The sequence below is a fragment of the Deltaproteobacteria bacterium genome (genome assembly GCA_016709225.1).
In the GTDB taxonomy this organism is placed as follows: domain Bacteria; phylum Myxococcota_A; class Polyangia; order Nannocystales; family Nannocystaceae; genus Xiheibacterium; species Xiheibacterium phototrophicum.
This window is the reverse complement of sequence record JADJEE010000002.1, coordinates 230029-287079: the sequence shown is the minus strand read 5'-3', so window position 1 is coordinate 287079 and position 57051 is coordinate 230029. Positions and strand designations below refer to the sequence as shown.

50 protein-coding genes (2 of these 50 cut by a window edge) are annotated in these 57051 nt (G+C 72.6%); 25 read left to right on the top strand and 25 right to left on the bottom strand.

Features of this window, described 5'->3' with window-relative positions:
* A protein-coding gene (locus IPH07_15405) for a DUF4215 domain-containing protein (protein MBK6918779.1) crosses the window boundary here: on the bottom strand, positions 1-749 show its start. Its footprint begins 2056 nt before the window's first position; 749 of the gene's 2805 nt are visible here — the first part of the coding sequence; it begins with the start codon at positions 747-749; its stop codon lies beyond the left edge, outside the window.
* A 35-nt stretch (positions 750-784) separates the two neighbouring features.
* A complete protein-coding gene (locus IPH07_15400; GenBank protein MBK6918778.1) occupies positions 785-1753 on the bottom strand; it encodes an AraC family transcriptional regulator in 969 nt (322 codons plus the stop codon).
* 106 nt (positions 1754-1859) lie between these two features.
* Here IPH07_15400 and IPH07_15395 point away from each other — a divergent pair, with 106 nt between their 5' ends.
* Positions 1860-2513, top strand: coding sequence for an SDR family oxidoreductase (locus IPH07_15395; protein MBK6918777.1), 654 nt, complete (start codon positions 1860-1862; stop codon positions 2511-2513).
* Between the two features lie 7 nt (positions 2514-2520).
* On the opposite strand, the gene IPH07_15390 is transcribed toward IPH07_15395, so the two are convergent.
* Positions 2521-4341 (bottom strand): ABC transporter ATP-binding protein, encoded by a 1821-nt coding sequence (locus IPH07_15390; GenBank protein ID MBK6918776.1) that lies wholly within the window; start codon positions 4339-4341, stop codon positions 2521-2523.
* A 39-nt stretch (positions 4342-4380) separates the two neighbouring features.
* Positions 4381-4695 carry a LysR family transcriptional regulator gene (locus IPH07_15385; protein MBK6918775.1) on the bottom strand — a complete coding sequence of 105 codons (315 nt, stop codon included), beginning with the start codon at positions 4693-4695 and terminating at the stop codon, positions 4381-4383.
* Positions 4696-4837: 142 nt separating this feature from the next.
* Between IPH07_15385 and IPH07_15380 the strand changes: the two genes are divergently transcribed.
* From IPH07_15380 to map, 4 genes are all read left to right on the top strand, one after another.
* The gene (locus tag IPH07_15380; protein MBK6918774.1) at positions 4838-5296 is read left to right on the top strand and encodes a hypothetical protein; all 459 of its coding nucleotides are present in this window, start codon (positions 4838-4840) and stop codon (positions 5294-5296) included.
* Positions 5293-5658 (top strand): transcriptional regulator, encoded by a 366-nt coding sequence (locus tag IPH07_15375; GenBank protein MBK6918773.1) that lies wholly within the window; start codon positions 5293-5295, stop codon positions 5656-5658. Before IPH07_15380 ends, IPH07_15375 begins: the two co-directional genes overlap by 4 nt.
* 495 nt (positions 5659-6153) lie before the next feature.
* Complete coding sequence (locus IPH07_15370; protein MBK6918772.1) at positions 6154-6480, top strand: CPBP family intramembrane metalloprotease; 327 nt, start codon at positions 6154-6156, stop codon at positions 6478-6480.
* An 87-nt stretch (positions 6481-6567) separates the two neighbouring features.
* Positions 6568-7323, top strand: a complete 756-nt coding sequence (map, locus tag IPH07_15365; protein MBK6918771.1) for a type I methionyl aminopeptidase — start codon at positions 6568-6570, stop codon at positions 7321-7323.
* A gap of 13 nt (positions 7324-7336) precedes the next feature.
* Here the strand turns inward: map and IPH07_15360 are convergent, their stop codons facing one another.
* The 5 genes from IPH07_15360 to IPH07_15340 all read right to left on the bottom strand — a co-directional run bounded on the left by IPH07_15360 (position 7337) and on the right by IPH07_15340 (position 12418).
* Positions 7337-8032, bottom strand: a complete 696-nt coding sequence (locus tag IPH07_15360; protein ID MBK6918770.1) for a hypothetical protein — start codon at positions 8030-8032, stop codon at positions 7337-7339.
* Positions 8033-8077: 45 nt separating this feature from the next.
* On the bottom strand, positions 8078-8449 hold the full coding sequence (locus IPH07_15355) for a hypothetical protein (GenBank protein ID MBK6918769.1): 372 nt from the start codon (positions 8447-8449) through the stop codon (positions 8078-8080).
* Positions 8450-8599: 150 nt separating this feature from the next.
* Entirely contained in the window at positions 8600-9472 is an 873-nt protein-coding gene (locus tag IPH07_15350) for a pirin family protein (protein MBK6918768.1), read from the bottom strand.
* 114 nt (positions 9473-9586) lie between these two features.
* Positions 9587-10759 (bottom strand): hypothetical protein, encoded by a 1173-nt coding sequence (locus tag IPH07_15345; GenBank protein ID MBK6918767.1) that lies wholly within the window; start codon positions 10757-10759, stop codon positions 9587-9589.
* A 63-nt stretch (positions 10760-10822) separates the two neighbouring features.
* Positions 10823-12418 (bottom strand): MFS transporter, encoded by a 1596-nt coding sequence (locus IPH07_15340; protein MBK6918766.1) that lies wholly within the window; start codon positions 12416-12418, stop codon positions 10823-10825.
* A 92-nt stretch (positions 12419-12510) separates the two neighbouring features.
* On the opposite strand from IPH07_15340, the gene IPH07_15335 reads away from it, so the two are divergent.
* Positions 12511-13686, top strand: a complete 1176-nt coding sequence (locus tag IPH07_15335) for a DUF2236 domain-containing protein (GenBank protein ID MBK6918765.1) — start codon at positions 12511-12513, stop codon at positions 13684-13686.
* Positions 13687-13689: 3 nt separating this feature from the next.
* Positions 13690-14400, top strand: coding sequence for a hypothetical protein (locus tag IPH07_15330; GenBank protein MBK6918764.1), 711 nt, complete (start codon positions 13690-13692; stop codon positions 14398-14400).
* On the opposite strand, the gene IPH07_15325 is transcribed toward IPH07_15330, so the two are convergent.
* From IPH07_15325 to IPH07_15305, 5 genes are all read right to left on the bottom strand, one after another.
* Positions 14382-21683, bottom strand: a complete 7302-nt coding sequence (locus IPH07_15325) for a protein kinase (protein MBK6918763.1) — start codon at positions 21681-21683, stop codon at positions 14382-14384. The genes IPH07_15330 and IPH07_15325 overlap by 19 nt on opposite strands.
* Before the next feature lie 67 nt (positions 21684-21750).
* The gene (locus tag IPH07_15320) at positions 21751-23526 is read right to left on the bottom strand and encodes an Hsp70 family protein (protein ID MBK6918762.1); all 1776 of its coding nucleotides are present in this window, start codon (positions 23524-23526) and stop codon (positions 21751-21753) included.
* Positions 23523-24095 (bottom strand): DUF2760 domain-containing protein, encoded by a 573-nt coding sequence (locus tag IPH07_15315; GenBank protein MBK6918761.1) that lies wholly within the window; start codon positions 24093-24095, stop codon positions 23523-23525. The genes IPH07_15320 and IPH07_15315 overlap by 4 nt, the downstream gene beginning before the upstream one ends.
* Before the next feature lie 95 nt (positions 24096-24190).
* Positions 24191-24592: a hypothetical protein gene (locus IPH07_15310; GenBank protein ID MBK6918760.1), complete on the bottom strand. Its 402-nt coding sequence runs from the start codon at positions 24590-24592 to the stop codon at positions 24191-24193.
* Positions 24593-24747: 155 nt separating this feature from the next.
* A complete protein-coding gene (locus IPH07_15305; GenBank protein MBK6918759.1) occupies positions 24748-25641 on the bottom strand; it encodes a hypothetical protein in 894 nt (297 codons plus the stop codon).
* Positions 25642-25811: 170 nt separating this feature from the next.
* Here IPH07_15305 and IPH07_15300 point away from each other — a divergent pair, with 170 nt between their 5' ends.
* The gene (locus IPH07_15300) at positions 25812-26429 is read left to right on the top strand and encodes a hypothetical protein (protein ID MBK6918758.1); all 618 of its coding nucleotides are present in this window, start codon (positions 25812-25814) and stop codon (positions 26427-26429) included.
* Positions 26430-26453: 24 nt separating this feature from the next.
* A complete protein-coding gene (locus tag IPH07_15295; GenBank protein ID MBK6918757.1) occupies positions 26454-26612 on the top strand; it encodes a hypothetical protein in 159 nt (52 codons plus the stop codon).
* A 32-nt stretch (positions 26613-26644) separates the two neighbouring features.
* Here the strand turns inward: IPH07_15295 and IPH07_15290 are convergent, their stop codons facing one another.
* Positions 26645-27151, bottom strand: a complete 507-nt coding sequence (locus tag IPH07_15290; GenBank protein ID MBK6918756.1) for a hypothetical protein — start codon at positions 27149-27151, stop codon at positions 26645-26647.
* Positions 27152-27297: 146 nt separating this feature from the next.
* Between IPH07_15290 and IPH07_15285 the strand changes: the two genes are divergently transcribed.
* Entirely contained in the window at positions 27298-30159 is a 2862-nt protein-coding gene (locus IPH07_15285) for a protein kinase (protein ID MBK6918755.1), read from the top strand.
* 96 nt (positions 30160-30255) lie between these two features.
* Positions 30256-31200 (top strand): hypothetical protein, encoded by a 945-nt coding sequence (locus tag IPH07_15280; GenBank protein MBK6918754.1) that lies wholly within the window; start codon positions 30256-30258, stop codon positions 31198-31200.
* Between the two features lie 389 nt (positions 31201-31589).
* Here IPH07_15280 and IPH07_15275 read toward each other — a convergent pair whose 3' ends face one another.
* The 4 genes from IPH07_15275 to IPH07_15260 form a co-directional block, all read right to left on the bottom strand.
* A complete protein-coding gene (locus IPH07_15275; GenBank protein ID MBK6918753.1) occupies positions 31590-32348 on the bottom strand; it encodes a carbon-nitrogen family hydrolase in 759 nt (252 codons plus the stop codon).
* 8 nt (positions 32349-32356) lie between these two features.
* A complete protein-coding gene (locus IPH07_15270) occupies positions 32357-33559 on the bottom strand; it encodes an aminotransferase class I/II-fold pyridoxal phosphate-dependent enzyme (GenBank protein ID MBK6918752.1) in 1203 nt (400 codons plus the stop codon).
* Positions 33560-33685: 126 nt separating this feature from the next.
* Entirely contained in the window at positions 33686-35233 is a 1548-nt protein-coding gene (locus IPH07_15265; GenBank protein MBK6918751.1) for a DUF1552 domain-containing protein, read from the bottom strand.
* The gene (locus tag IPH07_15260) at positions 35230-36873 is read right to left on the bottom strand and encodes a DUF1592 domain-containing protein (GenBank protein MBK6918750.1); all 1644 of its coding nucleotides are present in this window, start codon (positions 36871-36873) and stop codon (positions 35230-35232) included. Before IPH07_15260 ends, IPH07_15265 begins: the two co-directional genes overlap by 4 nt.
* A 214-nt stretch (positions 36874-37087) precedes the next feature.
* Between IPH07_15260 and IPH07_15255 the strand changes: the two genes are divergently transcribed.
* The 3 genes from IPH07_15255 to IPH07_15245 all read left to right on the top strand — a co-directional run bounded on the left by IPH07_15255 (position 37088) and on the right by IPH07_15245 (position 40120).
* Positions 37088-38188: a hypothetical protein gene (locus IPH07_15255; GenBank protein ID MBK6918749.1), complete on the top strand. Its 1101-nt coding sequence runs from the start codon at positions 37088-37090 to the stop codon at positions 38186-38188.
* Between the two features lie 67 nt (positions 38189-38255).
* Complete coding sequence (locus IPH07_15250) at positions 38256-38981, top strand: sigma-70 family RNA polymerase sigma factor (protein MBK6918748.1); 726 nt, start codon at positions 38256-38258, stop codon at positions 38979-38981.
* Entirely contained in the window at positions 38978-40120 is a 1143-nt protein-coding gene (locus IPH07_15245; GenBank protein ID MBK6918747.1) for a hypothetical protein, read from the top strand. The genes IPH07_15250 and IPH07_15245 overlap by 4 nt, the downstream gene beginning before the upstream one ends.
* A 10-nt stretch (positions 40121-40130) precedes the next feature.
* Here IPH07_15245 and IPH07_15240 read toward each other — a convergent pair whose 3' ends face one another.
* A complete protein-coding gene (locus IPH07_15240) occupies positions 40131-40886 on the bottom strand; it encodes a hypothetical protein (protein MBK6918746.1) in 756 nt (251 codons plus the stop codon).
* Between the two features lie 215 nt (positions 40887-41101).
* On the opposite strand from IPH07_15240, the gene IPH07_15235 reads away from it, so the two are divergent.
* A complete protein-coding gene (locus IPH07_15235) occupies positions 41102-42346 on the top strand; it encodes an aminotransferase class I/II-fold pyridoxal phosphate-dependent enzyme (GenBank protein ID MBK6918745.1) in 1245 nt (414 codons plus the stop codon).
* Positions 42347-42429: 83 nt separating this feature from the next.
* Positions 42430-42996 carry a hypothetical protein gene (locus tag IPH07_15230; GenBank protein MBK6918744.1) on the top strand — a complete coding sequence of 189 codons (567 nt, stop codon included), beginning with the start codon at positions 42430-42432 and terminating at the stop codon, positions 42994-42996.
* A gap of 24 nt (positions 42997-43020) precedes the next feature.
* Here IPH07_15230 and IPH07_15225 read toward each other — a convergent pair whose 3' ends face one another.
* On the bottom strand, positions 43021-43836 hold the full coding sequence (locus tag IPH07_15225) for a 4-hydroxy-tetrahydrodipicolinate reductase (GenBank protein ID MBK6918743.1): 816 nt from the start codon (positions 43834-43836) through the stop codon (positions 43021-43023).
* Positions 43833-44726, bottom strand: a complete 894-nt coding sequence (locus tag IPH07_15220; protein ID MBK6918742.1) for a 4-hydroxy-tetrahydrodipicolinate synthase — start codon at positions 44724-44726, stop codon at positions 43833-43835. The genes IPH07_15225 and IPH07_15220 overlap by 4 nt, the downstream gene beginning before the upstream one ends.
* 65 nt (positions 44727-44791) lie before the next feature.
* On the opposite strand from IPH07_15220, the gene IPH07_15215 reads away from it, so the two are divergent.
* From IPH07_15215 to IPH07_15200, 4 genes are all read left to right on the top strand, one after another.
* Entirely contained in the window at positions 44792-46141 is a 1350-nt protein-coding gene (locus tag IPH07_15215; GenBank protein ID MBK6918741.1) for a copper oxidase, read from the top strand.
* Entirely contained in the window at positions 46134-46379 is a 246-nt protein-coding gene (locus IPH07_15210) for a hypothetical protein (protein MBK6918740.1), read from the top strand. The genes IPH07_15215 and IPH07_15210 overlap by 8 nt, the downstream gene beginning before the upstream one ends.
* Entirely contained in the window at positions 46376-47734 is a 1359-nt protein-coding gene (locus tag IPH07_15205) for a TolC family protein (GenBank protein MBK6918739.1), read from the top strand. The genes IPH07_15210 and IPH07_15205 overlap by 4 nt, the downstream gene beginning before the upstream one ends.
* 171 nt (positions 47735-47905) lie before the next feature.
* Positions 47906-48871, top strand: a complete 966-nt coding sequence (locus IPH07_15200) for a hypothetical protein (GenBank protein MBK6918738.1) — start codon at positions 47906-47908, stop codon at positions 48869-48871.
* A gap of 55 nt (positions 48872-48926) precedes the next feature.
* Here IPH07_15200 and IPH07_15195 read toward each other — a convergent pair whose 3' ends face one another.
* Positions 48927-49385, bottom strand: a complete 459-nt coding sequence (locus tag IPH07_15195; protein MBK6918737.1) for a hypothetical protein — start codon at positions 49383-49385, stop codon at positions 48927-48929.
* Positions 49382-50434, bottom strand: a complete 1053-nt coding sequence (locus IPH07_15190) for a bifunctional riboflavin kinase/FMN adenylyltransferase (GenBank protein ID MBK6918736.1) — start codon at positions 50432-50434, stop codon at positions 49382-49384. Before IPH07_15190 ends, IPH07_15195 begins: the two co-directional genes overlap by 4 nt.
* A 94-nt stretch (positions 50435-50528) precedes the next feature.
* Between IPH07_15190 and IPH07_15185 the strand changes: the two genes are divergently transcribed.
* On the top strand, positions 50529-52601 hold the full coding sequence (locus tag IPH07_15185) for a DUF2723 domain-containing protein (GenBank protein MBK6918735.1): 2073 nt from the start codon (positions 50529-50531) through the stop codon (positions 52599-52601).
* A gap of 19 nt (positions 52602-52620) precedes the next feature.
* Entirely contained in the window at positions 52621-52986 is a 366-nt protein-coding gene (locus IPH07_15180; GenBank protein ID MBK6918734.1) for a hypothetical protein, read from the top strand.
* 20 nt (positions 52987-53006) lie between these two features.
* Here the strand turns inward: IPH07_15180 and IPH07_15175 are convergent, their stop codons facing one another.
* Complete coding sequence (locus IPH07_15175; protein MBK6918733.1) at positions 53007-53903, bottom strand: Ig-like domain-containing protein; 897 nt, start codon at positions 53901-53903, stop codon at positions 53007-53009.
* 239 nt (positions 53904-54142) lie between these two features.
* On the opposite strand from IPH07_15175, the gene IPH07_15170 reads away from it, so the two are divergent.
* The 3 genes in view from IPH07_15170 to IPH07_15160 are tightly spaced (at most 23 nt apart) and all read left to right on the top strand, a layout consistent with a single transcriptional unit that may run on beyond the window.
* Positions 54143-54616 carry a DUF4398 domain-containing protein gene (locus IPH07_15170; protein MBK6918732.1) on the top strand — a complete coding sequence of 158 codons (474 nt, stop codon included), beginning with the start codon at positions 54143-54145 and terminating at the stop codon, positions 54614-54616.
* Entirely contained in the window at positions 54613-55821 is a 1209-nt protein-coding gene (locus tag IPH07_15165; GenBank protein MBK6918731.1) for an OmpA family protein, read from the top strand. The genes IPH07_15170 and IPH07_15165 overlap by 4 nt, the downstream gene beginning before the upstream one ends.
* Positions 55822-55844: 23 nt before the next feature.
* A protein-coding gene (locus tag IPH07_15160; GenBank protein MBK6918730.1) for a hypothetical protein crosses the window boundary here: on the top strand, positions 55845-57051 show its 5' portion. 656 nt of this gene lie beyond the right edge of the window; the window shows 1207 of its 1863 coding nt (coding positions 1-1207); it begins with the start codon at positions 55845-55847; its stop codon lies beyond the right edge, outside the window.

Sequence of the window (57051 nt, the reverse complement as noted above, 5' to 3'; positions counted from 1 at the left end):
ACGCCGCTGAAGCCATCGACCCCGCCGTCGCCGACCGCCCCCTGGGCGCGCTCGCCGAAGCACGCCACGTCGCCGAGGTCGGTGCGGATGCAGCCGCCGAGGCCGCCGAGCGCGATCTCCTCGACGACCGCGTCGATGGTGCAGACGCTCGGCGAGCCCGCGCAGCTCCATCCGAACGCGACGGTGCAGTCGTATGCGCAGCCGTCGGACGGCGCGAGGTCGCCGTCATCGCAGGCCTCATCGCCGGCGCGCACACCATCGCCGCAGCTCGTGATGCACGAGCTCGGCACGCCCGCGCACGACCAACCGGGCTCGACGGCACACGCGGCGCTGCAGCCGTCGTCGTCCGCCGCGTTGCCGTCGTCGCACGCCTCGTCTTGGGTCTGCTCACCATCGCCGCAGGTCACCGAAGACGCCGTGGTGCCAGATGTGCCAGTCGAGGTCGCGTCCGACGTGGTCGCGGAGCCGACGCTGGTCTGCGTCCCGGCTTCTGCCGTGGTGTCGGACGTGACGCCCGCGCTCCCGCTCGACGTGCTGGCATCGACACCTGCGTCGCTCGAGTCACTGCCGGCCGAGCTGCTGCCATCGACGACAGTGGTGCTCGGGTCGGTGGCGCTCGAGCTGGCGGGGCTCGAGCTGGCACCGCTCGACTCGCCGTCGGCGGCGTCCGCCCCATCGTCCCCGCAAGCAGCCACGGCCGCGGCCGCGATGCTGAGCCAAGCGAGTGGGCACAGGCGCGTCGACACCATCCTTCCACGATACGCGAGCGCCGCGAGGTTGGCACTCATCGCGTCGCGCTGCGTCGGTGCGCACCCGGGGTCGTACCGATGACGCGCTTGAAGGCGCGGTTGAACGCCGCCTCGGAGCGGTAGCCGAGCCTGCCCGCGAGGTCGGCCAGGCCGGCGTCCTGGCCACCGAGCAGCGCCGCGGCCATGCGCATGCGGACCCGGGTCACGAACGCCATCGGCGGCTCGCCGACCCGCGCGTTGAAGTGCGCGGCGAAGGACGAGCGCGACATGCCGGCCAGGGCCGCGAGCTCGCCGACCGTCCACGCGCGGTCGGGCTCGCGGTGGATGCCCAGCACCGCGCGTCCGATCTGCGGGTCGCGCAGCGCGGCGATCCATCCGCCCGCGCCGCCAGCATCCCGCGCCAGCCAGCTGCGGATCGCCTGGATGACCAGCACGTCGGCGAGCCGGGTGATGATGGTCTCGCCACCGGGTCGCAGCGCGCGGGCCTCGTCGGCCATCAGTCGCAGCGTGCCCGCCATCCAGTCGGCGTAGCTCGAGCCGGTGCCGTCGAGGTGGATCGCGGCCGGCAGCATCGCGACCAGATCGTGCGCGGCCGGCTCGTCGAAGCGGACCACACCGCACACCAGCGTGGTCGCGGCCCCGTGGCCGCCGTGCTCGAGCAGCGAGTACGCGCTCGAGAGCATGCGTTGCGGCAGCTCGACGACGTTGGGGGTCGGGGCGCGGCGGTCGGAACGCAGGCGGTGGCCGTCGCCGTGCGGCACCAGCACGAAGTCGCCGGTGCGGAGCTTCAGGGCGCCGATGTGCTTGCCCTCGAGCGTGCACTCGCCCTGCGTGATCACGTGGAACCACAGTGCGTTCGCGAACGCAGGCATCGTCAGGCCCCACGGCGCGCGCAGCTCGGAGCGGCAGTAGAACATCCCGCTCAGGCGGAGGAAGTGCAGGGCCTCGCCCAGCGGGTCGGCCGAAGCGGTCCAGTCGGGCTCGCGGGAAGGCGCCGGGTGCATGTCGCCATCGTCCGCGATGCTGGACGATCGAGCAAGTCAGATGGATGTCCAGTGCTGGTGCGTCTCATGCCATGGGCTCAAGCTGGACCTCATGCAGGAACCAACGATGAACGTGCTGGTGGTGGGGGCGACCGGGGGCTCGGGCCGCGCGGTGGTGGATGCGTTGCTCGAGCGAGGCCACCGGGTGACCGCCTTCACGCGGCGCGCGGGTGCCATCGCGGCGCGCCCCGGACTGCGGGTCTGCGAGGGTGACGCGTGCGTGGCCGCCGACGTCGAGCGCGCGGTCGCGGGCCACGACGCGGTCGTGGTCGCGCTCGGCATCCGCGAGAACGCGGCGCTGGTGCGACTGCGCGGCAGCGCCCACACACCGATCGACGTGCGCTCGGTGGGCACGCGGCACGTGATCGCGGCGATGCAGCGCCACGGCGTGCGCGACCTGGTGGTGCAGACCACCTACGGCGTGGGCGAGACGCACGGGCGGTTGCCGCTCAAGTGGCGCATTCTCTTCAAGCTGTTGCTGGGCCCGCAGATCGACGACACCCGCGTGCAGGAGGCGGTGGTGCGCGAGAGCGGCCTGCGATGGGTGCTGGTGCAGCCGGTCGCGCTCGGCGACGACGACGGCGCGGCGCAGACCTTCGCGTCGACCGAGGGCGACGCACGGCGGATGTCGATTCCGCGGCGCAACGTCGGGGCCTTCATCGCCGAGGCGATCGAGGGTGGCGCCTACGCGGGGCGGAGTGTGGCGTTGTCGACGGTGTGAACCGCGGCTACCGATACGCCTCCGCCTGCAGCGTGAACAGGCGGGCATAGCGGCCACCGGCGGCGAGCAGGCTCTCGTGGTCGCCACGCTCGATCACGCGGCCACCCTGCAGCACGACGATCTCGTCGGCGATGCGGACGGTGGAGAAGCGGTGGGAGACCAGCACGACGGCCTTGTCCTTGGCCATCGCCCGCACGCGCGCGAAGGCCTCGGCCTCGGCCTCGGCGTCCATCGCCGAGGTCGGCTCGTCGAGCACGAGCACATCGGCGTCCTCGCGCATGAACGCGCGCGCCAGCGCGATCTTCTGCCACTGGCCACCGGAGAGCTCGCGACCGCCGGCGAACCACTTGCCGAGCTGGGTGCGGTAGCCGTCGGGCAGCTCGCGGATGAACGGCTCGGCCATGCCCGCCTCGGCGGCGTGGGCCCAGCGGGGCTCGTCATCGAAGCGCTTCACGTCGCCGGCGCCGATGTTCTCGCCGACCAGCAGCTGGTAGCGCACGAAGTCCTGGAAGATGGCGCCGATGCGGCCGCGCAGTGCGTGCTCGTCCCAGTCGCGCAGGTCGGTGCCGTCCAGCAGGATCCGGCCGCTGCTGGGGCGGTACAGCCGTGCGAGCAGCTTGATGATCGTGGTCTTGCCGGCCCCGTTGTCGCCGACCAACGCGAGCGCGTGGCCCGGCAGCACGTGCAGATCGATGTCGACCAGCGCCGGCGCGTCGGCACCCGGGTAGGTGAACGACACCGCCTCGAAGCGCAGGCCGTCGCCGGGCACCGCGCCCGCGCGCACGCCCGAGGACGGCAGCGCCGCTGCCGGCGCGACATCCTGCTCGAGGTACTCGTAGAGGTTCGAGAGGTAGAGATTGTCCTCGTACATGCCGCCGATGCCCGAGAGCATGGCCGACACCGCGCCCTGGCCCTGCTTGAACAGCAGCAGGTACATCGTCATGGCGCCCAGCGTGATCGCACCCTGGGCGGCGACCAGCGCGATCCAGCCGTACGCGGCGTAGAAGGTCGCGGTGCCGAGCAGGCCCAGCAACAGCCCCCACACGCCGCGCCGCAGCGTGAGCGCGCGGTCCTCGATGAAGAGCTTGTCGAAGATCTCGCGGTAGCGCTGCAGCAGCAGCGGCCCCAGCTCGAACAGCTGCACCTCCTTGGCGTGCTGGTCGCTGGCAACCACGCCCTCGAGGTAGAGCTGCTTGCGCCGCTCGGGCGAGCGCCAGCGCATGAGCCGGAACGCGTCGCCGGAGAACTTGGTCTCGGCCACGAAGGCGGGCAAGCCGGCCAGCAGCAGCACGGCCGGGGCCCACGCCGAGAACGACCACAGCAACGTCGCGAAGCTCACCAGCGAGATGAGGTTCTGGACCAGACCGAAGCTGCGCATGACCAGCGACAGCGGGCGGCTCGAGGCCTCCATGCGCGCGCGGGTGAGCTTGTCGTAGAAGTCGGCGTCCTCGAAGTGTCGCAGCTCGAGGGTCAGCGCCTTCTCGAGGATCATGACGTTGACGCGGTGACCCAGCCGCATGCGCAGCAGCGACTGCGCGATGCCCTGCACCCGGCTCACGACCGCGATCGCGGCGATGACGAGCGCCTCGATCACGACCCATCGCAGGACCACGTCCGTGCCCGCCCGATTGGCCAGCGCATCGACCACCGCATCGACGATGAGGCGGCCGGTGTAGGCCGCCGCAGCGGGCAGGAGACCCGCCAGTGCGGTCAGGCCGGCGATCAGCACGAACAGCGAGGGGCTGGTCGACCAGCACAGCCCCAACGCACGGCGACCAAAGCGGAAGGTCGCCAGGAATTTGCGTGCGTCGAAACGAACCGTGGCCATCGGTGCCGGAAGACCACGACGATGCGGTGATGCCACGTGTTACCGCCGCCTGGGGCTCGCGGGCGCGTCGCGGTCGTCGGTGGGATTGCGCCGTGGCGCATGCAGGCGCAGCTCGTCGCGGGCACGCTGCACCGCCGCCAGGATCTCCTGCGCGTGGGCGAGCAGTCGCTGGCCCTCCGGGCGCAGTCGCATGCCCCGGGGCGTGCGATCGAACAGCTGCACGCCGAGCTCGTCCTCGAGGCTGCGGATGCGACGCGTGAGCGGCGGTTGGGTGACGTGGAGTCGCTCGGCCGCACGGCCGACGTGGCCGGTCTGCGCGACCGCGACGAAGGACTCGATCTGCACGAGCGACATCGGTGCCACCAGCATACCGGCGCCGCCGCTCGGCGGGCGGACACAAGCGGGCCCGCTTGCGCCGCCGTCGCGCATCATGGGGCGCACCGCTGGCGGACCGCGACTTGACGACTTGGAAAGTCATGATAGTCTACTTTCCAAGTTGGAAAGCGAGAACCCCACGCCGCCGTCCCGGGCCGACGCCATCGAGGCGCTGCGGCAGATGCAGAGCGCCCGTCGACGCGCAGGTGCGTATGCCCTGCCGACGGCGTATCACCTCGCGGTCGGCGGTGTGTTCGGGGCGCTGCTCGCAGCGCAAGGCCTGCCCCTGGGGTGGCGCCTCGCGGTGGAGATCGCGGTCGTCGCTGCGGCCCTGGCGATGATGGCGTGGTCGCGGCGCGTCACCGGGAGGTTCGTGAACGGCTGGCGAAAGGGCCCCACACGTTGGATCGCGGTGACCCTCACGGTCGCCTTCGTCGGGCTCGCGCTCGCGACCCTCGAGGTCGACGCCACGCACGAGGTTCGCGTCGCGCCGCTGCTCGCCGGCGTCGCGATGTTCGTCATCGCGGCGATGGCCGACTGGCTGTGGGTGCAGTTCTACCGCGCGGAGCTGCAACGATGAGCCCGCCGGTGCCACGCTTCGACGCGGTCCTGCACCCGCCGGCGCGCCTGCAGGCGTGCGCCGTGATGGCGACGGCCGACGAGGTCGAGTTCGCGACGTTGCGCGACGCGCTCGAGGTCAGCGACTCCGTGCTGTCGAAGCACCTGCGCGCCCTCGACGACGCCGGCTACGTCCAGCTGCGCAAGGCCACCAGCGACGGGCGCGTGCGTACTTGGGCGGCGTTCACGGCCAAGGGCCGCCGCGCGTTCGAGGCCCACGTGCTCGAGCTGCAGCGGCTCGCGGGTGCGCTGTCGTCGTCGACCGAACGCAGCGCGCCCGAGGTGGCGCCGCGCGCCCTCGTCCCCCGTCGCTCGCCGGCCTGACGCCGGCAACGGGCACGAAGCTGGTCTTGCTCGAACATCGGCGCGCCGAAGGCGTGCCCGAGAGGAGTTGTCACGTCCATGTTCACGACTGTTCTGCTGTGCGCCGTGCCCGTGGGGCTCGTCGCTTGGATCCTCAACGACCTCCGTCAGTACGCGGCGTTCAAGCGCGAGGCGAGCTCGGCCGGACGCGTGGGGTTCTACCTGCGCTGGAGCTGGCAGGGGTTCGTGATGCTGAGCGGCGCATCGTTGCTGTTGCTCGCGGCACAGGGCCGTCTCGCCGACGTGCTCGGCCTGCCACCCGAGTTCGCAGACTTCGCGCCGCCGGTCGACGCCACCGCGCCCTCGCCCGACGACGGCGATACCTACGTCGGCTTCGTCATCGGTGCGACGCTCGGCGTCGCGGCGCTCGTGGCCGTGCAGCTGCTCCAGCTCCGCCGTACGAAGGCGCTGATCGTCGGGGATGTCGAGCCGCTCATCCCACGCAATCGCACCGAGATGCTGGCGTCGCTGCCGCTGTGTCTCAACGCCGGCTTCTCGGAGGAGCTGTTCTTCCGGCTCGCGCTGCCGCTGCTCGTCACCACGGTGACGGGCTCGGCGATCGCCGGGCTCGTGAGCGCCGGCATCGCGTTCGGCCTGGTCCACGCCTACCAGGGCTACAAGGGTGTGCTCGCGACCACGGCCCTGGGCGCCCTGCTGACGTGGATGTATCTGAGCAGCGGGTCGTTGCTGCGACCGATGCTGCTGCATGCGGCGATCGACGTGGTGGCACTGATCGTGCGGCCGTCGCTGGCGCGGTGGCTGTCGCGCGGCGCGTCGGTGTGATTGTGCTGGCCGGGGTGCGTTCGCGATGCTTAACCAGCATTGGACCCCGCCAGCTGCGCGTCCCATGCTGTTGCCCGGCACCCTGGCATGGCGATCGAGATCCACGACAGCTGCGCGATCGCGGCGCTGCGGCGCGCCGGGGCCAGCGCTGCGGCGACCCTGGCCCACGTCGGCGCGCGACTGACCGCCGGCATCAGCACCGCGCAAGTCGACGCGTGGGTGCGCGAGGACACCGCGCGCCGCGGCGGTCGACCGAGCCAGCTCGGCTACCACGGGTTCCCGGCCGCGGTGTGCGTCAGCCCCAACGACGTGGTGTGCCACGGCGTGCCGAGCCCGAAGGTGGTGCTGCGCGACGGCGACATCGTCAACGTCGACGTCACCACGATGCTGGGTGGCTACCACGGCGACACGTCGATGACCTTCGCGATCGGCACCATCGAGCCCGCGAAGGCGGCGCTGCTGGACGCGACCAAGGCCGCGCTGCAAGCGGGCATCGACGCGGTGCGCCCCGGCGTGCGCCTGGGTGACATCGGCGCGGCCATCGAAGCCAGCGCGCGCGCGGCCGGCTACGACGTGGTGCGCGAGTACTGCGGGCACGGCATCGGCCGCGAGATGCACCTGCCGCCGCAGGTCTGCCACTACGGGCGCGCAGGCACCGGGCTGCGCCTGCGCGCGGGCATGGCGTTCACCATCGAGCCGATGCTGACCCTCGGCCGGCAGGCGCTCGTGCACGACGACGACGGCTGGACCGTGCGCACTGCCGATGGCTCGCCGTCGGCGCAGGCCGAGCACACCGTGCTGGTCACCGCCGACGGCGTCGAGGTGCTCACCCGACTGCCGTGAGCGCACGCGGCGATCAGAACGGCTCGACGTCGGCGATGTGCTCGAGCGCGACCTCCCAGGTGACGGGCATCTGGTCGGCGTCGATGGTGAAGTGGGTGGTGCGTCCGCCGAGCGTGACGTCGTAGGTGGCGTCGATGGCCGCCGCGTGCTCGGGGCTGACCACGAAGGACAGCATCGAGGCCTGGTCGCGCCACACGGTGAGCGTGCGCGCGAAGCCGCAGTTGGGCTCGCTCGCGAACGACACCGCGACCACGCCCGGACTCTGCGCGGCCGCCATGCCTGCGGCCGTCGCCAGCTCGCCGAACTGCTGCAGCGCGTCGGGCCGCGGCATCGCCTGCGTGGTGCTCACGAGGTACTGCGCCTGCGGATCGATGAGGCCGGCCTCGGGGTCATAGCCGGGACCCGCCAGCGGCAAGTCGATGGTGAAGTCGGCGTCGACGCAGTCGTAGGGGGTCATCGCGGCGCCGGTCGAGCCGCCGGACGAATCGGCGCTGCCGCCCTCGCTCTCGTCGGCGCCACCACCGGTGCTGCTGCTCGATGCGTCAGCACCGCCCGAGCTGCCGCTGCCGCTCGCGCCGTCGTCGGCGCCCATGCTGCCGCCGCCGCTCGAGCTGCCGTCGGCGGCCGTGGTGGTGGTGTCGTCGGCATCGGGATCCTGGCAGGCCATCAGGCCGGCAAGGGCGGACAGAACGAAGGATCGCAGGTTCATGCAGGGTCTCGTCTTTCTTTCGGGGCAAGGGGGCGAAGCGGGGGGTCACAGGAGCTCGAGCGCGGCGAAGTCGAGCCGCTCGAAGCGGCGCTGCAGCCGTCGCGACTCGAAGTCGTGCTTGGTGCCGGCGACGCGCGCGTGCACGAGCGCACCGACGGGCGGCTGCTCGCCGAGCGTCACGGCCCAGCGCCGCTCGCCCTGCGACGCCGCCGGCTCGAGCTCGACGTAGCTGTACTCGCCGGCTGCGAGCGACGCGACCACGGTGGCGTCGTACTCGGTCGACTCGCCGACGCCGAGATCGACGAGCGGGTTCGCGGGCGTCGTCGCCACCGTGCGCGCGGCCGCGGCGTCGGTCGCCGTCGCGGCCGCAGCGCTCGCGCGCTCACCGTCGCAGGCCGCGGCGACGAGGAGGCACATGAGCACGAGGCGTCGCGACCAGGGCGGTGGGCATGCCGTCATGCCCCTGCAACACCGCGGCCCGCGGTGCGTGTCACCGCGTCGGCACGCGAGAACGACGAACGCGGACGGAGCCCCCGGTCTCTCGCGTAGGGCATCCGTCCGCGTCTGCTAACGGCCCAAGGCGCCCGAGCGATAGTCGCGGAACGCCTGCTCGAGCTCGGCCTGGGTGTTCATCACGAACGGCCCGTAGCGCGCGACCGGCTCGCCGATCGGGCGCCCCGCCACCAGCAGGGCCTTGGCGGCGGTGTTCGCCCGCAGCTTCACCGCGTCGCCGGCTCCGAGCACCACGAGCTTGCCGCGTTCGACGCTGGCGGCCTTGCTCGCACCGACGATCTCCACGCTGCCCTCGTAGACGTAGACGAAGGCGTTGTGGCCGGGCGGCAACGCGTGCTCGAAGCTGCCGCCGTCACCCAGCCGGATGTCGAGCAGCACCGGCTCGGTCACCGCCTCGATGGGGCCGCGCGTGCCATCGACCGTGCCCGCGATCACGCGGACGCTGGCACCCGCATCGGTGGTGGCCGATGGGATCTCGCTGGCGTCGATGTCCTGGTAGCGCGGCGCGGTCAGCTTGTGCGCGGCCGGCAGGTTGACCCACAGCTGGAAGCCCCACATGAGGCCGTCGTGCTGCTGCGGCATCTCCGAGTGGATGATGCCGCGACCGGCGGTCATCCACTGCACGCTCCCGGGCCCGAGATCGCCGCGGTTCCCGACGCTGTCGCGATGCTGCATGCGACCGGCCAGCATCACGGTCACCGTCTCGAAGCCGCGATGCGGGTGGTCGGGGAAGCCCGCGAGGTAGTCGCGCGCGTCGTCCGAGCGGAACTCGTCGAGCATCAGGAACGGGTCGACCAGCGGCAGCGCGCCGGTGCCCAGGCTACGCAGCAATCGGACGCCTGCGCCGTCGGAGGCGGCTTGCCCGGCGACGATGGTGCCGGGGTCACGCAGGCGGGTGCCAGGGGTGGTTGCGGTCGCGTTGGTCATGGCCGGGCATGATGGGCCCGGATCCATCCTACGCGACCGCGGTCGCGTGGGTCACACTGTTGCCCGCCGACAACGACGCCGAGGCGGCGCAGGTCGGCCACATGCAGCGGCCTGCTACACGGGATCGGCCCGCCACAGCATGAAGGGCGGCACCAGCGGCTCGCTGTACGTGGTCAGGAACGCCACCTGGCCGCCGCCGTTGACCTCGCCCAGGCGGATCGAATCGAAGTACTGGTGGTCGCCGAGCTCCGCCGCACCGCGGGCCACGACGGCATCGGTGGTCGGATCGCCGCCGTGGAAGATGCCGTCCCAGAACGCCGAGCCGCAGTGGCCCTCGGCATCGAGCTGGGCCTCGAAGTACACCGCACCCGCATCGTCGATGTCGACGGCGCCGACGCGGCAGTAGGGCCCGTCGAGGCCGGCGACCAGCGTCAGATCCTTGGGGCTGTTGAACGCGGTCGGATGCGCCACGTAGACGCCGGCGGCGAAGTCGTAGACCGTGCCGCCGATGTTCAGCGACATCGGGCTGTTGATCGACAACGCCATGGTGCCGGCGGCGTTGGTGGCGTGGGGTGGCTGCGCGCCGATGCCGAGCTTCTCGACCGCGGTCACGATCTCCGCCTTGGCCTGCTCGGGGGTGTCGAAGGCCAGCACGCCGCGCATGAGGCCGCCCGCGAAGCCGTCGAAGTACTCCATCTGCGCGCTGACGCGGCCGCTGTCGTCGACGTCGAGGCCGCCGGTGTTGAAGAACTCACCGGTGCCGGTGCGCAGCGAGGACAGCGGGCCCGCGACCGGGCCGCGCCACAGCGCGCCTTGACCGTTGACGATGTCACTGACGGCCACGGTGCCGCCCGGTGACAGCGCGATGTTGGGCCCGACCTGGGCGCCGCCGTCGGCCTGGCAGTGCTCCAGCAGGATCGTGGGCGCGACCCCGCCGGCATCGGTGCGGTAGGCCCCGCGCGCGTCGCCGACGCAGCCGGGTACGCCCGCGTGCGTGGCCACGAACGCGATGTCCCCCTCGCTGCGGATCTGCAGCGGACGGCGGGCCGACGCGGCGGTGATGGTGAAGCCGCCACCGGTCAGATCGATCGCGCCCGCGGCCGCGCTGCCGTCTCCGACGACGATGGCTTGGCTGCGCGCGGCGGCCACGGTGCCGTCCTCGGCGATCGCCGCGCGGGCCTCGGGCAGCAGATCGAAGCCGCTGTCGATCGTGACGAAGGTGTACTCGCCGCAGGCGGTCAGCGCGGTGCAGAGCAGGGGGGCGGCGTGGCGGAGGCGGAGCGTCATGCGTGCGGGTGGACGCCGCTCGGGGTGCGATGTGACAGGCATGCGCGCGTCCGCGTGATCAGTTCAGCGGATGCCGTGCATGCGTCGCGCGAGTCGCGGGGCCAGCCACAGCAGCAGCGCCCCGCTGCCGAGGCCGAACCACCCCAGCCGATCGAACAACGTCGCGTAGATCTCGAGCGCCGCGGCGGGCGGAGTCTCCGGCGGCATCGCGGCCATCGTGCCCAGCCGCCCCGCGAGCGTCTCGCCGAAGGCCGAGGCCAGGAACCATACCCCCATCATCAAGGAGACCACCCGCGGCACCGAGAGGGTCGTGACCGCGGACAGCCCGATGGGCGAGATCAGCATCTCGCCGATCTCGATCACGAAGTAGGCCAGCACCAGCGACCACAGCCCCGCGAGGCCGCCCGCGTCGGGGTGGTGCGCCGCGAAGCCGAGCACGAGGGTCGCGGCGCCGGCGAGCGCCAGGGCACCGGCGAACTTCGCCGGGGTGCTGGGGTTGCGGCCATGCGCGTCCAGCCGCGGCCACAGCCACGCAAAGACGGGCGAGAGCACGAAGATGAAGAACGAACCCAGCGCGGTCAGCTGGCTGGCGGTCCACTCCACGCCGAACGCCTCGCGGTGCATCACGCGATCGGAGAACGCGTTCCAGGTGCCGTAGCTCTGCTCGTACAGGGTCCAGAAGATCGCGCTCGTGGCGGTGAGCACGGTCAGCACCATCATGCGATCGCGCTCGACCGGCGTGCACTCGCGGCGGATCACCGGCACCAGCCACGCGAGCAGCACCGCCGCCAGCACCAGCGCGACCAGCTCGGTCGCGGTCATGCCGTCGTCGTCGGAGAACGGCAGGTCGACCTGCAGCAGCGCCCACACCACCAGCACCGCGGCGAACGTGCCGAGCCCGATCCACGCGCGGTGCGACAGCCCCAGGCGCCAGGGCGCGCGCAGGCGCGCAGGGTCGGGCGGCTCGGCGTGGCCTTCGAGGTGACGCCGCCCCGACACGAACGCGAGCAACCCCACCAGCATGCCGATCCCGGCTGCGCCGAAGCCCCAGCCCCAGCCCCAGGTCTCGCCGAGCCAGCCACACACCAGGCTCGATGCGAACGCGCCGACATTGATGCCGAGGTAGAAGATCGTGAAGCCGGCCTCGCGACGGGGATCGTCTTGCGCGTACAGCCGCCCGACGATGGTCGAGATGTTGGGCTTGAGCAGGCCGACACCCACGGCGATGAGCGCCAGCGACAGGTGGAAGACCTGCAGCGCGATCGCGTCGCGCACCATCACGCCATCGACGACGCGCGCGGCCTCGCCCTCCCAGGCCATGCCGAAGTGGCCCAGACACAGCAACGCGCCGCCGGCCACGACCGCCTTGCGCATCCCGAGCAGGCGATCGGCCACCAGACCCCCGGCCACCGGCAGCGCGTAGGCGAGGCCGCCGTAGGTGCCGATCAGCAAGTAGCCGCGGGTGTCGTCGAAGCCGTGGTACTTCGTGATGTAGAAGAACAGCAGCGCCTTCATCCCGTAGAAGGAGAAGCGCTCCCACAGCTCGGTGAAGAAGCAGTAGTAGAGGCCGCGGGGGTGGCCGAACAACCGTGCGCCCGGCTCGTGTGGGGTCGTTGCGGTCACGGGGATGGCGAACTCGCGCGCGAGCGAGTGTCGCATCGAGCGATGCGCCGCGTCGACCTCGTGCGGTCGCCGGCGAGAACCGTAGTACCCTGGTCGATGCTGCGCCTCTGGCAGCCGCGAGCCGCGACATGACCGCAAGCACCTGGGACGACGACACGCTGGATCGGTTTCGGAAGGTGGGCGACCCGCTGGCCGACGACGTCGTGCGCGACATCTTCGACAGCGGTCAGGTCGACGCCGTGCGGCAGCTGTTGCGCCACCTGGTGCGCAACGACCATCCACTGGTGGTGTCGCCCGATCGTACGCTGCCGCCGGAGCTGCTCGCCCACGTCGAGCGCTACTTCGCGGCCAGCGACGCCGCGCTGCCCAGCCTCGACGGCGCGCAGATCGACGCGGGCGAGCGCATGTTCGAGCTGCACGGCCCCGAGGTGCTGATGGTGCTGGGCTGCTACTCGCTGCCGGCCTCGTACACCGCGCGCAAGGGGGTGCAGGTGCTGGCGCAGACCGGCCGGCTCGAGTCCGACCCCAAACGGCGTCTGATCGAGACCACGCAGATGGTGGTCGACGTCATGAGCGAGGGCGGACTCTCGCTCGGCGCCGACGCGCGCACCCACGGCGAGGGCGTCCGCGCGGCCCAGAAGGTGCGTCTCATGCACGCGGCGGTGCGACGCATGATCCTGCATCACCACGGCGAGGCCTGGCTCGCGCAGTGGGACGTGCCGATCAATCAAGAAGACCTCGCGGGCACGCTGATGACCTTCACGCAGGTCGTGCTGGACGGGCTCGATCGACTGGGCGCCGAGCTCACCCCGCCGCAGCGCAGCGCGTATCTGTATGCCTGGAGCGCGGTGGCGCGCATCGTCGGTGTCGACGATGCGCTGATCCCCGCCGACCTCGCGGCCGCGCGGGTCCTGACCGACCGCATCAAGGCGCGGCAGTCGGCCCGCAGCGAGGCCGGCGACGTGATGGCCGCCGCGCTGCTCACGATGATGCGCGACGAGCTGCGGCTGGGCTGGCTGCGGGGTCTGCCACCCACGCTGATGCGGTTCTTCCTGGGGCAGGACGCGCGCTACCTCGCGATCCCGCGGCGCGACTGGACCGCGGTGTTGGTGGCGGCCATCCACGGCATGACGCGCGTGCTCGATCGCGTCGTCGGATCCAATCGCGTGTCGCGGAGTCTCTATCGCAACTTCACGCGACGCCTGCTGTCCGAGCTGCTCACCGTCGAGGTCGGGCCCACGCGGCCCAACTTCGACATCCCCGATCACCTCGCGCGGCGCTGGCAGCTGCCGGCGCGGAGCTGACCCGTGCACCCGCTGTACGCCAACGAGTCGTTCGCCGGCGTCGACCCGATCGCGTTCGACCTGTGGGCGTGGTTCAACGTGGTCGGCGCCCTGGGCTGCGTGTGCTGGGTCATCGCCTACGTCGCGATCATCCGCCGCTCGCGACGCGACCGCGCCAACGGCCTGCCGATGACCGCGGTCGGCTTGAACTTCTCGTGGGAGCTGCTGGCGTCGCTGTTCCTGCCCAATCCGGTCGCGCTGTGGCACGCGTTCGATCGCATCTGGCTGCTGGTCGACGTGGTGATCGTCGCACAGACGCTGCGCTACGGCCCCCCGCTGCAGCGGCTCGAGCTGGTGCGGCGGCACTACATCGCCGCGTTCGCGCTGGTGTTCGTGCTCGGCTTCGTCGGGCAGTACACGTTCGCGCTCGACTATCCCGATCGCCTGGGCTTGGTCGCGGCGTTCATGATCAACCTGGTGATGAGCGTGCTGTTCGTGGTCATGGCGCTCGAGCGGTGGGACGACCCGCGCGGCCTGTCGACCACCGGCGCGTGGTTCAAGATGCTCGGCACGCTGGGCACCTCGATCGAGTGCCACGTGGTCGTGCGCCTCATCGACCCCGAGCTCGGCGGGCTCGGCTTCCTGACCTTCCTATCGGCCGCGATCTTCGGCTTCGATTGCGCCTACATCGCGTTGGTGACGATCGCCAACCGCCGTCACCCCCGCGTGACGTGATCGGGGTCGAGCTCGGCCGGTGGATCGAGCGCAGCGGCGTCGAGTCGCGCGCGTGCGAGCGCGGCGTGGTGGCCCGCGCCGCAGCGATCGCACAGCTCGCGCGCGCGCTCGAGGTGGCCGCGGCCAGCCTCACTGTGGGGACCGCGGAGCAGCCCGAGCTCGAGCTCGGCCTGCGCCTGACAGAAGCGCAGCGCGTGGCGCTTCGCGGCCACCAGCGCCTGCTCGAGTCCCGAGGTCGCTGCGGTGACGTCGCCCTCGATGGCCGCGAGCCGAGCCCCGAACAGCAACGCCGGTGCCTCTCCGACCGGGTGCTTGCGCGCCCAGGCCGTCATCTGCGCCAGGTGGCCGCGGGCCTCGGACCAGACCTCGGGCGTGCCGAGCCCCCGCGCCGCGACCACCAACGCCTCGGCGGGTCCCACCAGCACCTGCCCGCACGGCGGTGGGATCGCGATGCGCCGCGCCTGCACGTAGCGTCGTGTCGCGACCGCGGCCTCGAGCGCCGCGGCCGGCTCGGCCGCGACCGTCGCGATGAAGCATCGCGCCGCGAGCACGAAGGCCTCACCCAGCAGGTACTGCGCGCCGCTGCGCGCCGCGGTGGTGTCGAGCAGCGCGCTGGCCTCGGGCGCGCGACCCATCATGGCCAGCGCATGGGCCTGCCCGCACGCGAACGAGTGCTCGTGCTCGGGTGAGTGCAGCGTCAGCAGCTCGCTGGCGCGGCAGTAGTGCGCGAGCATGGTTTGGAAGTTGCCGAGGTAGTACTCGCACTGGCCGTGGAAGCCCTCGGCGAGCGCGAGGCCGAGCTGGTATCCGGCGCGTTCCGCCGCCGCGTAGCCGTCCTCCACCAGCGCGCGGCAGCGGCCCAGGTCGCCGCCGCCGAGGCGATAGGAGCACTCCATCTGCAGCGCCTCGACCAGCGCGATGGCGTCGTCGCGCTCGACGGCGGCCGCGCTCGCCCGCGCGAAGTAGCGATCGGCGAGCTTCGGCATGCCCATGTACGAGGCCGAGTAGCCCATCACCGCCAGCGCGTAGGCGCCGGGTCGACCGGCGCGCTCCGAGAGGTTGGCGGCGAGCAGGCTCCACGCGAAGATCCGCAGCACGTCGCCGCTGTAGGTCGAGAGGTTGGCGAGGCGACCGGCCGCGCGGGCGGCCTCGTCCATCGCGGCGCGGCGGCTGGGGCTGCGCGCGACCAGCCGACCGGGCCACGCCAGCAGCAACAGCTGCAGCAGCGACAGCCGCAGCAACAGCCAGCTCCAGCCCAGGCGGCTGCTCGGCACCCGTCGGCCGTACGTCTCGACGGCGGCGCCGAGTCCCGCGACCGCGCGCGATAGATCGCCGAGCACGTAGTGGGCCTCGCCGAGCATGCGATGCCAGCGCATGAGCTGCAGACGATCCGAGCTGCCGTGGCCGTGGAGCTCGAGCGCGCGCGCGAGCAGACGTGCGGCATCGCGGTGGGCACCGTTGTCGAGCGCGAGCTCGCCGGCGAGGCCGGAGAAGTGGGCCTCGGCCGCGAGGTCGCCGGCCTCGCGGAAGTGGTGGGCCAGCGCCGGCGCGTGGCCGGGATCGTCGCCGTGGCGCGCCCGCAGGGCCTCGCCGACGCGGCGGTGCAGGACGCGTCGACGCTCGTCCGAGAGCTCCGACAGCACGTACTCGCGCAGCTTGTCGTGGCGGAAGCGCGGACCCTCGCTGCCGACGTCGATCACCGTGGCGGCGGTGACGTGGGCGACGAAGCGATCGAGGTCCGCGGTCGGCTCCAGTCGTGCGAGCAGCCCGAGATCGAGCGCCCGCCCTGCGACGGCGGCGAGCTCGAGGAGCGGCCGCGCCCACGGGGCCACGCGCTCGATCCGTCGCCGCATCATCCGACGCACGCCGCCGGCGTCGACCACCTCGGGCAGCGGCATGTCGGCGATCGCGGTCAGCGTGCCGGCCTCCTCGGCGAGGAATCGCACCACCTCGACGGCGAGCAGCGGGTTGCCCTCGCTCTCGCGCTGCAGCAAGCGCACCAGCTCGTCGCGCCGGCCGCCGGTCACGCTGCGCGCGAGCTGTTCGATCGCTGCGGCGCCGAGCGGCTGCAGTGACATGACCTTGGCGCCCGCGACCTGTCCCGGCAGCGACTCGGCCTCGTCGTTGCGGTAGCTGGCGATGACGAGCACTGGCAGCGAGGCCAGCTGCGGCGTCAAGTGATCGAGCAGATCGATGGCTTCGCTGCCGGCCCACTGCACGTCGTCGAGCAGCACCACCAACGGGGTCTGCATCGCCCGCAACGACCACACCACCGCCCGCAACAGCCGCTGCTGATTGCTCTGGGCGTCGAGCTCGGGCGCGTGCTTGTGGGTGCGTCCGCGTAGCTGATCGATGTCGGGCACCACCGGTGCCAGCACCGAGGCCGCGACCTCGTCGGCGCCGCACAGCGCGAGCACGCGGAACAGCTCGCGCCAGACCTCGTGTGGGCGACCGCCGTCGGCGCGGGCCTGCCCGCGTACGACCAGAGCGCCGCGGGCGATGGCCTCGGCGCGCAGCTCGTCGAGCAGACGCGACTTGCCGACGCCACTCTCGCCCCCCACCAGCCAGGTCTCGCCGGCGCCATCGCAGCTGCGACGCAGCGCGTGCACCAGCGCGGTCCACTCGGCGTCGCGCCCGGCGAAGCCGACGGTCTGCAGCGCGGACTCGCGGGTCTCGACCGTCTCGAGCGCGAGCGTACCGCGGGTGGTCTGCACGAGCGCACGCAGGGCCAGCTCGGCGGAGCCGAACCGCAGCGCTGGGTCGGGTTGCAGCATCCGCCGCAGCCACGTGGCCAGCTCGGGCTCGAGCGCGCCGAGCTGGAGGTCCCGCCCGGCGAGGGTCTCGTCGACCACGCTGCCGGGATCGTCGGCCTCGTGCGGCCGCTGGCCGGTGAAGAGCTCGAGCGCGAGCATGCCGACGCCGTATAGATCGCACTGCGGCGTGCGCTGCTCGCCGAGCAGCACCTCGGGCGCGAGGTAGCCAGCGTTTCGTGTGGGCGTCTCACCGCCCAGGCACGGTACGAGGTCGCGGAGCTTCACCTGTGTGTCGAGCACGTCGACGGCGGTCGGTGACAGCGCGCCGTGCACGAGGTCGCGGCGGTGGAGTGACTCGACCGCGCGCAGCAGCTGCGCCACCATCGAGACCGCGATCGCATGGGGACGATCGGTGCCTGCGCCGGGCCAGTCGACCGCCGCGTCGGCGTGCTCGCACGCGAGGTAGCCCTCGTCGCCCTCGCGCCCGTGGTCGAGCACCTGCACGAGGTTGGGGTGTCGCAGGCCCGCCAGGGTCCGCAGGCGCTCGCGTTGGTCGTCGTCGTGGTCGTCGGAGGCGAAGCGGTGCAGTGCCACCAGCCGTCGCGTCAGGCGATCACGCGCGATGCTCGGCCCCCGACGCCCAGGCTCGTCGCGCAGCTCATAGCGCCGTGCGAACAGGGGGCCGGTGGGGCCGACCGGGTCGGAGATCTCGAGCTGCGCCCGCTCGCGACCCAGACGCGACAGCACGTCGAGCAGCTCGCCCATCGATGCGAAGCGTTGCTCCGGCAGCACGCTCAGCCCGCGCTTGAGCACGCGCACCAGCCAGCCGGGCACCTGGCGATCCTCGGGCGGACGACGTAGGTCGCCGCTCATCACCCGCGTGGCGATGGCGGCCGCGCCGGTGCCACCGAAGGGGCGCTGCCCGAACAGCGCCTCCCACAGCGCCACGCAGAACGCGAACTGATCGGTGCGGTGATCGATCGCGAGGCCGCGCCACTGCTCGGGGGCCATGTACGCCGGCGTGCCCATCACCGCGCCGCTCAGGGTCAAGCGCTCGATGTCGTCGGGCGACGCCAGCTGCGGGCTGTCGGGGGTGAGCTCGGCGTCGACGTCGATGCGGCGCGCGAGCCCGAAGTCGAGCACGCGCACGCGGCCGTCGTCGCCGACCAAGACGTTGTCGGGCTTGAAGTCGCGGTGGATGATGCCCGCGGCGTGGGCGGCAGCGAGGCCGGCGCCGGCGTCGGCGAAGCGCTCGAGCACGCCCCGCCAGGTGCGCGGGCGATGCCGCAGCCATCGACGAAGGTTCAGACCCTGCACCAGCTCCATCGCGATGAAGACGTGCTCGTCGAGCGTGCCGACGTCGTAGATGGTGATGACGTTGGGATGCGAGAGCTTCGCCATCGCGCGGGCCTCTCGCAGCAGACGCGCGCGTGCCGGCGCAGCATCGGCCCCGCGGGCGCGCAGCAGCTTGATCGCGACCTCGCGGTCGAGCTCGGCGTCGTAGGCCGCGAACACCACGCCCATGCCGCCCTCGCCGAGCTTGCGGCGCACCTCGAAGCGGCCGATCGACGCTGGGATCTCGGGGCCGGGCGCGTCAGCGTCACCGCCATCGTCGGAGACGTCGAGCCGGGTGAGACGTCCGGTCAGTTCCACGGCCGCGCCATCATCCCATGGCCCGCGGTCCCGTGCACCCGCTGGCGTGCACGCGCTGGCGTGCACGCGGATGTTCGGTCGACCGGCGTAGCGCGCTCGCGGGGGCGCGACTACGACAGCCGCAGGCCCACCGGCAGGCTGTCGCCGAACATCCGTCCGCGGTCGCCCTCGGACAGCACTGCACCACGCAGGACCAGCTCGATCCACGCCGCGGGCACCTTCGACTTCACGAGCCGCTCGGCGACCTCGGCCCGCAGCGGTGCAGGCAGATCGCGACGCGCATCGCCCGTGCAGCGCGCGATCGAGGCCAACGCGAACGTCGCACCTTCGGCGGTCGCGAGATCGAGTGCGAGCAGTCGCTGCACCCACATCTGCGCGACCGCAGGATCGACGACCTGGATGTCCTCGCCGTCGCCGCCGGTCTCGCTCGACAGCGGCACGCGGGCGCCCACGCGGCCGAGCGGCCAGTACGAGCCGAGCTTGTCGGCGCGCTGCAGCAGGCGCTCGCCGAGTGCGACCTTGTCGACCGCCGCGATGCGATCGAGCGTGGCCGCGAGCTGCAGCATCTCGATGGGCCCGTGCTTGTGCGGCCCTGGAGGTGGCGCCGCGTCGGCGTCGCGCAGCAACCACGGGCGCAGCACGTCGAACGCCGCGCGCTGCCTCGCGCTCGACAGCCCCGCGGCGATGCGACGCCACAGGATCCACCACTCGGCCCAGTTGGCCTTGCTGCGATGGTGCGGACCTTCGTCGAACCACGGCAGCATGCGATCGATGCGCGCGTCGTCGCCGTCCATGCCGAAGCCCGGGCGGAGACACCAGCCCAGGACGCGCATCCAGTTGAGCTCGTGGGCCTCGCTGCGTTCGCGGGTCGGGGCCAGCTCGAGGCAGCGATCGGCGAGCGCGCGGCAGGTCGCCGCCGACCACGTACCGCGGGGACCGAGCAGGGCCTCGATCGCGCCGCGCAACTGCTTTGGCGCAGCGGCGTCGTTGCCCTGCAGCGCGCGCTCGAGCCGTTCGCGGGCCTGGGGCACCTGCGGTGCCACCGGTGCGTCGTTGGCCGTCGTCGCGACCGAGGTCTCGTCGGCGCTCGGCGCCGGGCGATGCAGCGCGAAGTCCAGTCGCCAGCGTCGCGGCGGCAGCGTGACGGTGACGAGATCGATCTCGAGCGCACCGGTGTCGCCGATGCTCGTGCGCAGCGTGACCGGCACGCTGCGGTGAGCCGCACCGGCGGTGGGGTCGCGCAGCACGGTGGTGAGCGCCGGCAGCGGCTCGAGCTCGTCGTCGAGCGCGACCACGGTGCCGGGGGCGTCGACGCGATCGCCGGTGTAGCCGAACAGCGGGAACGCGACCGGGCGATCGAGCACCAGCTCGAAGGTCCGATCGGGCACCGCAGCGTTGCCGCCGGGCTCCATCGCGCGTGGGGCCACGCACAGCGCCTGCTTGCCGTCGCGGCCGTCGACGCCGATGTAGTAGGCGCGGGCGGTGCCGCCACCGATGGCTTGCCCGAGACCGCGGCGCGCGAGGATCGAGCGCACCGCACCATGGGCGACCGCGAGATCCAGCGAGGTGTGCTCGAGCAGCGTGACCGGCTCGGCGCCCCACCAGCTCGACAGCACTTCGCACAGGCGCTGCACCAGCGCGGGCGCGTTGAAGACGCCGCCGTTGAGCAGCACGCGATCGGGGCGCGGCAGTCCGCCGTCGACGTGGGCACCGGCGGCCGCGGCCGCGGCGGCGTGACGGCGCAAGAAGGTGCACGTGCCGCACGATCGCGGTGTCGCTGGTGAACGGCAGGCCCAGCGTCGTGAGGCCGGCGCGGCCGACCCGCGCGGCCTGCTGGTCGCGATCGCTGCGCGGCACGAAGCCGTCGAGCAGCACCGCGACGGCCTCGTCGCGCTCGACCGTGATCGACTTGCTGCCGGCGACCAGACGCGAGCCGCGGCTGGGCATGGTGAGGGTCGCCTGCGCGGGCGGCTCGGCGCCGAGCAGGCGCTCCTTCGCGACGCGGGCCGACTGCACCAACGCCGACCACGTGGTCGCGTCCTCGGGGCGCTCGAGCCCGGCCTTGCCGAGGGCGAACATCGCGAGCGCGGCATCCATGTTGTCGCCGCCGAGCATGAGGTGGCCACCGACCGCGATGCGCTCGATGCGGGCGCCTTCGTCGTCGCGGTCGCGCACGCGCAGCAGCGTGAGGTCGGTGGTGCCGCCGCCGACGTCGATCACGAGGATTAGCTTGGCGTCGCCCAGCTGCGCGTCGACGTCGTGCTCGTGCGCGCCGAGCCAGTCGTAGAAGGCGGCCTGTGGCTCTTCGAGCAGGCGCACCTCACCGAGTCCGGCCTCGCGCGCGGCCGCGGCGGTGAGCTCTCGCGCGCCCTCGTCGAACGACGCTGGCACCGTCACCACCACGTCTTGCCGCTCGAGCGGCGCGCCTTCGTGCTCGTGATCCCACGCCGCGCGCAAGTGGGCGAGGTACTCGACCTGCGCCGCGTACGGCGAGACGTGGGGCAGCGACTCGGGGGCGTTCCACGGCAGGATCGGCGCGCGACGATCGACGCCGCCGTGGCACACCCAGCTCTTCGCCGAGGCCACCAGGCGCGCGGGGACCTTGGCGCCCAAGCGGCGTGCGGCCTCGCCGACGACGACGTCGGGCTGCGCCCACGGCAGCGCGCGATCGGCCGCGGTGAGCTCCTCGGACGCCGGCAGGTAGAGGAAGGAGGGCAGCAGCGGTGCTGCGGCCAGCTCACCGGGGGCGACCAACTGTGGGATCGCCATCAGCCGCACGTGCGGCCGGTCGAGTCGGGCGTACGCCAGCGCGCAGTGGGTGGTGCCGAGATCGATGCCGACCGCGTGGGTGGCAGTGGGGGTCGTCGCGTCGTCCACGTCCGTCCGCGCCAAGCAGTAGCACGGGTCACGTGCGGCCCTCAAAGGCCGGCGCGCGAAAGCGGCGTCAGCTGCCGCGCACGTCGAAGCTGAGCCGCCACCGCCGCGCTGCGCCGCCGTGCTCGACCGCGGCGAGATCGAGCGTGCCGACCTCGGTCACGCGGGTCTGCAGGCGGACCTGCACGATCTCCTCGGGGGCGTCCTCGGCGGCGGGCAGCGTGGTCTCGATGGGCGACAGCTCGACCAGCTCGCCCGGGGGCACCACCGCGCCGACGCGATCGTCTTTGCGGATCGAGGAGCCGAAGAAGCGGAAGGTGACCTCCTCGCCGACCACCAGCGCGAACAGCTGCGGCAGCTCGCATGCGCTGCCCTCCTCCATGCCGAACGGCGCCACGCAGACCGCGTCGATGCGCGGCGGCACGCCGGGCACCGCCAGCTCGACGCGCTCGATGCCGACGTAGTAGCTCTGCACGGTGCCACCTTTGATGCGCACGCCGCCGTGGCGACGCACCTGCGCGTAGTGGGCGGCACCACGGCAGACCGCGAGGTCGGCATCGGTGCCGGCGAGCACCTTCGGCGCGGGCGCGCCGGCAGCGGACAACCACGCCGTGAGCACCTCGACGATGCGCGCGCGCACGGTCGACGCCCGCGTGACGCCGCCGTTGAAGAGGATCGCGGTCGGGTGCACGAAGCTGCCCTCGCTCGCGGTCGCGCCGCGGGCGAGGAACGCCGCGAGGTGGCGCGTGATCGCGGCGTCGCTGGGGTAGGGCAGGCCGACGGTCTGCAGACCCACGCGCCGTGGCACCTGCGGCCTCGCGGTGGCGTCGACCAGGGGCAGGAAGCCCTCCAGCACGATCGCGTCGATCTGCGCGCGTGTCACGGTCGCGCGCACGGTGTTGCCGATGAGCCGACTGCCGCGGCCAGCGATCGCGATCTCGGCCTCGCGCAGCGCAGGATCGCCGAGCAGCGATTCCTTGGCGCCACGACAGGCGTGGGTCAGCGCGCGCATCTGCCACTCGTCGATCGCGGTGCCGTCCTGCTCGAGCTGGGCCCGCACGGCGTGGGCCAGCGCGAGATCGATGTTGTCGCCGCCCAGCAGGATGTGATCACCGACTGCGATGCGCTCGAGCGCGAGCACGCCGTCGTCCTCGCGCACGGCGATCAGCGAGAAGTCGGTGGTGCCACCGCCGATGTCGACCACCAAGACCACGTCGCCGACGGCGAGCTGCGTGCGCCAGCCGTCGCCGTGCTGCGCGAGCCAGTCGTACATCGCCGCCTGCGGCTCCTCGAGCAGGGTCGGGGCCTCGAAGCCGGCCAGCATCGCGGCCTGCACGGTGAGCTCGCGCGCGACCGCGTCGAACGAGGCCGGCACCGTGAGCACCACGTCCTGCTCCTCGAGCGGCGTGTCGGGGTGGGCCTGCTCCCACGCCGCGCGCAGGTGACCGAGGTAGCGCGCGGCGGCCTGCACCGGCGAGCACTTGGGCACCTCGTCGGGGGCTTGCCACGGCAGGATCTCGCCCTGTCGATCGACACCGGCGTGGGACAGCCAGCTCTTCGCCGACGCGACCAGCCGTGCGGGTGTGGTCGCGCCTTGGCTGCGTGCGAAGCTGCCGACCACGTCGCGTGCCTGCGGGTACCACGGCAGCGCGAGCGCACCGGCGGCGAACTGCTCGGGTGCGGGCACGAACAGGAACGACGGCAGCAGCGGCTGGGCCGCGAGCTCGCCAGCCGCGACCACTTGGGGGATCGGCAGCGCCTGCGGCGGGCCGTCGCCGGTCGCCCAGGCCAGCGCGCAGTTGGTGGTGCCGAGGTCGATGCCGATCGCGAGGACGTCGTCGCTCATGACGCCGACAGCTCGACTTCCGCAGGCGCGATGACCCGCGCGTCATGACCTGCGGTGGCGCTCGGCAGGGTGACCGCCTTTGCCCACCAGCCGTGGTGCGCGAGCGTGCCCTTGAATGGGGGCGCACCGACCACGTTGCCGGTCACGCGCACGCGCGCAGCGTCGTAGCCGGGCGGCAGCTCGATCGCGGCGCCCTCGTCTTCGCTGCGCACCGGCGCGATCTCGACGATGCCCGCGAGCGCGCGCTTGCAGCCGTCGTGGACCACCCGTGCGGCCGCGCCGATGTCGGCATCACGCAGGCCCGAGATGTCCTCCTCGAGGAAGTCGACGAAGCGACCCTCGCGCTGCAGCGCGGCGAGCAGCTGCAGCGCCGCGGTGGCATCGGGGCCGCGCACGACCTCGGCCTCCTTCACCTGCACGGGTGCGGGTGCCGGTGCCGGTGGCAGTGCGTCGGCGCGGTCCAGGCCGCGCACGCGCGCCGCGAAGCTGCCGTCGAAGAGCACGCGCCACGGCAGCACGAAGGCCAGCCACAGGCGCGCGAGAAATCCGATCGGTTCCACGTCGTTCATCGCGATCGGCTGAGTTGATAGCGCACTTTTGCCGGCGACGGACCGAGGGTGCGTCGGTCGGCTCGGCCGGCCGCGGGCACCGGCTCGCGGGCCGTCTACGCGCCGATCGCCGCCAGCACCGTCGCGCGGTCGGTCTCGTCGTCGACGCGGTGGTGGTCCACGCGGGCGCCGCAGCTCGGGCAGCCCGCGGTCGCGCTCGCATCGGCGAAGGCGCCGCATCGCACGCACACCGTGAACGGCAGCGGGCGCTCGCGCACGCGCGCCGCGAGCTCGACCAAGTCGGCCTCCGGTGACTCGCGTCGCACGCCGGTGCGCAGCCGCGACAGCCCCGCGAGCACCAACAACGCCGCGCACACGATCCAGATGATCGGCAGCTGCCGCACGCGCGGCGACGCCTCGAGCCGCGCGAGCCAGGGATCGAACAGCCCCAGCGCGAACATCAGCGCGAGCAGGCCGATCGCGATCAGCAGGGCGCCCATCATGCGCTGGCGCGTCATCGTGCCCGTAGGGTGCCGCATTCTCGCGGCCGACGCGAACGCGGCCCGTGATCGCCCGCCGCCCCGGCGCCAGAGCGCCCCGCCGCCGCGGGCCGGACGGATCGAGGTCGCGCTCGGACGACGGCGCCGCAGCCCGCGTCGTCACGCGCGGCGCGTCACTCCACGGTGCACGCTCCGGCCCCACGCACGCCCACGAGCGGCGTGCACACCGGCGTCTGGGCTGCGCACGCGGGCGCGTCGACATCACACACCGCGGTGCAGCAGCTCGCCGGATCCGCACACCCAGCGACGGCGTCGGCGGCCATGCACACGAAGCCGCCCGTGCAGCCGAGTCGATGATCGCACGGTGCGCTCTGCTCGGCAGGCGCGGCGAACTCGGCCGGCAGACAGGCCGGCGGTGCGCCGTCCGTCATCACGCAGGCCGAGCCCGCGTCGCACGTGGGGGCGAGCGGATCGCAGGTCGGCGCGCACGCGACGACGATGCCGCTGAAGCCTTGGAAGCACACCTCACCGTCGCCGCACAGCGGGTTCGCCTCGTTGCCGCCGCACACCGCGGCGCACGTGCCCTCGAGCGTGACCGGATCGACGCCCCAGCAGTACGAGCCAACCTCGCAATCGTCGAAGCCGCTCCACGGCCCGTCCTGCACCGTGCACGTCCCGCCCGGCGCGACCGGATCCGGCGCGACCGTCGAGCAGCGCGTCGAAAGACACGACGACTCGGGATCGCCACTGCCGTCGGCGACCCACGGCACACACTTCTCGCCGACGTTGCAGTCCTGCGCCCAGAGATCGCAGAGCGACAGGGTCACGCAGGCGCTCGGTCCGTGATCGGGGACCAGCAGGTATCCGCTGCCGTCGTCGGACGCCTCGCCGCTACCCGAGCCGTCCGCGTTCGCGGTCGTCGAGCTGCCCGGTCCGCCGCTCTCCGACGCACTCGCGCTGCCCGTCGCCGTCGTCGTCGTCGTCGGGCCGCCCTCACCCGAGCCGCCGTCGCCGGACCCCGAGCCCGGCGACGGCCCGCATGCGAGCGCCCCGAGGAACCCGAACATCCCGGCGATTCGTATGTGCCCTTGCATCACGAGCAACAGGCTACGGAGTCACGGGTAGCAATGCAAGTTTCATAGATGGCGTATGTTGGATTCAGGGCTCGATCGATCCGCGTCGCGACCGACAGGCTCGGTTGTCACGCCCTTCGCGCCGCCGCTACGATGGCCGGTCGATGAGTCACGTCGTGATGCAGGCGGCCGAGTGCGGATCGATCGCCGACGCCGAGCGCGTCGAGGCCGAGCTGGTCGCGCTGAAGTCCGCGTACGTGCGCTACGAGGCCGAGGCCGAGCATCCCTGGTCCGAGGATGCCGTGCCGCCGCCGCTGGTCGCGTTCGGCGAGCGCCACGAGGTGCCGTGGACGCGCAGTCGCGAGACGCGGTTCCTGCTGAAGGGCATGTTCGACGACGAGGCTCACGTGCTGCGGGTCGATCGCATGGTCTTCTTCTGGGGCGGAGGCTTCGATCTCGGCGGCCCGTGGCTGCGCACGATCTTCCGCAAGCTCGGCGCCACCGCTTGCAGCGACGCGCCGCACCTGCGCGTCGCGTGCGATGACCCCAGCGTCCGCGCCGATGCGCTCGCGCAGTTCCTGGTCGACGAGGACTACGAGGATCAGTTCACCCTCTGCGACGACGCCGCCGCGATCGACGACGCGTCGTTCGCCATCCTCCTCGAGCATGGTGACCACCGTCGCTACCTGCTGTTCGACGATTCCGGGGTCCAGGACTGGGCCTTCGTGATGCTGCTGCCGCAGCTCGACGGCGAGGATCCGTCGCTGGCCAACGCGCACTGAAGGCCGCCGAGTCCGATCGTCGAGGTGTCGCGTGAACACCGGGCCCTGCTGCTCACGCGCCTGCGCTTCGTCGACGCGCCCGCGCCCGAGATCGCTGCGGCGATCCTCGCAACCGCAGCGCTCACCTCGAACCCTCGGCTGCGGGCAAAGACGCTCGCGCTCGTCGGAGCCACCGCGCCGTGATCGCGGCGGTCGGTCGTCGCGGTCCGCCCCCGTCAGCGGACCACCAGCGCGTCGCACGAGCCGGCGCTGGCACAGGTCCAGTCGCAGTTGCCGCTGCCGCAGCGCAGGTTCGTCGCGTCGCAGGCCGAGGCGCCTTCGCAGTGCAGCTCGACGTCGAGCCCCGCGGCGACCGAGGTGCCGGCGCAGGCCGAGCGGCCGTCGCAGGCGACCGCGAGCGCGTAGCCCTCGGGTCCCGCGATCGAGGCGCTCGTGCACGCGCGATCGCCCTCGCAGGCGACCGTGCAGTCCATGCCCGGCGGACACACGATCGCGTCGGACTCGCAGCTCGAGCCCGGGCCGCAGTCGATGCGACAGACGCCGGCCTCGCAGCGATCGCAGCTCTCGGGGCACGCGCTCGCGCGATGCATGCCGCCCGCGGACCCGCCCGCGGCGCACGCGTCGAGCTCGTCGGCGGCGACGGGGCGATCGAAGACGCGCGCGCAGCTCGTCAGCGAGGCGAGGCCGAGGACGAAGGAGACGAGGCGGGTGCGGCTGGACATTGCAGGCCCGCTTTCGGCCTGCGTGGGGCGGGCTGTAGCCGATGGCGGACGCCCGTGGCGCGGGTGGGGTCCCGCGATGGGCCGGCCGCGGGGGCTCCGCCGCCTCGCCGGGCCACGCGCCCAGTTGCGGTACGATGGCCACCGCCATGGGCGATCCCCCCGCGCCGCAGGGCCGCCCCCCGGCCGCCGACGCCGTCGCGGGTGTGGCCACCACCGTGGACGCGGTCGACGCTTCGTGGAGCCCGCCGGAGCTCGAGTTCGGGCCCGTGGGTCATGACCTGGAGCGCGAGCATGCGCGCGCGAAGCTGCGGTCGCAGCTGTTCCAGATCGAGGCCGATCCGGTTCGCATCGGTCGCTTCCCGATCCTCGGTCGGCTCGGTCAGGGCGGCATGGGTGCGGTGTTCTCCGCGTTCGACGAGGAACTCGACCGGCGCATCGCGGTGAAGGTGATGCTGTCGAGCGCCGCCGCGGGCACGCAGGGTCGCGAACGCATGCGTCGCGAGGCGCAGGCCATGGCTCGGCTCTCGCACCCGAACATCGTCGCGGTGCACGAGGTCGGCGTGGCCGACGATCAGGTCTTCATCGCGATGGAGTTCGTGCGCGGCGTCAGCCTCGACGCGTGGCTGTCGCAGCAGCCGCGCCCGTGGCGGGCGGTGCTCGAGGTGTTCGTGCAGGCCGGACGCGGGCTCGCGGCGGCCCACGCCGCCGGCCTCGTGCACCGCGACTTCAAGCCCAGCAACGTGATGGTCGGCGACGACGGCCAGATCAAGATCCTCGACTTCGGACTCGCACGCGCGACCGAGGACCGCGCCGACGACGAGCACCCACGACCCGTCTCGTCCGCCACGAACGTCGCGCAGACCGCCCCGCTCACCCGACCCGGCATGATCGCGGGCACACCCGCGTTCATGGCCCCCGAGCAGCACCTCGGCGAGGGCGCGAGCGCGGCCAGCGATCAGTTCAGCTTCTGCGTCGCGCTCTACGGCGGCCTGTTCGGCGCTCCGCCGTTCGCGGCGCGCAGCCTCGCGGGGCTGGTGGCTGCGGTCTGCGACGGCACGCCCGAGCCGCCGCCGCGCGACACCGACGTGCCCACGTGGGTGCGGCGCGCGGTCATGCAGGGGCTCGCGCGCGCACCAGAGCGTCGGCATCCGTCGATGGTCGCGCTGCTCGATGCGCTCGGTGCCGACCCCAGCGCGCGCCGTCGACGGTGGCTGCTTGCCGGCCTGGCTGCGGCGGTCGTGGTCGCGGGCGGCTTCGGCATCGCACGCATGGCGGCGGCCGAGCCCTGTCCCGACGGGCGCAGCGAGCTGCACGGCGCCTGGGACGACGAGCGTCGTGCGCGGGTGGGCGCGGCGCTGCGGGCGGGGGCGAGCCACGGTGAAGCGACGTGGGCGCGCGTCGAGCCGGCGCTCGACGCCTACGCACAGGCGTGGGTCGAGGCCCGCGAGCACGCGTGCCAAGCGTTGCACGAGGGCGCGGTGTCGGAGCTGCTGCACGATCGCGGGGTCGCGTGTCTGTCGCGGGGTCGCACCGCCCTCGATGCGCTCGTGGAGGTGTTCGAGCGCGCCGACGCGACCACGGTCGAGAAGGCCGTGACAGCGGTCGCGGGCCTGCCCGCGCTCGCGCGCTGCGACGACGCCGACGCGTTGCTCGCCGAGATCGCGCCGCCCGATGCCGCAATCGTCGACGAGGTCGCCGCACTCTCCGAGTCGCTCGCGCGCGCGCGCGCGGTGGAGGACGCAGGTCGCGTGGCGACCAGCGTGTCGGCGGCCGATGGCGTGCTGGTCGAGGCCGAGCGCCTGGGCTACCCACCGCTGGTGGCGCAGGCGCTGCTGCGTCGCGGCAGCGGCGAGCTCATCGCCGGACAGGCGACCGAGGCCGACGACGATCTCGGGCGCGCGGCGTGGGGCGCGGTGGCGGCGGGCGACGACGCGGTCGCGGGCGAGGCGGCCGCGCGGCGAATCTTCGTGCGCAGCGAGCTGTTGGGGCGGCCGGCGGATGCGTTGGTCGAGCTGCCGTGGGCGCGCGCGTTGGTCGATCGCACCCACGACGACGTGCTGCTGGGGCTGTTCCTGCACAACGCGGCGGCGGTGTACAGCCGTGCCGGTGATCCGGCGCAGGCGCGCGCGCTCGCCCGCGAGGCGCTCGCGGCTCGCCGGCGCTTCGCGGGGCCCGATCACCCCGACATCGCGCTGACGCTGGCGAACCTCGGCCGTTTCGAGCGCGACCTCGGTGACTTCGCCGCCGCGCTCGAGAGCCTGCGCGAGGCCGTCCGCGTGACCGAGGTGGCACTCGGCCCGCGTCACCCGCAGCGCGCGATGATCGGCAGCGTGCTGGCCAGTGCGCTGCTCGATCTCCACCTCGACGGGGAGGCTCGCGCCGAGCTCGTGCTCGACGATGCGATCTACCGCGAGACCCTCGGTGCGGCTGCGTTGCCGCGCTACTACGTGCTGGTGGCGCTGGGTGAGCTGGCTGGCCGCGAGCGTCGGCTCGACGACGCGCTGCGTGACATCGACGAGGCGCTGCGGCTGGCGATCGCAGAGGTCGGCAGCACGCACCCCATGCTCACCGACGCCCGGCTCGCGCGCGCCGAGGTGCTGGCCCAGCGCGGCCAGCTCGGCGAGGCCGAGGCGATCGGGCGTGACGCGGTCGCGCAGCTCGAGGCCGGGCTCGGTCGCGAGCATCCGTACCTCGCGGAGGCGTGGCTGCGACTGGCACGGCTGCTGCGCGACGCTGGCGCGCGCGGGCAGGCCGAGCCGTGCTTCGTGCGTGCGCTCGAGCTGGCGCGGGCGATCCCGGCGATGTCGCCTGCGGATCTCGCGTGGTACGAGTTCTGGGACGCGGTCGGCTCGCCGGCGGCCGACGCCGGCGCGCGAGCGGCCCGGGTGCACGCGGCGGCCGAGGTCCTCACCGCGTCATGGGGCGCGGGGGATCCGCGCCGTCTCGAGGTCTCTGCAGTGCTCGCGGGGCTGTCGCGCGATCCCGCTCCGGCTCGAGAGGGTCGATGACGAAATTCGACGAGGGCACTGATCGAACGTGGTCGACCGGGGTCCACCGTGCTCGGCACTCGCCTCGCGAGAACCGCTCCCCGGAAGCGACCGACAATGATCACACGCCGCGCCCTCGCCCTCACCGCACTCCTGCTGGCCGCCTGTGTCGTCGACGACGCCTGGGATCCTGGCGAGATCGAGTTCCGACCCTGCGCGAACTGCAAGTGGGGGCCGCCGCTGCTCAACAGCCACGGGGTCAACGGGGTGCCCGTGGCCGCGATGGACATGGTCGGCGAGTTCCACGACGGCTGGCGCCTGCTCGAGGTCTATGCGGCTGGCGATCTCGGGATCGCGTCGCGCAAGCTGCACGGCGTCCACGTCGAGGACGGCGTGCTCTACGGGCAGGACGACTGGGGCGTCATCCTCTCGGCGGACGAGTTCATCGGCTCGCTGTGGATCATCGAGCTCGAGCAGGACGGGAGTCACGAGTCGATGCAGATCATCTCGTTCCACCCCGACCCCGACGCCGCGCGCTACACCTTCATCGCCAGCGCCAGCAGCCTCGGTGTCGACGCGCCGAAGTTCTACACCTGCCCCAAGGATGACGACACCGGCGAGTACTCTGCGGTGTTGTTCGACGATCTGGACGTCGACAAGGACACGGGTACGCACATGGTGCGGCCCGACACCATCTACTTCGCATGCGCGGCGGCGGCCGTCGGCAAGGCGGCGGTGTGGGGCTACAGCCCGTGGTCGACCAATCCAACCACCCACCAGATTGCGTCCCGTGCCGTGCGCGCGGACTACTGCGGGAACGGCCAGTCCTATACCGCCGCCGGCACCCCACTGCAGCTCTCCGACGTGTTTGGTCTCAACGGCTTTGCCGACCCGTCGCGCAAGACCGAGGCGTTCTGGGGAAAGCAGGGCGCGATCTGTCTGAATGTGCCCCGACGCGTGCAGCCGTGGGAGGTGGTCTGCGACGACGGGCCGCTGCCGCCGTGCAAGACCGAGAATTTCGAGGGCCAGCCCGCCGCCGTGTTGTGGTCGAAGGTCTGGTAGTCGCGTGGCCACGCACGCGGGCCCGGCGGGGCTGCGCGATCCACGACGCAGGGGCAGACGGAAAAAGTGGCGCCCATCGGGATCGGTTGGCCGCTTGGACACACTCATGGTGTCGTGAACCCCGTCGCCCGCGCGCCCCGACAGGCGCGTGGGCGGGTCCGCTCGCGGGCCGCGGTCGTCCGGTCGGACGCGCCGCGCGGAGGGTGTTCCCAACGCGGCAGGATCGCGGGCCGGGAGACGGTCCGTGCGCCGTCATTCGCGCGACGCGGCGCCCCCGACGGACTCGTGGGCGTCGCGTCACCTTCGTCGTCCCGAGGGCGCGGCCGCCGGTGTGCGCGACATCCATCGCGACATCGTCGACCGGCGAGCACCGCCGCCGCGCGGTCGCTTTAGCGGCGATCGGCGAGTACGGGGAAGCGCGCGCGCGCGTCGGCGACCACGGCCGCGTCGATGTCGGCGAGCATCATGGTCTCGTGCACGGCGGCAGTCGTGACGAGCTCGCCCCACGGATCGACGATGCGGCTGTCACCGCTGTAGTCGAGGTCGCCGCCTTGGCCCACGCGGTTCACGCCCACCACGTAGGTCTGGTTCTCGATCGCGCGCGCCTGCAGCAACGCGGTCCAGTGGTGACGTCGCCGTGCCGGCCAGCTCGCCACCACCACGAAGCAATCCGTGGCGGTCGCGCAGCGCCAGAACTCGTCGGCGAAGCGGAGGTCGTAGCAGATGAAGAAGGTGCAGCGCACGCCCTCGATCGGCACCGTGAGAAACTGCGTGCCGGGGGCGTAGTGCTGGTGCTCGCCGCCGAAGGTGAACGGATGGATCTTGCGGTAGCGGTGGGTCTCGCCGCTCGGTCCGCACAGCACCAGGGTGTTGAACGGTCGCGGATCTGCGTCGGTGCGCTCGGGCACGCTGCCGCAGATCCACACGCCGTGGCTGCGGGCCTGCTCGCGCAGGAACGCGACGCTGTCGCCGTCGACCGGCTCGGCCACGCGGTCGGTCGCCATCGAGAAGCCACACGCGAACATCTCGGGTAGTACCACCAGCTTCGCGCCGGCGGCCGCAGCCGCGGCGATCCATGGCCGCGCCCGGGCGAAGCTCTCGCTCGGGCGCTCCCACACGGTGTCGAGCTGGATGCCAGCGACGCGGATCGAGCTGCTCATGTGCGTGCTCCGTGCAGGCGTGCGAGGTTCTTGCGCAGGTTGTCGCGCAGCCGCGCGATGCCGGCGTCGAGCACCGCGTCGGTCTTGCAGAACGCCCACCGCACCAGGTGGCGACCGGCGGCCTTGTCGAGGTAGAAGGCGGAGTTGGGGATCGCGGCCACGCCGACGTGCTCGGGCAGCCCGCGACACAGCGCCATGTCGTCGTCGAATCCGAGCGGGCGGATGTCGGTGCACACGAAGTAGGTGCCGGCGGGCACCAGCGGCTCGAGGCCGACGCTGGCGAGCCCGTCGCAGAGTCGATCGCGGCGCGCTCGATACTCGCGCACGAAACCGTCGTAGAACTCGTCACCGGTCGCGAGCGCCTGCGCCATCGCGTACTGGAACGGCGTGCCGTTGCAGAAGGTCACGAACTGGTGGCACGCCCGCAGCGCGCGGGTGAACGGCGCTGGTGCGCAGGCCCAGCCGATCTTCCAGCCGGTGAACGAGAAGGTCTTGCCGGTCGAGGAGATCACGATGGTGCGCTCGCGCATGCCCGGCAGGCTCGCCAGCGGCACGTGGCGCCCATCGAACACCAGGTGCTCGTAGACCTCGTCGGTGACCGCGATGAGATCGTGCGCGATGCACAGCTGCGCGACGACCTCGAGTTCGGCGGGCGAGAACACCTTGCCGCTGGGGTTGTGCGGCGAGTTGAGCACGAGCAGCTTGGTGCGGGGCGTGATCGCGGCCGCCAGCGCGGCGGGATCGAAGTCGAAGCCGGGGGCGCGCAAGGTCACGACCTTGGGCGTCGCGCCGGCCAGCGCGATGGTCGCGAGATAGCTGTCGTAGAAGGGCTCGAACAGCACCACCTCGTCGCCGACATCGAGCAGCGCGAGCATGGTCGACGCGATCACCTCGGTGGCGCCGTGCATGACCGTGATCTCGGCCTCGGGATCGTAGGCGAGATCGTAGAACCGCTTCTGGTGCTCGGCGATCGCGAGGTTGAGCTCGGGGATGCCGTGGCTCCGCGCGTATTGGTTCTTGCCGCCCTCGATGGCCGCGATCGCGGCGCGCTTGACGAACTCGGGCCCGTCGAAGTCCGGGAAGCCCTGGCCGAGGTTGACCGCGCCGTGACGCTGCGCGAGCGCCGTCATCTCGGCGAAGATGGTGGTGCCGAATCCCTGCAGCTTCGCGGTCAGGTGGGGCAGTCGGGCGCTGCTCATGCCGGGGCCTTTCGTCGACGCGCGCGTGGTGACCCGCGCGCGGGCGGCCGAGCATGGCACAGGCGACATCACCCTCGCCAGCGACCTCGGGAGCTGCACGGGCGCGGCACGACGCGCGTCCGTTCGTCAGAGGTCCAGCGGGCCGGCGTGCAGCGGCGTGCTCGCGCCGAGGCCGGGCCGACCCGCGCCGAGCACGAGATCACCGACGCCGTAGGCGGCCGCGAGCTCGCCGAGCGTGCCGGTGGCGCCGAACTCGGTGTCGTCGCCGCCGAGCATGCGCAGCACGTGGGCCCATAGATCGCCCATCGTGCGTCCGGGCTGGACCACGTGACGCCCCTGGCCCTTGGGGAACGCGCTGCGCATACCCGCCAGCACCACCGGCACGTTCCACGCCTGGTGATCGGAGCCGTAGCCCATCTCGCTCACCCACACCACCAGCGTGTTGTCGAGCAGTCGCGAGCCGTCGAGGTCCTCGATCTCGGCCAGCCGCGTCACGAGCTCGCTGAACTTGCGCGCGTAGCTCTGGAAGCCGGTCGCGACGTCGCCCGCACCCTGGGGATCGTTGCTCGAGTCCTGCAGGCCGTGCACGAAGTTGTGCAGCGCGCCGTCGCCCTCGAACGGCGACTGCGTGAACTCGGAGCTCCACGCGGGATCGCTGTGGAAGCCGATCGCGGCCACCCGCACGACGTCGCACGCGAGTGCCTGCACCGCGTTCTCGAGCTGGAACGGCCACGTGAGCGCGTCGCTGCGGCCGCGACTCCACTCGGGCAGGTTGCCGGTCTGCGTCCACTGCTCGTAGTCGACCGGCACCACCGTCGGCATCACCGACTCGTCCGGGCGCGTGCACGTGGTGGTCGGCTGCGAGGGACCACCGCCGCCCAGCAAGGCCTGGGTGCCCTCGATGAACGCGGCGTGCCGGTCGAGCCGCTCGCGATCGCGGCTGCTCACCCGGGCGCGCAGGCTCGCGAGCTGCTGGCTCACGCCCGACAGCAGGTCGACGCGCCGCGCGGCCATGCGCTCGCGCAGCGTCGGTGGCTGCGGCACCGGCATCGGGTCTGCGACCGGGGGCCCGAAGATCTGCGCCACCGCCTCGCCGGGGTTGCCGCTCATCACGGTGCCGTCGGTGCCGTCGGGCCCGTAGAACTGGATCGGCGAGTAGCCGTAGTCGGCATACGGGGTCGCGCTCGCCGGCAGCACGATCGACGCGCGCATCGCCGCGCTCGCGCGCAGACGCAGGCCCGCGACGTAGTCGATCGACGGGCCGGTCGAGCGCCACTGCTGCTCGAACTGCGGCATGCAGGTCAGCGCGCTGACCAGCGCCGGGATGTGGCCGTCTTGCATGTTGCTGGCGTGCCGCACGAGGTTGTCGACACCATCGACGGTGACGATCTCGTCGCGGATGGACGCGAGCGCGGCGAGCATCGCCGAGGGGGCGGTGCCGGTCGCGGGCAGGGCCCCGGTGGTCGCGCGCGGCGACCACCAGTCGTCGGGCGCCCCGTTGCCGACCAGGCGTCCCTGCTCGTGCACGACCACCAGCAGCCGCTTGGGCGGCGCATCGCCGGCGCCGCGGGCGAGCCGCGGTCGCAGCGACTCGAGCAGCGGCAGCGCCAGCATCGCGCCACCGGCACCGAAGAGGAAGCGACGTCGATCGAAGCTGTGGGGGCGTCCGCTCATGGGGCCTCTCGCTGGCGGTAGGTGTCGGCGCCGATGATGGCGAGCAATGCGGTGTCGAGCTGGCCACCGGATTGCGCGAGCGCGTCCTCGATGGTGGCGATGGTGCAGGCGTCGGCCTCGGTCTCCATGCGCGACAGCGAGAAGCGGAACAGCTGTCGGGCGAAGCAGCTGGTGAGCCCGGGCTCGCCCGCGAGTGCGTCGATGAGCTCGACGTGATCGGCGAACGCGAGCTCGCCGTCGGCGAGTCCGGGCAGCGTGCCCGCGGGGTCGATCGCGCGGCCGAGCTCGTCGGTGTCGCGGTAGCGACCCAGCGCGTCGAATCGCTCGAACGCCAGGCCTGCGGGGTCGATGAGCGCATGGCAGCCGGCACAGTCGCCGCGGGCGAGCCGAGCGTCGGACTCCTGCCGTGCGGTCGGGTCGGGCGGGAGCTCGAGGTGGGTGCTGACCGCGTTGGGCGGCGGCGGCGGCAGCATCTCGCACAGCAGCTTGCGTCGGACGAACGCGCCGCGGAACACCGGCGAGGTGCGATCGCTGTGGGCGAGCGAGGCCAGCAGCGCCGGCTGGGTGAGCAGGCCGCGGTAGCGCGCGTCGTCGAGCTCGATCGCGGCCCAGCCGTCGGCGTCCGGCGGCGTCACGCCGTAGAACGCGGCCATCGTGGGATCGACCCAGGCCTCGCCGGTGCGCAGCAGATCGTCGAGCGTGCCGCCGTCGCGCACGGTCGCGAGCGCGAGACGATCGAAGGCCGCGTTCATCGCCGCTGCCAGCGTGGCGTCGAACTCGGGGAACGTCGCGCTCGACTTGTCGGCGGCCGACAGGCTGCGGACCTGCATCCACTCGCGGAACGCCCGCGCGATGGTGGTATCGGCCTGGGGCGCAGCGAGCAGGCGCTCGGCCTGCGCCGTCACCGTGGCGGCGTCGTCGAGCGCACCCGACTCGGCGAGATCGAGCAGCTCGTCGTCGGGGCCGGCGTCCCACAGCAAGTACGACAGCCGACTGGCCAGCTCCACGCCGGTGAGTGGCCGCGCGACCGCGGCCGCGTCCTCGACGATGTAGAGGAACTGCGGTGCCTGCAGCATCTCGTCGACCATCAGCGCCACCGCGTCGGTGAAGCTGGCGTCGTCGGCCCTCGCCGCGTCGAAGGCCGCCAGCAGCTGCGCGCGCTCGTCGGCGCCGAGCGTGCGTCGATAGGCGCGACGGCCATAGCGATCGAGGAATGCGCCGGCGCACTCGACCCCCGCGCCGGCCTCGAGCGCGCAGGGCAGCAGCTCGCCGAGTACGGCCGCCACGCCCTCGGCGACGTCCTCGGCGGCGTAGACCAGCTGCTCGACGTCGTGCTCGCCGACCTCGATGGCACCCAGCTCGGTCGAGTACCCGGTCGGGGTCTTGCCGGTCGGTGCGGGGTACTGGGGGCTGGCGGCGACGCGACCGTCGAAGATCGCGTCGATCGTGCGCCGGTACTGCAGCTCGGTCAGGCGACGCATGTCGAGCGCCGCGGGCCCGCAGGCGCCCGGGCCCACGTCGTCACCACCGCTGTCGCTGCCGCCATCGCCTGCGGCCTCGCCGGTGCCGCCGCCGTCTTCGTCACCGCTGGCCGCCCCGCCCGCGCCGACGCCGTGGTAGCAGGCCGGGGCGGCGGCCATCAGCGACGCGATCGTTGCGGTTCGGATCGAGCGGGCCGTCACGGAGCACCACGACGCGGTGGCGCGGCGATTCGGCCGGGATTTTTTTCGCGAGCCACTCGCCGCCGCCATGGTTCGGGGGCGGCCACACGCTCGCGGCAGTTGCCCTGCGCGCTATCGATCCACGTCGCAGCGCGTGACACCGTGCGACCGCTGCGGATAAGCTCGGGCCGCCTTGTGGCCGCTGCTCGTCGCTTCGCTGGTCGTCGGCGTGCAGCCGCCGGCGGTGATCCCCGAGCCGCCGCCTGGCGCCCACGAGATCACGCGCGTGGTGGTGCTGCTGCCGGCCGCGGGCGATCGTCGGCTCGAAGACGTGGTCGCCTCGGTGCGCGCCAACCTGCCCGCCGCGCAGGTCGTGCTGGTCGAGCTCGAGGCCGACGGCGACGACACGGTGTCGAGTCGCATGGCGGAGGCGGTCCGTGCCGCGAAGGCGCAGGGCGCCCGCGGCGTCTTCTGGTTCGATCTCCGCGATCCCGACCAGTGGCGCGTGTACCTGCACGTGCCCGGGCGCAAGGCGCTGCTGCGGCGCCGCGTGCCCGAGGCCGCGGCCTCGGTCGAGGCCGCCATCGAGGCCATGTGGCTGATCGTCCGCTCGGGTTCGCTGGCGTTGTCGCGCGGGGTCGACGTCGCGATGGAGTCGGTCGATCCGGCGACCGTCGATCCACCGCCGGCACCCGCGACGCCGACGGTGGCGCCGCCGCGGCCACCGACCGCGATCGCTCCGCCCGCCACCGCATCGCGACGCGCACCGCGGTGGTGGTGGTCGCTGGGTTACCTCGGGCTCGGCCTCGCACGTCGGGTGCCGTGGCAGAGCGGCGGCGCGATCGGCCTGCGCTACGACGTCCATCGCAACGTCGGCATCGGACTGGCCTACGAGCTCGTCGGCGGCGCAGCGCTGCGCGAGCCCACTGCGCTGGGCGTGCTGCGACATGGCCTGGGACCCATGCTCGCCGTCGGTGGGGCTGCGGGTGCGCGGCTGCGGCTGGAGGCGCGGGTGTTCCCGGCGCTGGAGCTGTTGGCGTGGCGGGCCGCGGCCCAGGGACGTCGCGGCGTGCAGCCCGCGGCCAAGCTCGCGGGCGAGCTCGCGCTCGCGGTGGTGTTGATCCCACGCCTGCGACTCGAGCTGGCGCCGGGGTTCGATGTCGCGCTGACGCGCCCGAGCTTCGTGCGCTGTGGGCAGGGCTCGCCGTCGTGCACCGGCGACGACCGTGAGGTCGCGCTGGTGCCCTGGCGGGTGCGTCCGCGCGCACGGGTCGGGCTGGCGATCGGCTTCTGACGAGGCCTTGGGTGGGCTGCGAAGATTTCTTCGGCCACCGTGCCCACGTCGGCGTATCGAGTCGGCCGTGAGCACGTGCGTTCACCTGCGGATCGCCGCGCCGTACCCCGCCGGTGCGCCGCCGTGGCTGCCCATCGTCGGTGCCGGCAGCTATGCTCGCGCGTGGATGGCCGCGCCGCAGCCCCCGTCGATCGCACCGGTCCGCGTCGACACGCTGGCCGCCGATCTCGCGCTGGTCGAGCGTGCGCGCAAGGGCGACGCCGACGCGCAGGCGCAGCTGGTCGAGCGTCTGCTGCCGCAGCTGCGGGTGGTTGCGCACGCGTTGCTCGGGCGCAGCGCCGACGCCGACGATGCGGTGCAGATCGGTCTCATGCGGGTGCTCGAGGGGCTCGCGAGCTGGCGGGGCGAGGCCTCGCTGCAGGCATGGGCGCGCCGGGTCGCCGCCAACGCGTGTCTGCGGCTGGCCGAGCAGAACCGTCGTCACGCCCGCGGCCGCGACGGTGACGACATCGAGGATCTGGTCGCGCCCCAACCGATCGATGCCGCCGGCGCGCACGTGCCCGGCTCCGTGCTCGAGTACCTGCGGCGACTGCCGGCGATCCAGCGCGAGGTGGTGGTGCTGCGCCACGTGCTGGGGCACTCGGTGGAGGAGATCGCCGATCTCACCGGCGCCGCGATCGGTACCGTGAAGTCGCGCCTGCTCGAGGGCCGCAAGGCGCTGCGCAAGTGGGTGCGACGCGACGATGCGGTCGACGAGATCGCCAGCGGCTTGCGGAGGAGGGCATCACCATGAGCGATCCGCACGCGCGCTGGTGCGAGCTGGCCGACGCCGAGGCGGTCGGCGACGCGCTCGACGACGAGGCGCTCGCGTTCCTGCGCGACCACGGCGACGATCCGGCCCACGCCGACGAGCAGCGGTTCTACGACGAACTCGCGCAGCTGGCCCAGCCGGCGCCGGTGCGGGCAGATGATCGCGAGCGCGCCCAGCTGACGCTCGCGAGGTTCCGGGCCGCGGCGGCGCGCCGACGCGTCCGTGCGGTGACCGTCGCGATGGTCGCGATCGCGGCCGCCGTGGTGCTGTCGTGGGCGATCGTGGCGGCGCTCGCCCCCGAGCGCGAGGCGGCGCGAATCGAGCGCGGTGGGTTCGAACTCGCCGGCGATGCGCTCGCGGTCGGTGACACCGTGCCCGACGGGCAGTGGCTGCGCGCGACCACGGTCACCTGCGTCGAGCTGACCCGCGCACGCGCGTGCGTCGATGAAGGCAGCGAGCTGCGCTTGGTGGCGGGGCGCATCGAGCTGCGCAGCGGTGCGATCCGGGTCGAGCAAGGCCGACTCGTGGTGATGCGGGGCGACGAGGCCTCCGCGTTGGCCTCCGAGTTGGCCGCCGGCGAGCGCGTCGCGATCGCGAACGCAGCGGCCACGCCCGACCCGGCCGCGCCGCCGGAGCTCGCACCGCAGCTCGCGGAGGCGCCGCGGGCGTCTGCGTCGAGCGCTGCAACGCCGCCGGTGCAGCTGCAGGTCCCGCCGCCGACCCCGACGGATCGTCGGCCGACCCGCGTGGCACCGGTCGCGAGCGCGGGCGAGATGCTGGCGGCCGCGCGGGCCCTCGCCAACGCCAAGGCCACGTCGCGCGCACTCGCGGCCTACGAGGCGCTGCGCCGGGCCCATCCCGAGTCCGCCGAGGCCCACGCCGCCAACGTGTCGATCGGTGAGCTGCAGCTGCGCCGCCGTCGTTTCGCGGCCGCGCTCACCGCCTTCGGTCGCTACCTCGAGCGCGGGGGTGCGCTGGCCGAGGAGGCGCGTTGGGGTCGCGTGCGTGCGCTCGACGGGCTCGGACGCGCGGCGGCGCGCGACACCGCGATCGAAGCGCTGCTCGCCGCGCACCCGGGCACGATCTACGCCGACGAGGCGGCCTCGATGCGCGGTCGCTGACGCGCCGTCGTCAGCCGTCACAGACGGAGAAGTGATCGACCACGACCGCCTGCGGTGTGGCCACGCCGGCGCCCGGGTTGTTCCACACCATCACCAGCGGCGTCGCGCCGACGAACGTGCTCGGCTGCGGTGCGCTGGCGACCTCGGTCCACGTCATGCCGTCGTCCGAGATCTCGAAGTGCACCACGCCGGCGGCGGTGCGCAGGCCGAGCCAGCGCGGCGTCGCGTCGGCGACCAGCTCCGGCACCACCGGTCCGCCCTCGTCGGGCACGGTCAGCACCCGCACCTGGCCGTGCAGCAGGCCGATGGAGATCGCCGCTTGGGTCAGCGGCACGTGCTGTGTGACCTGCAGGAAGAACTCCGAGTCGCTGAGGGGATCGGGCGGCACCACCAGCTCGACCTGCGCGCGCGCGCCGTCGAACGGCAGCGCGAGCTGGTTGTTGAGCACCAGCCCGCAGCCGAGCTCGGCGGCGTGGGGCGGCGTCATCATGAAGGCGCCGTCGGCGATCGCGAGCGCGGCATCGGCATCGGCCCACGTGATCCACGCGTGCTCGTCGAGCGGTGCGCTCGCGAAGTCGAGCTCGATGCAGCCACCCGGCCAACCACCGGTGTCGTCGCTGCTGCCCGCGACGGGGCCGGTGCTGTCGTCGACGCGACCCGACGACGCGGTGCCGTCGCCGGCGACGAAGGTCCCGATGACGACGTCGTGACACGCGCCCGCGCACGCGAGCGTGACCATCAGCGGGGCGCGCCGCACGACGCTCACCGCACCATGATAGCCGGGACACCTCGGACTGCACGTGGCGATGGGGCGGTGGTCGCGGCCCTTCGCGGCCAGCCCGGCGCGCAGGCGAGCCCGCGCGGCCGCGATGACACGCCCGCGTGGCCCGTGGCATGCTCCCGCGCGCCATGGCGAGCCAGCAGCCGACCGCGAATTCCTCCGCCACCTCCACCGCTGCCGGCGGCCCGCGCATCGCGACCATGGCTGCGGGGCTCATCGGCTCCGAGATCCTCAAGATCGCCGCCGAGATCCGCACACGTCAGCGCGAAGGACAGTCGATCTGCAACCTCACCGTCGGCGACTTCGCGCCCAGCGAGTTCCCGATTCCGGCGGGCCTGCGCGACGGCGTGTTGACGGCGCTCGCCAACGGCGAGACCAACTACCCGCCGTCGTCGGGGGTGCAGGAGCTCCGCGAGGCGGTCGCCCGCTTCTACGCGCGCGAGCTCGGGCTCGACTACCCGGCGTCGTCGATCCTCATCGCCGGCGGCGCGCGGCCGCTCATCTACGGCACCTACCGCGCGGTCGTCGATCCCGGCGACACCGTGGTCTATCCGGTGCCGAGCTGGAACAACAACCACTACTGCCACATGGTCGGCGCGCGCGAGGTGCAGATCGACTGCGGGCCCGAGTCGCGCTTCTTGCCGACCCGCGACGCGCTGGTGAAGGCGCTGCCCGGCGCGCGGCTGCTGTGCATCAACTCGCCGCTCAACCCCACCGGCACCGCGATCACGGGCGATGCCCTGCGCGGCATCTGCGAGGCGGTGGTCGAGGAGAACCGCCAGCGCGAGCGCAGCGGCGAGCGACCGCTGTTCCTGATGTACGATCACATCTACTGGATGCTGTGCGTCGACGGCGTCGAGCACGTGACGCCGCCGAAGCTGGTGCCCGAGGTCGCGCCCTACACGATCCTCATCGACGGCATCAGCAAGGCCTTCGCCGCCACGGGCCTGCGCGTGGGCTGGGCCGCGGGGCCGGCCGACGTCATGGAGCGGATGTCTGCGCTGCTCGGCCACGTCGGCGCCTGGGCACCGCGTGCCGAGCAGGTCGCGACCGTGGGCCTGCTCGACGAGCCCGCGGCGTACCGCGCCTACCTCTCGACCTTCCGCCCGGCCGTCAACGCGCGGCTGTCGGCGCTGCACGAGGGCTTCGAGGCCATGCGCGGCAGCGGCCACGCGGTGGAGTCGCTGCCGCCGATGGGCGCCATCTACCTCACCGTCCGCATCGCGCCGTTCGGCAAGCGCACGCCGGCCGGCACCACGCTGCGCACCAACGAGGACGTGCGCGCGTACCTGCTCGAGGCCGCAGGCTTCGCGGTGGTGCCCTTCCAGGCCTTCGGCGTGAAGGCCGACAGCGGGTGGTTCCGCTGCAGCGTCGGCGCGGTGAGCGAGGCCGAGGTGCGCGCGGCCATGCCCCGCGTCGCGGCCGCACTCGCAGCGCTCACCTGAGGCGACCGGGCGCCGGCTGGCCCTGCGCCGCCGGCTCGTGGGCCGGCTTGCGCCGCGCTCGGGCCCATGACCAACATGCCGACATGCGGTGGTTCGCGTGGGGCTCGGGGGCGTGCGTGCTCGTGGTCGCGTGCACCGGCTCGCCGCTCGAGGCCGCCTCCGGTGCGTCGCTCGGTGGCTCGAGCGGCATGGGTGGCGACAGCGGTGGCGCGGCCACGGGCGCTAGCGTCGGCACCACCACGCAGGACACCGGCGCGTCGGCGTCGATGGGCGGAGGTGCGTCGTCATCGGGCGCGAGCGGGGCGGCCGACAGCACTGGCGCCACGGGGCCCGACGACGGCAGCGGCAGTGCGGCCAGCACGGGGGCCGACACGGGCAGCTCGGGCGGCCCAGCCGAGAGCAGCGGCGCGGGCTCGTCGAGCGACGGCGCCGTGCCGCTCGACTGCACCGGCATCTCGCAGGGCGTGTGCGCCTGCGTCGAGGTGCTGTGTTGCGACCAGATCGCAGCGTGCCTCGACGACGCCGCGTGCGAAGACGTCGCCACCTGCCTGGTCACCACCTTGAATCCCGCGTGCGTCGAGACCGACGCGCCGCCGCTCATCGGCCCGGTGTTCGACTGCTACCTCGCCAACTGCGTCGGCGTGTGCTGACCTCTCGCGCGGCGCGCCCGTCTGCTAGATCCGCGGCAGACCCAGCACGTCGCGCATGTCGTAGAGGCCGGGCCCACGGTCGGCCAGCCATCGCGCTGCCCGCAGCGCGCCGCGGGCGAAGATGGCCCGGTCGGTCGCGCGGTGGATCAGCTCGAGGCGCTCGCCCGCGCCGAGGAACATCACGGTGTGCTCGCCGGCGCAGTCGCCTCCGCGCATCGCCGACAGCCCGATCTCCTCGGTGGTTCGCTGGGTCTCGGTGGTGTCGCGCGAGCGCACCGCGACCTGCTCGAAGTCACGGCTGGTCGCGTCGGCGATCGACTTGCCCAGGCGCAGCGCGGTGCCCGAGGGCGCGTCGCGCTTGTGACGGTGGTGGAGCTCGACGATCTCGGTGTCGAACTCCGGGCCGAGCGCCTTCGCGGCCAGGCGCGCCAGCTGATCGAGCAGCGTGATCCCGACCGAGAAGTTGGCGGCGCTGACGATCGGGATCTGCTTGCCGGCGCGCTTGAGCAGCTCGCGGGTCTCGGCGGTGATGCCGGTGGTGCCGAGCACCAGCGGCACGCCCAGCTCGACGCAGCGCTGCACGTTGCCGTCGGTCGCCGCCGGCAGCGAGAAGTCGACCACGATGCTGCCGCGCGGCGGCGCCAGCTCGTCGGTCAGCTCGACGCCGTAGTCGGGCACGCCGATCAGTCGACCGACGTCGTGGCCCATGCCCGGGCTGTCGGAGCGATCGACGGCGCCGACCATGGTCATGTCGTCGCTCTCCATCACCGCGCGCAGCAGCGCCAGGCCCATGCGCCCACGGGCGCCCACGATCACGACGGAAATCATGCGGTCGGTCATCGTTGCAGCTCTCCTTGCAGTCCCAGCGCCGCGAGCTCGCGGCGCAGTAGCGCCAGCTCCGGGCGGTCGTCGCCCAGGGCGACCAGCGGCGCGCGCATCTCGGGGCCGATGCGGCCGAGCATGGCCATCGCGTGCTTGACCGGAATCGGGCTCGACACCGAGAACAGCGCCCGCGACAGCGGCAGCAGGTCGTAGTGGATCGCGCGGGCCTCGTCCCAGCGGCCGGCCTTGGCGGCGCGGCACATTGCGGCGAACTTGTCGGGCACGACGTTGGAGCCCACCGAGATGACACCGTCGCCGCCCACCGCGAGCAGCGGCAGCAGGGTGAAGTCGTCGCCCGAGAGCAGGATGAAGTCGGGCCCGCACAGCTCGCGCACGCGGCTGGCGCGGATCATGTCGCCGGTGGCCTCCTTCACGCCGACCACCAGCGGGTGCTTGCACAGGGTCGCCAGCGTCTCGGGCAGCAGGTCGACGCCGGTGCGGCCGGGCACGTTGTAGAGGACGACCGGCAGCCCCACCGCATCGGCGATCTGGGTGAAGTGCGCGATCAAGCCCTCCTGGGTGGGCTTGTTGTAGTAGGGCGTGATCTGCAGCGTACCGGCGACGCCGAGCTCCTTGCACGCGCGCGAGAGCTCGATGGCTTCGCGGGTGCAGTTCGAGCCCGCGCCGGCGAGCACCGGCACGCGGCCGGCGGCCGCGCGCATCACGACCTCGATGACGTGGATGTGTTCGGCGTACGACAGGCACGGCGACTCGCCGGTGGTGCCGCAGGGCACCAGGCCATCGATGCCACCTTGGATCTGGGCTTCGACCAGGCGAACGAGCGCGTCGTCGTCGACGCGCCCGTCGCGAAACGGGGTCACGAGTGCAGTCAGTGCGCCGCGGAACATCGGGGCGTGATGATATCGCGGTTCCCCGACGCGCGCGCTAGCCTGCTACGCTCCCGGCCGACACCATGACCCGACTCTCGCTCTCCCGCAGGCGTGCGCTGTTCGCCGGCGCGGCTGCGACCGGCACGGCCGCGTTGGTCGGCGCGTCCACGACGCAGGCGGCCCCCGCCGATCATCGCTGGGCGAAGCACTACAGCGGGCCACCCGCGCGCGGCGTCGAGCCGCCGGCCCAGCCGGGCGCCGACTATCGTCCCACCACCACGCCGGGCGGCGCGACGCTGCCGTTCGTCGTGAAGGACGGCGTGAAGGTGTTTCATCTCATCGCCGAAGAGGTCGAGCACGCGTTCACGCCGACGTTGAAGGCGCGCTGTTGGGGCTACAACGGCCGCGTGCACGGTCCCACGATCGAGGCCGTCGAGGGCGATCGCGTGCGCGTGTACGTGACCAATCGACTCGGCGCACCGACCACCGTCCACTGGCACGGCATCTACCTGCCGTGCGGCATGGATGGGGTCGGCGGCCTCACGCAGCGCACGATCGCGCCGGGCGAGACCTTCCGCTACGAGTGGACCTTCCGCCAGCATGGCACGTTCATGTACCACTCGCACCACGACGAAATGACGCAGATGGCGATGGGCATGATGGGCATGATCATCGTGCACCCGCGCCGTCCGCCGGCCGGCTACGAGGTCGATCGCGACTTCGTGCTGATGCTGAGCGAGTGGAAGATCGCGCCGGGTGCGAAGCGGCCCGACCCCAACGAGATGTCGGACTTCAACCTGCTGACGATGAACGCCCATGCGTACCCGGCCACGGCGCCGCTGGTGTGCCAGACCGGCGATCGCGTGCGCATCCGGATCGGCAACCTGAGCGCGATGGATCACCACCCGATCCACCTGCACGGTTACTACTTCAAGGTCGTCGCGACCGACGGCGGGCGGCTGCCCGCGAGCGCGCAGTGGCCCGAGACCACCGTGCTGGTGCCGACCGGCAGCACCCGCGACATCGAGTTCGTCGCCGACGCGCCCGGCGATTGGGCCATGCACTGCCACATGACGCACCACGTCATGAACCAGATGGGCCACGGCCTGCCCAACATGATCGGCGTGAAGACCAAGGCGATCGCCGCCAAGGGCAACCGCGTGGTCGAGGGCTACATGCCGATGGGCGAGCACGGCATGGGCGAGATGGCCGACATGGAAGCGATGGGCATGAAGGTGCCCGACAACAGCATCCCCATGCTCGGCGGCAAGGGCCCCCACGACGTCATCACGATGGGCGGCATGTTCACCATCCTCAAGGTTCGTGACCGCCTCGAGGGCGAGGGTGACCCAGGCTGGTACGCGATGCCGCCGGGCACCATGGCGACGGTGGCGAAGCCCGAGGAGCTGGCGCGCGATGGCATCGATGTCTGAGCGGTCACGGCCGCGGTCGTGGGCGTGCGCCCTCGTGCTGGCCACCGGTTGTCGCGCGGGCCTGCCCCCGGCGCCGCCCGAGCGCGACGCGGCGGCGGCCGAAGCTGCGATCCCGAAGTGGACGGCGACGCCGGATCCGCTGCACGCCTCCGCGTTCGCGGGCGAGCGCCTCGACGATCCCCACGCCCACCACCACGGCCACGGCAAGCCCAAGTCGACGCCGAAGGTGCCGCCGTGATGCGCCGCGGCGGCTTGCTCACGATCGCGTGCGTGCTGGCGTGTGCGAGCACCAAGCCCGAGCGAGTGCGCCGCGAGGTCGGCGACCTGGTGGCCGCGCGTACCGGCATCGACGAGGGCATCACGCCCAAGCAGGACGCCGAGGCCCGCGCCAGCGTGCAGCGCCGCATCGATGAGATCCTCCGCGAGCCGCTGACGGTCGACGGCGCGCTGCGGGTCGCGCTGCTCGGCAATGCCTCGCTGCAGGCCTCGCTCGAGCAGCTCGGCGTGGCCCAGGCCGAGCTGGTCGAGGCCGGCCTGCTCGAGAATCCGATGCTCTCGGCCGATCTCGTGAACTCGACCCGCGGCAACGGGCTCGGCGGCGGCTTGGCGCTCTCGACCAGCCTGTTGTCGGCGTTCCTCATCCCCGCCAAGCGGCGGCTCGCGAAGGCCAAGCTGCGCCACGCGGTGATGACGGTGGGGCAGGGCACGCTGGCGCTCGTGCGCGACGTGCGGGTGGCGTTCGCCGACGTGCAGGCGGCCGAGGCCAGCGCGACGCTGCACCGCGAGCTCGTACAGGCCGCCGAGCTCGCCAACGACCTCGCGCAGGCGCAGAGCGAGGCGGGCAACCTGCCCGATCTCGATCGCGAGCGCTTCGCGGCTGCGCTCGACGACGCGCGGCTCGAGCTCGCCGACGCGCTGCTCGAGGTCACGGTTGCGCGCGAGCACTGCAACCGGCTGATGGGTCTGTGGGGCGATCGCGTGCAATGGCGGCTCGCGGCCGAGTTGCCGGCCCCGCCGTCGGGCGAGGCCGAGCTCGCCACGCTCGAGGGCCGCGGCGTCCGCGATCGGCTCGACGTCTCCTCGGCCCGCGCCGAGGTCGACGCGATGCTGCTGGCGCTGAAGCTGCGCCGCCGCGGGATCGTGCCCCAGGTCGAGGTCGGCGTCACTGCGCGCAACGAAGTCGGCAACGACCCCGGTCACGAGTGGGTGCTCGGGCCCAACGTCGCGATCGAGATCCCCATCTTCGATCCCGGCCACGCCGACTTCGCGATGCTGCAGGCGCGCCTGCGACAGTCCCAGCACCAGCTGCAACACGCCGCGATCGTGGCGCGCTCGGAGATCCGCGAGCTACGCGAGCGCCTCCTGACCGCGCGCCGCAAGGCCGAGTACTTCGCGGCCGAGGTGCTGCCGCGACGCAAGGCCATCGTCGAGCGTGCGCTCGAGCAGTACAACGGCATGCTGATCGGCACCTATGAGCTGCTCGAGACCCGCTCGGGCCAGGTCGAAGCGCGCCACGGGTACGTCGAGGCGCTGCGCGACTACTGGGCCGCCCGCGCCGAGCTCGAGCTCGCGGTCGGCGGCCGCCTCGAGTGAGCTGCGGCGGGCGGTGCCCCACGCGACCCGCGGGCGGCCGCATGCGGGCCGGTGCGCGCCGATCGACGCGCGAGACGGCGACTTGATCACGGAATCGTACGCCGCCGCCGACGCGGTTGCGCACGGACGCCCCGACACGGAACCGGGGCGCGGCGCCCAACAGAGATCGACGTGCGAAGCATGTTTCGTTGCAGTGGGTGGGTGCTGGGACTGATCGCGTGTGGGGTCTCGCCGCCGCTCGCCGAGTCGGGCACCTCCGGCGACGGGAGCACCGGTGGATCGGCCACCGGCACCGGCACCGGCGCGACCGCGACCACGACCGGGTCGGGCACCACGGCTTCCGACAGCGGCACCCACGACGGCGATCCGACCGGCACCGGCGGTGCGACCGGCACCGGCGGTGCGACCGGCACCGGCGGTTCGACCGGCACCGGCGAGTCGAGCGGTACGGAGACCGACGGGCCGGGCAGCGGCTGGCAGCCGACGTGTCCCGGCGATTTCGGCCCCTGGGGCTGCGAGAGCCCCGACCTCGGCGACGCGTGCAACGCCTACACGCAGGACTGCCCCGGTGGCTCGAAGTGCGGCTTCAACGAGGGCGAGATGTACGCGTGGTTCAACCTCGAGGAGACCTGCCTGCCGATCGTCGGCGCGCAGACGGTCGGGCAGCCGTGTTCGTACGCCGACGGCTTCTACGAAGGCGCGGACGACTGCGACGCGAACTCGTGGTGTAACAACGTCGACTACGAAACGATGATCGGCGAGTGCGTCGAGTTCTGCCGCTGCGGTGAGTTCTGCGGCACCGAGGGCTCGTGGTGCCAGCAGACCGGCTACGCGCCGTACTGTGGCTACCTCTGCAACCCGCTGCTCGACGACGACGCATGCCCGGCGGGTTGGCACTGCCTCCCCGAGGCCGGCAGCCAGACGCCGTGGTCGACCGGGCTCTACACCTGCAAGCCGCAGTACGCCACGCCGTCGGAGGGCGGCAACCTGTGCCCCAACGGCTTCACCGTGCTGGACGAAGGCGGATGCGTCGAGCTGTGCAGCCCCGACGGCGAGTTCCCCTGCGATGACGGTGGCCCGTGCACCGAGCTCGAGCCGGTGAACTCGTGCCCGGCCTCGGTCGGGTACTGCGAGTAGCCAAGGGCCGCACGCAGTCGGCGAGCGGTTGCGGCCGCGCTGCCGAGCGAGCGGCTCAAGGCCACGACACCGGTCGTGCGACCGCGAGCGGTTGCCAGTCGCCGTCGACGATGCGGCCGACGCTCGCGCACACCGACCCCCGCGGGAACGGCAGCGTGCACTCCCAGCCGCCGAAGGCCGTGCGCGCGCGGGTCGAGGTCACCCACGTCGCCGCGGTCGCGCCGGTCTGCGTGATCGCGACCACGATCACGTGACAGTCCTCCGCCTGTCCGACCGCCGTCCACGACACGCTCGCGCGATCGCCCTGCGTCGTGCCGGGTTGCGCGGCGTGGAGCACGACCGTCAGCGCGGCGTCGGACCGGGCCTGCAGCCGTGCCACCAGGGCCAGCGCGTGGCCATCGGTCGCGTCGCGCGACAGGCACGCCTCGAGCACCGCGCGCGCGCGATCGAAGTAGCCCTGGCCCATGTACAGCCGCGCCAGCGTCGGCGTCGCGAGGGGATCGTGGTCGCTCATGGCGTGCGCGCCAGCTCCCGTCGCGCGTGGGCAATGTCGTCGTGGATCTGCGCGACCAGGGCCTCGACCGTGGTGTAGCGCTGCTCGTCGCGCAGGCGCGCGACGAACTCGAGCTGCAGCATGTGGCCGTACAGTCGCTCGCCGAGATCGCGGTCGAGCACATGGGCCTCGAGCACGAGCGGCGCGCCGGTGCCGGTGAAGGTGGGGTTGGTGCCGAGGCTGGCGACGGCGTCGTGCGGCGCTGCGAGCTCGGGCAGCGCCGCGGGATCCCATGCCGATACGCGGACGGCATAGATGCCGGGGCGCGGCAGCAATGCGTCGCCGCAGCGGAGGTTGGCGGTGGGGATGCCGATTGTGCGACCGCGCTTGGCCCCGTGCACGACCTCGCCGACCACCGCGTGCGGGCGGCCCAGCAGCTGCGCAGCGTAGCCGACCTCGCCGCGCGCGAGCGCGTCGCGGATGGTCGAGCTGCTGATCTTCTTGGTGGTGATCTTGTTGCTGATCTGGTTGCTGATCTGGTTGCCAATCTGGTTGTTGCGGATGGGATTGTCGTGCTCGGTCGCGGGGCCGGCCGCGACATCGGGCGGAGCCGGCACCGGCGGCACCACGTGGAGCGTCACGCCGGCGGCCGCGAGCGCGTCGCCCAGCAGCGCGACGTCGCCCAGTCGTTGCGCGCCGAAGCGGAAGTCCGCGCCCACGATCACCGCGGCCGGTCGCAGGCCCTCGAGCAGCTGCGTGCGCACGAAGGTGCGTGCGTCCATCTGCGCCATCGCGGCGTCGAACGGCAGCAGCACCAGGGTGTCGACACCGAGCGTGGCGGCCAACCGCTCGCGCTGCGCGGCGCCGAGCAGCAACGGTGGCGCGCGATCGGGCGCCAGCACGCGCTGCGGGTGGGGCTCGAAGGTCACCAGCGCGACGCGGCCCCCGAGCGCGCGCGCCTGCGCGAGCAGGGCCTGATGGCCGCGGTGCAGGCCATCGAAGGCGCCGAGACACGCCGCGGTGCCTTCGGGCAGCGGCGTGGCCTGACGGCGGATGTCGAGGGCGGGCATCGCGGGATCGTTGGGCGGCTTCGCGGCGCGACGGTAGCACGATGGCTGCGCGAGGCGGCCGCGCGCGAGCGGTGGCTGGTACACTGCCGCGGGCGTGGACGCAGCGGACGGGCCTTCGCGGCATGGAGCCGTGCTCGCGGCGTCGGTCGCCTTCGCGTGGCTGTCGGTGGGGACCACGCCCGCGTTCGCGTGGCTCGACGCCGGCGAGCTGGGGGCCGCCGGCGCCGAGCTGGGCGTGATGCACCCGCCCGGGATGCCGGGCCTGGTCGCGTTGCTGCGACTGGCGGCGAGCGTGCCGATCGGTCCGATTGGCTGGCGCATGGCCCAGGTCAGCGCGGCCGCTGGCGCGCTCGCGGTCGCGATGACGGTCCGCCTGCTGCAGCGCCGCGGCGTGCACGTCGGCGTCACGATCGGTGCGGTGGTGTGGATGCTGTGTGGCCTCACGTTCCTGCGCCACGGCCGGGGCGTGGAGATCTACGTGCCCGCGCTCGCGGCCCTCACCGTGGTCGCGGACGGCCTCGATCCCGCGCGGCCCGGCGAGCGACTCGGACCCAAGCTGCAGGCGACCTTCGTGGCGACGTGGGCGATCTGGGGCTTCGCCGAGCTGCGCATGCTGCTGCCGCCGTTGCTGCTGGCGGTGTGGATCCCGGCGGTGCGACGCGGCCGTGCCTACGGCGCGTGGGCACCACTGGTGGTCACGATGGCGTCGGCGTGTCTGTGCACCCTGCCGCTGTCGTCCGCGCGGGCGCCGTTGGCCGACTGGGGCGATCCGCAGACGCTGTCGCGCCTGCTCGATCACGTGCTCGCGCGATCGATCCAGGGCGCCTACGCGGACGAGATGCTGCCGCGCTCGGCCGCGCTGTGGCTCGCGAACGCCGACGCGATGTGGACCCGCGCTTGCGAAGATCTCGGCCCTTCGGGTCCGGTGCTCGCGGCACTCGCATTGCTCGCGGGTTGGGTCGGGCCCGCACGTCTGGCCGATCGTCGCGCGCTCGCGACGATCACGTGGTGGCTGCTCGGCAGCGCCGCGTTCGCGATCGCGATCAACCCCATGGGCGGTGCCGATCGTCAGACCGGGTTGGTGTTCGACTGGTGCGCGATCGTGCTGGTGGCGGTCAGCGTCGATCGGTGGTTGCAGCCGCGACCGCGCCTGCGGCTGGCCGCGCTGCCGCTGCTGTGGCTGGTGCTCACGCTGCCGGCTGCGCTGCGCTCGCTCGACGATTTCGCAACCATGCGCTCGTGGGCGCCCCACGCCTGGGCCCGCGGTGCGCTGTCGCAGCTGCCTCCGGGCACGCTGTTGCTGACGCAGTCCGACGATCTCTCGGCGGGTGTGCTGTGGCTGCGCGCGGTCGAGGGCGCGCGTCCGGACGTGATGGCGCACGCCGGGCAGCACCTCGGCAAGCGGCCGCCCGATCGCATCGATGCCGCGTTCGTGCCGGTGTGGCAGGCGGTCACGCAGGCCGCTGGCGAGGCCGCGCGGATCGAGGCCGCGATCGCGGCGGCGCCCGGCGGGGTCGCGCTCGAGCACGCCCACGCCGGCGTGTTCCAGAACGTACGCCTGGTCGCCAATGCCGGCGAGCTGCCGCTATCGCTGGTCGATCCGACCCTGGCGAGCGCCCGTCGTGCGTCGCGATCGATCGCGCACGAGGCCGACACCGCAATCGCACGGTGGTCGCCGTGGCTCGAGTGCGACGAGGATCGGCGGCGCCTGGCGGTCGCGATCGCCGAGGCCGTGCGGCCGTGGGTGCGAGGCGGCGGAGATCTGGGCGAGGCAGCGGCGGCGCTGCAGTCGTCGCTGCTGCGCGTCGACGCCGATCACATCGGCGCGATGATCAGCCTCGGCGGCGTGTTCGATCGCATGGGCGACGTCGCGTCCGCCTACGAGTGGACGTTGCGGGCCTACGAGCGCGATCCGTCGCGGCAGGTCACGCTGCTGAACCTCGCGTTGTACCGCGCGCGCCTGCCCGCACCCGCCGGCGCCGCGCCGCAGGCTGCGATCGACGAGGCGCTGGCGTGGGTCGATCGCGCGATCGCACTGCGGCCGTGGCGGCCCGAGCCGTGGCTGCGACGCGCCGAGCTGCTCGAGGCCAGCGGCGATGCCGAAGGCGCAGCAGCGGCGCGGGCCCGGGCTGCGGCCTCGCTGCCCACCGCTGGCGTGCCCCCCTAGCGCGGGCTATCTTGGGATCGTGCCGCGCGCCAAGCTCTTCGCCCTCGCCCTGCTGTCGCTCGCCGCCTGCGGCGAGAACCGGCGCGACGTGTTCTTGCGCGGGCTCGAGATCGAGGGCGCTGCCGAGCGCGGGCCGTGCAAGCTGCAGGCGGCCGAGGGGGCCGGCCTGCCCCAGGGCGCGTCCGCGATCTCGGGCGACACCGTCGCCGCGTGTCTCAAGCAGACCGAGGCCGCGCTCGAGTACTACCAGCGCGCCGCCGAGCTGGGGCTGAACGAGCCCGACTTCGTCAGCACCTACGATCGCGCCAAGGAACGCAAGGCGCGGCTCGAGAGCATGCTGAAGATGGTGCGCAGCATGGAGAACGAGCAGGCCGGGCCGAAGTAGTCCCCCGCGGTGGCGGGCGGCTAGCGCTGCGCGCCGTTTTGGATCCACGTCGCGACATCGACATATTCGGCGTACGGCAGCGGCTCGTCGGGTGGCATCGGATCGCCGAGCACATCTTGCAGGGCTTCGCCGTCGTGGTCGCGCAGCAGCTTGTGCACGAGGAAGCTCTCCGAGGCGCGGCGCTGCGAGATCATCGGGAAGCCGGTGTCGCGGGCGCGGGTCTCGAGCGCGAGCTGGGCCCACGCGGTGTCGCGATCGTCGAGGTCGAGCAGGCGGTAGGCGAGATCGTCGGGGTCGCGGTGGCAGCTGCAGATCGCGCGGCGCGGATCGAACACGCGGCCATCGGTGAACAGCTCGTCGAAGTGGACGATGCCCACCGAAGGCGGCGGTGGATCGACCGTCGCCGGCGTGGCGGTGGTGGTGAACTCCACGGTGTAGCGGCGGCGGTCGCCCTCGACCACCCAGCCCGGCGTGGTGGTGTCGAGGATCTCGCCGCCCCAGCCGCGGGCGCGGGGCACCACGCGCACGCGGTACAGCAGGCTCGGCGACAGCTCGGCCTTGGGCACCACCGACAGCACGCTGCCGTCGCACCACGGCGCGGTCGGTTGCGTCAGCGCTTCGCCGCCGGGGCCGGTCCACGGCAGCAGCTGCAGCGACAGCTCGCTGTCGAAGGCGGACTGGCCCGAGCTGGTCTGCGCGTCGGTGACCAGGATGGAGCGCGGATCGACCAGGTTCGAGAAGCAGAGATCCACCGCGGTCGTGGTCGGCACATCGACCGCGCCGCCGCTCGGGACCGATGCCGTGATCGTGAGCGGCTCGTCGGCGAGCTCGAAGCGCTGGTGGTCGGATACGCGGGTGCAGGCGAGACCCAGCACGAGCGCCGCGGGGATGCCAGCGGCGGCTGCTCGCACGATCACGTGCGACGCCAGCTCGCCCGCCAGTTCGCGCGCCCCGTCTTGCCGCACCCTGCCGAACACGCACACCGCCGCTCGCTGCAGCCTACTCCCAAGTTGACCCCCAAGGCGCGGCCCTGATATCGTCCGAGCCGCGAATTCGCCGCACGCGACCGCGCAGGCAGCCGCCCGGCGCAAGGACCGTGGACCCGCTCGACGGCCCTGGCGAACCGACCGTTCTTTCGAGCTACAAGGAGCCCGCCATGCACTTCCCGACGAACCCGCACGCCGCCGACCCCGTCGACCGCCGCGTCGCGGTCGCCGGCGCGCGCGCGCGCTCCCGGGGCATGGTGTTGGCGGCGGCACTGCTCGCCGGCTGCGGGCCGTTCGGCTACCTCAAGAAGGTCGCGGTCGATGCCAGCCGCGCGGTCGGTCAGGCCGAGAAGGCCGGTGCCAAGGAGTTCGCGCCCTACGAGTACTGGGGCGCGGTGACGTACCTCGAGCAGTCCAAGGTGTTGATGGCGTACAGCGAGTACGACCGCGCCTTCGACTATGGCGATCGCGCCAAGCAGCTCGCCGAGGAGGCCAAGCGCAAGGCCGCACGGCGCGAGTCGGGCAAGATGCGCGAGACCCTCGAGGACAAGGCCACGCAGGACGAGAAGAACGCCGCCGGCAAGGCCAGCGCGGCGGGCTCGGTCGACAGCAAGGCCAAGCCCGCTGGCGGGGGTGACAAGTGAGCGCAGCCGTCGATGCGCGAGGGCGGCGGCTGGCGCTGGTGGTGGCGTTGCTGCTGCCGGCCTGCATCGGGCAGAAGCTGTACGGCGAGGTCGAAGGCACGCAGGAGCAGCTGCAGCGGGTCATCCGCGACGGCAGCAAGGCCATCAACTGCGCGCCCAAGGAGACCGCCATCGCCGAGGCCAACATCAAGTTCGCGACCGACGCGCTCGAGCGCGGCGAGTACTTCCGCGGCAAGGAGCACGCGGAGGTCGCCTCGTACAACACCGAGCGCGCGCGTCGACTGACCGACCCCGAGCGCTGCCGCGACGCGCCGGTCGGCAAGGTCGGTGACCGTGATGGCGACGGCTACGACGACGAGGCCGACCGCTGCCCCGACGATCCCGAGGACTTCGACAGCTTCGAGGACGACGACGGCTGCCCCGACGACGACAACGACAAGGACAAGATCAAGGACGCCGCGCGCTTCGAGAACGGCCAGTGGGTCAACCTCGACAAGCTCGACGAACGCGACTGCCGCAACGAGCCCGAGGACTACGACGGCTTCGAGGACGAGGACGGCTGCCCCGAGCCCGACAACGACAAGGACGGCATCCTCGACGACCCGGATCAGTGCAAGAACGACCCGGAGGACTTCGACAACTTCCAGGACGACGACGGCTGCCCCGAGGCCGACAACGACAAGGACAAGCTGTGCGACCCGTGGGTCGGCGAGCGCGGCCTGCAGTCGAAGTACGAGGGCGAGTGCAAGGGCAAGGACCAGTGTCCCGACAAGCCCGAGGACTACGACGGCGACCAGGACGACGACGGCTGCCCCGACCTCAAGGCCGAGTTCGACGGCTGCTCGGTCAAGATCAGCGAGAAGGTCTTCTTCAAGTTCAACAAGTGGGACATCGACCCGCGCAGCTTCGAGCTGCTCGACGACGTCGCCACCGTGATGAACCAGGTGCCCGAGGAGCTGCACTTCCGCGTCGAGGGCCACACCGACAGCAAGGGCTCGGACAAGTACAACAAGAAGCTGTCGCAGAACCGCGCCAACGCGGTGGTCGACTACCTCGTCAAGAAGGGCGTGAAGTCGAACCGCGTCGAGCCGGTCGGCTTCGGTGAAGAGAAGCCCATCGACAGCAACAAGACCAACGACGGTCGTGCACGCAACCGCCGCGTGGAGTTCAACGTCTCCAACGCGAACTGCAAGCGCAACCCGTGACCGCCCCACTCCAGAGCACCGCCGTGGCCGACACACACCGACGACCGGGACGCTGGCGCAACCGCCTCGCATGGCTGCTGCCCGCGTGGCTGTGGCTCGCCGGCGGCGACGCCGAGGCCGCTGGTCCGCGCGACGACGTGCGGACCGCCTACGCCGCTTCGAAGGACCAGTTCAACAACCTCGAGCTGGAGACCGCACTGGCGACCCTCGACGCCGCCGTCACGCGGGCCGAGGGCGCGGGGCTCGCGGGCGACCCTTCGCTGGGGCCGATCCACGTGCTGCGCGGCGGCATCATCTTCTCGAACACCGGCAACAAGGCGCAGAGCCTGGCGGCGTTCAAGCAAGCGGTGGCGTGCGACTACAACGTCACGCTGCCGATCGAGCTGCGCTCGCCCGAGCTGCAGAAGTTGCTCGAGGAGGCGCGACGCAGCGTCCAGCGCCCCAGCAACGACGGCATCGTCCACACGCCGCCCACCTTCCAGCGCGGCGCCGATGTCGAGTTCTCCGCGCTCGCCAACGTCGCGCTGCCCGATGGCGCCCAGATGGTGCTGTATTGGCGCAAGGCCGACAGCGACGCCGAGTTCACCGGCGTGTCGATGGAGGTCTTCGGCAACTCGGGGACCGCGACGGTCGCGGCCGCCGAGCACGGCGACGCGGCGATCCAGTACTTCTTCTACGCCTTCGACGCCCGCAACGCGCAGCTCGCCAACCGCGGTGACAAGGACCACCCGCTCACGCTCGAGCCGACCGGTGAGGCCGGTGGCGGCGGTACCGGGGACGGTGGCGGTGGCACCGGCGACGGCGGCGGAGCGGGCGGCAACGGCACCGGCGACGAGGGTGGCAGCAAGCCCCGCAAGCCTCGCAAGCCCGGCGGCAAGAGCAAGCTGCCGCGGGTCTTCATCAACATCGGCCTCGGCACCGGCTTCGGCATCGCGCGCGGCGTGGCCGAGCTGACCTACCAGCAGTTCACGCCCGGCCCCGGCAGTCAGAGCTATCAGACCCGCGAGCAGGCCTGCGCGATCGAGCGCTGGTTCGCTGCCAAGGGCCCGCTGGCCGGCGATCAGGTGACCTTCTCGCAGCACCTCCAGCAGATCTCGACGCTGCCCGGCGCGATTCCGGGGGGCACCGACACCGCCGCGCTCACGGCCGCCTACGACCCCAACTACTGCGGGCGCCGCCACCCAGTGACGACCGGCCTCGCGAGCGCGCCGTTCCACATCGCGCCCGAGA

Bases quoted from the DNA above. Each gene is read 5' to 3' on its own strand.
- IPH07_15400 (MBK6918778.1), bottom strand. From the start codon at position 1,753: ATGCACCCGGCGCCTTCCCGCGAGCCCGACTGGACCGCTTCGGCCGAC.
- IPH07_15395 (MBK6918777.1), top strand. From the start codon at position 1,860: ATGAACGTGCTGGTGGTGGGGGCGACCGGGGGCTCGGGCCGCGCGGTG.
- IPH07_15390 (MBK6918776.1), bottom strand. From the start codon at position 4,341: ATGGCCACGGTTCGTTTCGACGCACGCAAATTCCTGGCGACCTTCCGC.
- IPH07_15385 (MBK6918775.1), bottom strand. From the start codon at position 4,695: ATGTCGCTCGTGCAGATCGAGTCCTTCGTCGCGGTCGCGCAGACCGGC.
- IPH07_15375 (MBK6918773.1), top strand. From the start codon at position 5,293: ATGAGCCCGCCGGTGCCACGCTTCGACGCGGTCCTGCACCCGCCGGCG.
- IPH07_15370 (MBK6918772.1), top strand. From the start codon at position 6,154: ATGCTGGCGTCGCTGCCGCTGTGTCTCAACGCCGGCTTCTCGGAGGAG.
- map (MBK6918771.1), top strand. From the start codon at position 6,568: ATGGCGATCGAGATCCACGACAGCTGCGCGATCGCGGCGCTGCGGCGC.
- IPH07_15360 (MBK6918770.1), bottom strand. From the start codon at position 8,032: ATGAACCTGCGATCCTTCGTTCTGTCCGCCCTTGCCGGCCTGATGGCC.
- IPH07_15355 (MBK6918769.1), bottom strand. From the start codon at position 8,449: ATGTGCCTCCTCGTCGCCGCGGCCTGCGACGGTGAGCGCGCGAGCGCT.
- IPH07_15350 (MBK6918768.1), bottom strand. From the start codon at position 9,472: ATGACCAACGCGACCGCAACCACCCCTGGCACCCGCCTGCGTGACCCC.
- IPH07_15345 (MBK6918767.1), bottom strand. From the start codon at position 10,759: ATGACGCTCCGCCTCCGCCACGCCGCCCCCCTGCTCTGCACCGCGCTG.
- IPH07_15340 (MBK6918766.1), bottom strand. From the start codon at position 12,418: ATGCGACACTCGCTCGCGCGCGAGTTCGCCATCCCCGTGACCGCAACG.
- IPH07_15335 (MBK6918765.1), top strand. From the start codon at position 12,511: ATGACCGCAAGCACCTGGGACGACGACACGCTGGATCGGTTTCGGAAG.
- IPH07_15320 (MBK6918762.1), bottom strand. From the start codon at position 23,526: ATGAGCGACGACGTCCTCGCGATCGGCATCGACCTCGGCACCACCAAC.
- IPH07_15315 (MBK6918761.1), bottom strand. From the start codon at position 24,095: ATGAACGACGTGGAACCGATCGGATTTCTCGCGCGCCTGTGGCTGGCC.
- IPH07_15310 (MBK6918760.1), bottom strand. From the start codon at position 24,592: ATGACGCGCCAGCGCATGATGGGCGCCCTGCTGATCGCGATCGGCCTG.
- IPH07_15305 (MBK6918759.1), bottom strand. From the start codon at position 25,641: ATGTTCGGGTTCCTCGGGGCGCTCGCATGCGGGCCGTCGCCGGGCTCG.
- IPH07_15300 (MBK6918758.1), top strand. From the start codon at position 25,812: ATGAGTCACGTCGTGATGCAGGCGGCCGAGTGCGGATCGATCGCCGAC.
- IPH07_15290 (MBK6918756.1), bottom strand. From the start codon at position 27,151: ATGTCCAGCCGCACCCGCCTCGTCTCCTTCGTCCTCGGCCTCGCCTCG.
- IPH07_15285 (MBK6918755.1), top strand. From the start codon at position 27,298: ATGGGCGATCCCCCCGCGCCGCAGGGCCGCCCCCCGGCCGCCGACGCC.
- IPH07_15280 (MBK6918754.1), top strand. From the start codon at position 30,256: ATGATCACACGCCGCGCCCTCGCCCTCACCGCACTCCTGCTGGCCGCC.
- IPH07_15270 (MBK6918752.1), bottom strand. From the start codon at position 33,559: ATGAGCAGCGCCCGACTGCCCCACCTGACCGCGAAGCTGCAGGGATTC.
- IPH07_15265 (MBK6918751.1), bottom strand. From the start codon at position 35,233: ATGAGCGGACGCCCCCACAGCTTCGATCGACGTCGCTTCCTCTTCGGT.
- IPH07_15260 (MBK6918750.1), bottom strand. From the start codon at position 36,873: ATGGCCGCCGCCCCGGCCTGCTACCACGGCGTCGGCGCGGGCGGGGCG.
- IPH07_15245 (MBK6918747.1), top strand. From the start codon at position 38,978: ATGAGCGATCCGCACGCGCGCTGGTGCGAGCTGGCCGACGCCGAGGCG.
- IPH07_15235 (MBK6918745.1), top strand. From the start codon at position 41,102: ATGGCTGCGGGGCTCATCGGCTCCGAGATCCTCAAGATCGCCGCCGAG.
- IPH07_15230 (MBK6918744.1), top strand. From the start codon at position 42,430: ATGCGGTGGTTCGCGTGGGGCTCGGGGGCGTGCGTGCTCGTGGTCGCG.
- IPH07_15225 (MBK6918743.1), bottom strand. From the start codon at position 43,836: ATGACCGACCGCATGATTTCCGTCGTGATCGTGGGCGCCCGTGGGCGC.
- IPH07_15220 (MBK6918742.1), bottom strand. From the start codon at position 44,726: ATGTTCCGCGGCGCACTGACTGCACTCGTGACCCCGTTTCGCGACGGG.
- IPH07_15215 (MBK6918741.1), top strand. From the start codon at position 44,792: ATGACCCGACTCTCGCTCTCCCGCAGGCGTGCGCTGTTCGCCGGCGCG.
- IPH07_15210 (MBK6918740.1), top strand. From the start codon at position 46,134: ATGTCTGAGCGGTCACGGCCGCGGTCGTGGGCGTGCGCCCTCGTGCTG.
- IPH07_15195 (MBK6918737.1), bottom strand. From the start codon at position 49,385: ATGAGCGACCACGATCCCCTCGCGACGCCGACGCTGGCGCGGCTGTAC.
- IPH07_15190 (MBK6918736.1), bottom strand. From the start codon at position 50,434: ATGCCCGCCCTCGACATCCGCCGTCAGGCCACGCCGCTGCCCGAAGGC.
- IPH07_15170 (MBK6918732.1), top strand. From the start codon at position 54,143: ATGCACTTCCCGACGAACCCGCACGCCGCCGACCCCGTCGACCGCCGC.